At 62.2% G+C, this 57671-nt stretch carries 45 protein-coding genes (1 of these 45 running past the window's edge); 13 read left to right on the top strand and 32 right to left on the bottom strand.

Annotation, left to right across the window (positions count from 1 at the left end):
• The first annotated feature begins 455 nt into the window (after positions 1-455).
• Positions 456-1295, top strand: a complete 840-nt coding sequence (locus VQ071_RS28320; RefSeq protein ID WP_340518162.1) for a sugar phosphate isomerase/epimerase family protein — start codon at positions 456-458, stop codon at positions 1293-1295.
• A gap of 39 nt (positions 1296-1334) precedes the next feature.
• Here the strand turns inward: VQ071_RS28320 and VQ071_RS28325 are convergent, their stop codons facing one another.
• The 4 genes from VQ071_RS28325 to VQ071_RS28340 all read right to left on the bottom strand — a co-directional run bounded on the left by VQ071_RS28325 (position 1335) and on the right by VQ071_RS28340 (position 4816).
• Positions 1335-1814: a C40 family peptidase gene (locus VQ071_RS28325; RefSeq protein WP_340518164.1), complete on the bottom strand. Its 480-nt coding sequence runs from the start codon at positions 1812-1814 to the stop codon at positions 1335-1337.
• A gap of 231 nt (positions 1815-2045) precedes the next feature.
• Positions 2046-2525 (bottom strand): WGxxGxxG family protein, encoded by a 480-nt coding sequence (locus VQ071_RS28330; RefSeq protein WP_340518167.1) that lies wholly within the window; start codon positions 2523-2525, stop codon positions 2046-2048.
• 174 nt (positions 2526-2699) lie between these two features.
• The gene (locus VQ071_RS28335) at positions 2700-3809 is read right to left on the bottom strand and encodes a PdaC/SigV domain-containing protein (RefSeq protein ID WP_340518169.1); all 1110 of its coding nucleotides are present in this window, start codon (positions 3807-3809) and stop codon (positions 2700-2702) included.
• 47 nt (positions 3810-3856) lie between these two features.
• Positions 3857-4816 carry a 3'-5' exoribonuclease YhaM family protein gene (locus tag VQ071_RS28340; RefSeq protein WP_340518172.1) on the bottom strand — a complete coding sequence of 320 codons (960 nt, stop codon included), beginning with the start codon at positions 4814-4816 and terminating at the stop codon, positions 3857-3859.
• 163 nt (positions 4817-4979) lie between these two features.
• Between VQ071_RS28340 and nrdD the strand changes: the two genes are divergently transcribed.
• The 3 genes from nrdD to VQ071_RS28355 all read left to right on the top strand — a co-directional run bounded on the left by nrdD (position 4980) and on the right by VQ071_RS28355 (position 8181).
• Positions 4980-7163 (top strand): anaerobic ribonucleoside-triphosphate reductase, encoded by a 2184-nt coding sequence (gene nrdD, locus VQ071_RS28345; protein WP_340518175.1) that lies wholly within the window; start codon positions 4980-4982, stop codon positions 7161-7163.
• Positions 7164-7167: 4 nt separating this feature from the next.
• On the top strand, positions 7168-7821 hold the full coding sequence (locus VQ071_RS28350) for a 4Fe-4S cluster-binding domain-containing protein (RefSeq protein ID WP_340518177.1): 654 nt from the start codon (positions 7168-7170) through the stop codon (positions 7819-7821).
• Positions 7822-7962: 141 nt separating this feature from the next.
• A complete protein-coding gene (locus VQ071_RS28355; RefSeq protein WP_340518180.1) occupies positions 7963-8181 on the top strand; it encodes a DUF2188 domain-containing protein in 219 nt (72 codons plus the stop codon).
• A gap of 203 nt (positions 8182-8384) precedes the next feature.
• Here VQ071_RS28355 and htpG read toward each other — a convergent pair whose 3' ends face one another.
• The 9 genes from htpG to VQ071_RS28400 form a co-directional block, all read right to left on the bottom strand.
• Positions 8385-10265: a molecular chaperone HtpG gene (gene htpG, locus VQ071_RS28360; protein WP_340518183.1), complete on the bottom strand. Its 1881-nt coding sequence runs from the start codon at positions 10263-10265 to the stop codon at positions 8385-8387.
• A 193-nt stretch (positions 10266-10458) separates the two neighbouring features.
• On the bottom strand, positions 10459-11136 hold the full coding sequence (locus VQ071_RS28365) for an ABC transporter ATP-binding protein (protein ID WP_340518185.1): 678 nt from the start codon (positions 11134-11136) through the stop codon (positions 10459-10461).
• Complete coding sequence (locus VQ071_RS28370) at positions 11133-12218, bottom strand: ABC transporter permease (protein WP_340518187.1); 1086 nt, start codon at positions 12216-12218, stop codon at positions 11133-11135. Before VQ071_RS28370 ends, VQ071_RS28365 begins: the two co-directional genes overlap by 4 nt.
• Positions 12219-12284: 66 nt before the next feature.
• The gene (locus VQ071_RS28375; RefSeq protein WP_340518189.1) at positions 12285-13664 is read right to left on the bottom strand and encodes a sensor histidine kinase; all 1380 of its coding nucleotides are present in this window, start codon (positions 13662-13664) and stop codon (positions 12285-12287) included.
• Positions 13661-14338, bottom strand: coding sequence for a response regulator transcription factor (locus VQ071_RS28380; protein WP_340518191.1), 678 nt, complete (start codon positions 14336-14338; stop codon positions 13661-13663). Before VQ071_RS28380 ends, VQ071_RS28375 begins: the two co-directional genes overlap by 4 nt.
• Before the next feature lie 16 nt (positions 14339-14354).
• Positions 14355-14948 carry a Uma2 family endonuclease gene (locus VQ071_RS28385; RefSeq protein WP_340518193.1) on the bottom strand — a complete coding sequence of 198 codons (594 nt, stop codon included), beginning with the start codon at positions 14946-14948 and terminating at the stop codon, positions 14355-14357.
• Between the two features lie 218 nt (positions 14949-15166).
• Positions 15167-16702 carry a gluconokinase gene (gene gntK, locus VQ071_RS28390; RefSeq protein WP_340518263.1) on the bottom strand — a complete coding sequence of 512 codons (1536 nt, stop codon included), beginning with the start codon at positions 16700-16702 and terminating at the stop codon, positions 15167-15169.
• A 145-nt stretch (positions 16703-16847) separates the two neighbouring features.
• Complete coding sequence (locus tag VQ071_RS28395) at positions 16848-17522, bottom strand: GntR family transcriptional regulator (RefSeq protein ID WP_340518197.1); 675 nt, start codon at positions 17520-17522, stop codon at positions 16848-16850.
• 96 nt (positions 17523-17618) lie between these two features.
• Positions 17619-18524 (bottom strand): helix-turn-helix transcriptional regulator, encoded by a 906-nt coding sequence (locus tag VQ071_RS28400; protein WP_340518199.1) that lies wholly within the window; start codon positions 18522-18524, stop codon positions 17619-17621.
• Between the two features lie 153 nt (positions 18525-18677).
• Between VQ071_RS28400 and VQ071_RS28405 the strand changes: the two genes are divergently transcribed.
• Together VQ071_RS28405 and VQ071_RS28410 are read left to right on the top strand one after the other, a co-directional pair.
• Positions 18678-19523: a sugar phosphate isomerase/epimerase family protein gene (locus VQ071_RS28405; protein ID WP_340518202.1), complete on the top strand. Its 846-nt coding sequence runs from the start codon at positions 18678-18680 to the stop codon at positions 19521-19523.
• A gap of 4 nt (positions 19524-19527) precedes the next feature.
• Positions 19528-20538 (top strand): Gfo/Idh/MocA family protein, encoded by a 1011-nt coding sequence (locus tag VQ071_RS28410; protein WP_340518204.1) that lies wholly within the window; start codon positions 19528-19530, stop codon positions 20536-20538.
• A 77-nt stretch (positions 20539-20615) separates the two neighbouring features.
• On the opposite strand, the gene VQ071_RS28415 is transcribed toward VQ071_RS28410, so the two are convergent.
• From VQ071_RS28415 to VQ071_RS28445, 7 genes are all read right to left on the bottom strand, one after another.
• Positions 20616-21170, bottom strand: coding sequence for a shikimate kinase (locus VQ071_RS28415; RefSeq protein ID WP_340518206.1), 555 nt, complete (start codon positions 21168-21170; stop codon positions 20616-20618).
• Positions 21171-21214: 44 nt separating this feature from the next.
• Positions 21215-21376, bottom strand: coding sequence for a hypothetical protein (locus tag VQ071_RS28420; protein ID WP_340518208.1), 162 nt, complete (start codon positions 21374-21376; stop codon positions 21215-21217).
• A gap of 75 nt (positions 21377-21451) precedes the next feature.
• Positions 21452-22519 carry a hypothetical protein gene (locus VQ071_RS28425; RefSeq protein WP_340518209.1) on the bottom strand — a complete coding sequence of 356 codons (1068 nt, stop codon included), beginning with the start codon at positions 22517-22519 and terminating at the stop codon, positions 21452-21454.
• A gap of 27 nt (positions 22520-22546) precedes the next feature.
• Entirely contained in the window at positions 22547-23428 is an 882-nt protein-coding gene (locus VQ071_RS28430) for a carbohydrate ABC transporter permease (protein ID WP_340518210.1), read from the bottom strand.
• A gap of 16 nt (positions 23429-23444) precedes the next feature.
• Positions 23445-24344 (bottom strand): ABC transporter permease, encoded by a 900-nt coding sequence (locus VQ071_RS28435; RefSeq protein WP_340518213.1) that lies wholly within the window; start codon positions 24342-24344, stop codon positions 23445-23447.
• 120 nt (positions 24345-24464) lie between these two features.
• Positions 24465-26171, bottom strand: a complete 1707-nt coding sequence (locus tag VQ071_RS28440) for an extracellular solute-binding protein (RefSeq protein ID WP_340518215.1) — start codon at positions 26169-26171, stop codon at positions 24465-24467.
• A 133-nt stretch (positions 26172-26304) separates the two neighbouring features.
• Positions 26305-28548: a galactose-binding domain-containing protein gene (locus VQ071_RS28445; protein WP_340518217.1), complete on the bottom strand. Its 2244-nt coding sequence runs from the start codon at positions 28546-28548 to the stop codon at positions 26305-26307.
• A 191-nt stretch (positions 28549-28739) separates the two neighbouring features.
• Between VQ071_RS28445 and VQ071_RS28450 the strand changes: the two genes are divergently transcribed.
• Together VQ071_RS28450 and VQ071_RS28455 are read left to right on the top strand one after the other, a co-directional pair.
• On the top strand, positions 28740-30461 hold the full coding sequence (locus tag VQ071_RS28450) for a sensor histidine kinase (protein ID WP_340518218.1): 1722 nt from the start codon (positions 28740-28742) through the stop codon (positions 30459-30461).
• Between the two features lie 13 nt (positions 30462-30474).
• Positions 30475-32103, top strand: coding sequence for a helix-turn-helix domain-containing protein (locus VQ071_RS28455; protein WP_340518220.1), 1629 nt, complete (start codon positions 30475-30477; stop codon positions 32101-32103).
• Positions 32104-32229: 126 nt separating this feature from the next.
• Here the strand turns inward: VQ071_RS28455 and VQ071_RS28460 are convergent, their stop codons facing one another.
• Positions 32230-36201 carry an S-layer homology domain-containing protein gene (locus tag VQ071_RS28460; protein WP_340518222.1) on the bottom strand — a complete coding sequence of 1324 codons (3972 nt, stop codon included), beginning with the start codon at positions 36199-36201 and terminating at the stop codon, positions 32230-32232.
• 327 nt (positions 36202-36528) lie between these two features.
• On the opposite strand from VQ071_RS28460, the gene VQ071_RS28465 reads away from it, so the two are divergent.
• The 3 genes from VQ071_RS28465 to VQ071_RS28475 are packed head-to-tail and all read left to right on the top strand — an operon-like array spanning position 36529 to position 38566.
• The gene (locus tag VQ071_RS28465) at positions 36529-36966 is read left to right on the top strand and encodes a hypothetical protein (protein WP_340518224.1); all 438 of its coding nucleotides are present in this window, start codon (positions 36529-36531) and stop codon (positions 36964-36966) included.
• Entirely contained in the window at positions 36963-38030 is a 1068-nt protein-coding gene (locus VQ071_RS28470; RefSeq protein WP_340518226.1) for a phosphodiester glycosidase family protein, read from the top strand. Before VQ071_RS28465 ends, VQ071_RS28470 begins: the two co-directional genes overlap by 4 nt.
• 23 nt (positions 38031-38053) lie before the next feature.
• Positions 38054-38566 (top strand): hypothetical protein, encoded by a 513-nt coding sequence (locus VQ071_RS28475; RefSeq protein WP_340518227.1) that lies wholly within the window; start codon positions 38054-38056, stop codon positions 38564-38566.
• Positions 38567-38606: 40 nt separating this feature from the next.
• Here the strand turns inward: VQ071_RS28475 and VQ071_RS28480 are convergent, their stop codons facing one another.
• From VQ071_RS28480 to nirB, 7 genes are all read right to left on the bottom strand, one after another.
• The gene (locus VQ071_RS28480) at positions 38607-38987 is read right to left on the bottom strand and encodes a GIY-YIG nuclease family protein (RefSeq protein WP_340518229.1); all 381 of its coding nucleotides are present in this window, start codon (positions 38985-38987) and stop codon (positions 38607-38609) included.
• Positions 38988-38989: 2 nt separating this feature from the next.
• Positions 38990-39469, bottom strand: a complete 480-nt coding sequence (locus tag VQ071_RS28485; RefSeq protein ID WP_340518231.1) for a DUF6530 family protein — start codon at positions 39467-39469, stop codon at positions 38990-38992.
• A 183-nt stretch (positions 39470-39652) separates the two neighbouring features.
• Positions 39653-40489, bottom strand: a complete 837-nt coding sequence (locus VQ071_RS28490) for an NAD-dependent epimerase/dehydratase family protein (RefSeq protein WP_340518232.1) — start codon at positions 40487-40489, stop codon at positions 39653-39655.
• A 17-nt stretch (positions 40490-40506) separates the two neighbouring features.
• A complete protein-coding gene (locus tag VQ071_RS28495) occupies positions 40507-41730 on the bottom strand; it encodes an enolase C-terminal domain-like protein (protein ID WP_340518235.1) in 1224 nt (407 codons plus the stop codon).
• Between the two features lie 249 nt (positions 41731-41979).
• On the bottom strand, positions 41980-42834 hold the full coding sequence (locus tag VQ071_RS28500; protein WP_340518237.1) for a formate/nitrite transporter family protein: 855 nt from the start codon (positions 42832-42834) through the stop codon (positions 41980-41982).
• A 12-nt stretch (positions 42835-42846) separates the two neighbouring features.
• Positions 42847-43155 carry a nitrite reductase small subunit NirD gene (gene nirD / locus VQ071_RS28505; protein WP_340518239.1) on the bottom strand — a complete coding sequence of 103 codons (309 nt, stop codon included), beginning with the start codon at positions 43153-43155 and terminating at the stop codon, positions 42847-42849.
• A 19-nt stretch (positions 43156-43174) separates the two neighbouring features.
• Positions 43175-45607, bottom strand: a complete 2433-nt coding sequence (nirB, locus tag VQ071_RS28510; protein WP_340518241.1) for a nitrite reductase large subunit NirB — start codon at positions 45605-45607, stop codon at positions 43175-43177.
• A 292-nt stretch (positions 45608-45899) separates the two neighbouring features.
• Here nirB and VQ071_RS28515 point away from each other — a divergent pair, with 292 nt between their 5' ends.
• The gene (locus VQ071_RS28515; RefSeq protein WP_340518243.1) at positions 45900-46523 is read left to right on the top strand and encodes an ANTAR domain-containing response regulator; all 624 of its coding nucleotides are present in this window, start codon (positions 45900-45902) and stop codon (positions 46521-46523) included.
• Positions 46520-47566, top strand: a complete 1047-nt coding sequence (locus VQ071_RS28520; RefSeq protein WP_340518246.1) for an anthranilate phosphoribosyltransferase — start codon at positions 46520-46522, stop codon at positions 47564-47566. Before VQ071_RS28515 ends, VQ071_RS28520 begins: the two co-directional genes overlap by 4 nt.
• 1085 nt (positions 47567-48651) lie before the next feature.
• Here VQ071_RS28520 and VQ071_RS28525 read toward each other — a convergent pair.
• The 4 genes from VQ071_RS28525 to VQ071_RS28540 all read right to left on the bottom strand — a co-directional run.
• Positions 48652-54660 carry an S-layer homology domain-containing protein gene (locus tag VQ071_RS28525; protein ID WP_340518248.1) on the bottom strand — a complete coding sequence of 2003 codons (6009 nt, stop codon included), beginning with the start codon at positions 54658-54660 and terminating at the stop codon, positions 48652-48654.
• 107 nt (positions 54661-54767) lie between these two features.
• Positions 54768-56345: a DUF3502 domain-containing protein gene (locus VQ071_RS28530; RefSeq protein WP_340518250.1), complete on the bottom strand. Its 1578-nt coding sequence runs from the start codon at positions 56343-56345 to the stop codon at positions 54768-54770.
• A 55-nt stretch (positions 56346-56400) separates the two neighbouring features.
• Positions 56401-57285 carry a carbohydrate ABC transporter permease gene (locus tag VQ071_RS28535; protein ID WP_340518252.1) on the bottom strand — a complete coding sequence of 295 codons (885 nt, stop codon included), beginning with the start codon at positions 57283-57285 and terminating at the stop codon, positions 56401-56403.
• A 102-nt stretch (positions 57286-57387) separates the two neighbouring features.
• Positions 57388-57671 carry the final stretch of an ABC transporter permease gene (locus VQ071_RS28540; RefSeq protein ID WP_340518254.1) on the bottom strand. 646 nt of this gene lie beyond the right edge of the window, so only the last 284 of its 930 coding nucleotides appear in the window; its start codon lies beyond the right edge, outside the window; its stop codon occupies positions 57388-57390.

Genomic DNA, 57671 nt, shown 5'->3' on the forward strand with positions numbered 1-57671 from the left:
CAGTCAAACGCACCAGGGTAGTTCGACTTGCTCATGATAATGCTGGTATAACTTTTGCTTCCGCCCCGAAAGGCTTCAGCGTCCGTTTGTTTTAACGCTCGATGTTCAGTTTTCAAGGAGCAATCTTGTCTAGCTTGTCCGCTTCATTTCCGAAGCAGGAACTACATCTTATCATAACCTCGCGCTGTATGCAACACCTTTTTTTCAGCCAATCAGGAAGTAATTTCCCGCCTGTTCTGTTGCAAGAGATTTGCAAAAAGCACAAGAAATAATATATCACATCCGCCCTGTTGTATGCAAGCTTTTTTAAGCTAATTGTATAAATAAAAAAAGAAGGCGGGGAATACGCCATTAGCGCGTAAAGAAAAACCAAAATCCTGGGATAGCGGCCGGACGGCGCAATGGTATGCTGAGTTCGAGTATATATGATAGAAGTGAAGGAGCGTGCAATTGCGATGTCCTATTTATCGATCAGCACCTGGAGTCTGCACCGCCTGCTGGGCCCCCTGCGTTGGACAGCCTGGGATGCGGACGGCCAATGCCATGTCACGCACGAGCAAGCGCAGCCTGAGCAGCTGAGCCTGCTGCAATTGCCGCATGAAGCGGCCCGCCGTGGGTATGCGGCCATTGAAGTGTGCCACTTCCATTTCCCGAGCGTGGATGCGGAGTATTTGGCCCAGGTTCGCGAAGCCTTCGAGTCGTCGGGCGTCAGCTTCGACACACTGCTGCTCGATTACGGCGACTTGACCACCGAAGATGCCGCGCGATTGGCGGCGGATCTGTCGCTCATGCGGGATTGGATCGAGACAGCCGCACTGTGCGGGGCCAAGCAAATTCGCATGATCGCTGGCGAAGCGGAACCGACGGATCGGGACGCGCTTCATCGAGCTTCGCGCCACTTGCTCGAATTGTCCGAGTACGCCGCTGCCCGAGATGTCATTGTCGTGACCGAGAACTTTAAAAAGCTCACATCGACGGGAGAGGCTTGCAGTGCGCTTATGGCACTGACCGGGGACCGCGTACGATGGATAACGGATTTCGGCAACTTCGGCGGCGCCAATAAGTATGAGGAATTGCACGCTACCCTCGGGAAAAGCGTATCCGTCCACGCCAAAGCGGCTTATGACGATCGCGGCATGCCCGATCGCGAAGAGTTCGAGCGCTGCCTCGATGAATCGATTCAAAGCGGCTTCGACGGCGCATATGTCATGATCTACGACGGCCCAGGCGATATGTGGGAAGGTCTGGCACGTGTACGCGATATTGTCTCTGCCCGACTTGGCGCAGCTTCCTAAAAAAATTAGCCCCGCATGGCGTTCATGCGGGGCAGCTTGTTAGAGTACTCGTTTTGCGGTTACATAGCGGGTTTTCCAATAGGACGAGTTCATGCTGGATACCGTGACGCCCTTGCTCGTGCTGGCGTGCAAAATGTTGCCGCTGCCCGCATAGATGGCGACATGCCCGATAAAATTGGACGAAGAGCTGAAGAACACGAGATCGCCTACGCTTAGCGACGACTTGGCTACTTTGGTTCCTTTGGATGCCATCGCAGCTGCCGTGCGGGGAAGCGCGGTTCCTCCCTTGCCGAATATGTATTGAACGAAGGACGAACAGTCGAATGCGGAAGTCAACCCGCTGGCGGCGCCGAACTTGTAGGGCGTGCCGATGAACTCCTTGCCGAGCGAGACCAGCTGCAAGGATTCAGGCGTGGCTGCGGATGCTTGCGAAATACCCAGGGCGGAGGCTCCTCCAAAATACAGACTGGCGGCGATGACGGCTGCGACGGTAGGCTTAACCAAATTGCGAAGTTTCATTCCTTTATTCCTCCGTACGTTTTATTGTCTGATGATGTCTGGAATTGAGTTTAACATAGCCGAAACATCCTCTTTTTCCCAAAAAGAACGCAACCTCCCGCCTCTCGCCGTCTTGCGCCCGATTGTTAGAATTACGTGAGAAAACATTAATAACCTGCGCAAAACAAACACAGCCGTATTAAAAGAAAAAAGCTGTCAGGAAAAATCCTGACAGCTGGGGACAAAGTGCGGTTAGCGCGGATCGTCGCTCGTGCGGCGCGAGCGCATGCCGGCAAGTCCGAGCAGGCCCAACAGTCCAAGCCAGCCCCAACCGGAGCCGTTGCCGCTGTTGGTTGATTTGGCCCGATAAGTGCCGTCGACCGAATGAGCGCGGTAGGTACCGCCGGTCGTGGACGTATTGTAGCCAGTGTAGCCGCGCGTATTGTACATGTTCGAGGCATTGCCTGTGTTGTAATAACCGTTGTTGGCATAAGGCGAGCCCGTACCCGTCGTATTGGAACGATATCCGCCCATCGTGCCGCCGGTGGTGCCCATGCCGGAGACGCCGGTGTCTCCCGTGCCGTACATACCCGTCACACCGCCGGTGCCGTAAGTCTTCGCCGTAGGCGTCGGGCTGGGGACCGCGGTCGATACGGAGTTGGCATACGCCGGGACGGCCAGGAACAGGGACAAGCATGTGCAAGCTGCTGCTTTGCGGAACGTCGATCTCAAAATGCGTACCTCCTCGGGAAATGGGATTTACAAATGCAACGCGAATGCCTTTGTAATGTCCCTCCCGCGATCGATACACATACAGTAGGAATGCTGCCAATCCGCTCAGACTCCCCCACCGCAAGCACGAAGTTCTAATCCTAAGCCCCCGTCAAGCGCCGCATGACCGTCGCGTCAACGGAAAGCGCCGAACGGGATGGAGAATTCGGGCATGCCTGCCGCATATGGCGTGTACTCGTACTGAGAAAAGTAAATGGCGATGGCGCCATGCTTCAAATAAAACGGACGGTCCGGTTCGATCGACTTAAAAGGAACGAGCAGCTCAAGCTTCTGCTGCTTGATCTGCTTGAGGATCGCCTCATTAATAATGCTCACGTATTTGTCATTGCCCAGCGCGGCCTGCTTGAGCGTCAAAATATTGCCGGTATCCAAATCGAACGTATACGGTACCCGTTCGATGCCGCCGTGCGCGCCGCCTGTATACACATAATAATCGAAGTACAGACTAAGCTTGCCCTGCTCGTTGTACGTAATCGTATATTGGCCGTCGTACTCGATCGGCGGGATTTTGACGTCCGGACTGTTTTTTTCAAGGTCCGCGTTTTCCTTCGCCGCTTTTTTTAATGCTTCTCGGCCCGAAGCGGCGTAGCGCTCGGCATCCGCCTTCAGCTTGGCATTGATCTTGTTCTGCGCCTCGGCGTTGCCCAAGCCGGTGAAGACAGGATAGGACACGCTCAGCGTCTGCTTGTCTGCCTTGTAGGTGATGCTCTCCGAATGCCACGACCATGCGTTCTCCGCGATCGGATTAATTGTAACCGTCTTTGTAGGCGCGTCGTAACCGATGGCATAACCGAAGCTCTGGAGCACAAAACGCAGAGGAACGAAGGTCGTACCCGATTGGATGTAGACGGGGGATGCGTAAGTCTTCGAGCCGTTGAGAAGGTAACCGTCGGACTGCGACAGCTGCATGGTGCGGCCGCGGCCCGTCAGCTCGGCCTGATGCGTCTTGGAATTCCACACTGTCCGAATACCCAGCTGATCGTTCAGCGAGCGGACGCCGATGTAGGTCTCGCCTGCCACAATCGCTGCCGGAAGGCTCACGCGCTGGCCGGAGATGTCGAAGCTGCTCGCGGCGACATCGAGATGCGGCTCGTAGGCGGCAGCGGCAGCGTGAACCTGACCCGCTCCCAAGGTGACGGTACCCGCCGCAATGAAGGCTGCAAGCGCTGCGGCAATCCGCCGCCGTGGTCCGGAATTTGTTGTCGTAGTCGAAGTATTAATCATGCCTAACACCCTTTCCTCGCTAGTTCGTCAAGCGCCATGTTCTTTTATTACCCCAAATGCGTCCGGTATATCGCCTTGCCCTCAAGTCCGCGAATCGGCGGCGTCCAGGCTTCGTGCTCGGGAAGCGCGCCCAGCGCGTCCTCGGCCATCTGCAGCTTGGCGTCGAGCGAGTCGATATAGTGAAGTGCGATCGCTTCGGCCGTCTGCGGCTGGACGGGACTGCCCCACTCCCCCAGATTGTGATGGGAGAGGATCAGATGCTGCAGCGCGACGACTTTGGGCGAATCCGTACGGATGCCAAGCTGCAGCGCCGCTTCGGTCACCCACTGGGAAGCCATCGCGATATGGCCGATCAGCTTGCCCTGAAGGCTGTATTCGGACACGATGCCGAGGCTCGCCGTCAGCTCCTCCGTCTTGGCGATATCGTGCAGCAGGATGCCCGCGCGCAGCAGATTCGCATTCAGAAAAGGCCGCTGGCCGCACAGGAACTCTCCAAGCTCCAGCATGCGCACCGTATGATAGGCGAGCCCCGAATAATAATTGTGATGATGCGTCTTGGCCGCAGGATAATGGGATAGTTTGTCCCCGACCTTGTCCAGGCAGTACTCGACCAGCCCCCGCAGCTCCGCATCCGAGATGTCCAAGGCCGTCCTCCGGATCGTGTTCACCAGATCGACCGCGGCGATCGGCGCGGCCTTGATGAAGTCCGCGATCGCTACGCCGTCCTGCTCGGTCGTCGGGCGTATGCGGTTGACCTTAACCTGGAGTTTCTCCCGATAGAGTTGGACGATTCCTTGTACCTTGACGAGTCCCATCGGCGCGAACAGACTTTTCTCCGCAGGCGAGACATCCCAATACTTGGCCGATATTTGCCCGCTGGCATCGCAGAGCACGATATCGAAGTAGTCTTTGGGCGGCGTCCCGTTCGTCTGCTTGACTTCCAGCTCTCTCAGCAGATAGAAGCCGACGAACTCGCTGCCGCTGGTCATTTCCTTGATTAATGTCATGATGGCATCCCTGCTTTCTCTCTATTGGAGTCAGTATAGCAGAATCCTCGAGACGCTTCCTCCGAATTCGCCCGCGGCGTGACGAAGTTCATAGACGGCGCGGCGCCGGTCTCCTACACTGTGATCCAGCAAGGATCAATCCAGGCGAAGAGGTGGCAGAGGCATGATCGTCATCAAAAGGGACGGCGGCGAGGTACGGTTCGACAGAGGAAAAATCGAGACTGCGATCGAAGCGGCAATGAGAGCGACACCGCCGGGCGTCGACCGCGACGTCGCGCGGACGACGACGGACGAGGTGCTGGCGCGCATCGGCGAGCGGGAGCGCGTAGACATCGAGTACATACAGGACGAGGTCGAGCTGGCCCTGATGAACGGGCCGCGGCGCGACGCCGCAGCCGAATATATCGGCTACCGGGAGATCCGGCATCTCAAGCGCCGCGAGCGGAGCGCGCTCGACCGCAAGGTGGCGGGGCTGCTGGATCTGTCCAACGAGGAAGTGCTGCAGGAAAACTCCAACAAGGACGGCGCCTCCATCCCGACGCAGCGCGATCTGCTGGCAGGCATCATGGCGCGCGACTATGCGCAGACCTACATGCTCCCGCGGCGCGTAGCCGATGCGCACAATCGCGGCGATATACATTTTCACGATCAGGACTACAGTCCGTACTTCCCGATGTTCAACTGCATGCTGATCGACCTGCAAAATATGCTGGAGAGCGGCTTCAAGCTGGGCAACGCACAAATCGAGACGCCCAAATCGATCGCCACGGCCGCCTCGGTCACGGCCCAGATCATCGCCCAGGTCGCGAGCCATATATACGGGGGCAACACGATCAACGAGATCGACAAAATACTCGCACCCTACGTCGCCTCCTCCTTCGCAAGACACTTCCGGACCGGGCTGCATTGGCTGGAAGGCGAAGCGGCCGGCGCGGACGACGGCTTGCAGACGATCCGGCACGACAATGCGCGGCTCAGGGCGCAGTATGAGCGCTGCTATCTGTACGCCGAGGCGATGACGGAGAAGGAAACGTTCGACGCCTTCCAGTGCCTCGAATATGAGATCAATACGCTCGTGAGCGCCAACGGACAGACGCCCTTCTCGACGTTCGGCTTCGGCAGAGGCACATCGTGGGAGGAGCGGCAAATTCAGCTCGCCATCTTGAACAATCGCATCCGCGGCATCGGCAAGGACGGCAAGACGCCCGTATTCCCCAAGCTTATCTTCGCGCTGGAGGACGGCGTGAACCTGCGGCCCGGGGACCCCAACTACGATATCAAACGGCTGGCCGTCAAATGCAGCACATTGCGGATGTATCCGGATATCGTGTCCGTGCCGCTGATCCGCGAAGTGACCGGCTCCTTCAAGTTTCCGATGGGCTGCCGCAGCTTCCTGAGTCCCTACGAGGAGGACGGCGAGCTGGTTCACGACGGTCGCTTCAACATGGGCGTCGTCACGCTGAATCCCGTCCGGATCGCGCTGGAGTGCGGGGGCGACGAGCGGCTGTTCTACGAAAAGCTGGACGCCGTGCTCGATATTTGCAAGGAGGCGCTGCTCTACCGGATCGAACGTCTGCGCGGCACAAAAGCCAAAGTCGCCCCTATTCTGTACACCGAGGGAGCGACCGGCGCCCGGCTGGCGCCCGAGGATACGATCGACGCGCTGCTGGAGCGCGGCCGGGCTACGATCTCGCTCGGCTTCATCGGCATTCACGAGACGGTGCTGGCGCTCTGGGGGAGCGGCGCGCACGAGGATACGCGGCTGAGCCGCAAGGGGCTGGAGATCGTCGCGTATATGAGCGAGCGGGCAGCGCAATGGAAAGCGGAGACGGGCTACGGCTTCAGCCTGTACTCGACGCCGGCAGAATCGCTGTGCCATCGCTTCTGCCGGCTGGATGCGGAGCGCTTCGGCCCGCTCGAAGGAATTACGGACAAGGGCTATTATACGAACTCGTTCCATATGGACGTCCGCAGGCATGCGAGCCCGCCGGAGAAGATCGATTATGAGTCGCCCTATCCCGCTTATACGTCCGGAGGCTTCATCACCTATTGCGAGTTCGACTCCCTGGTCCACAACCCGGACGCGCTGGAGGCGATGTGGGATTATGCGTACGAGCGCGTACCCTACTTCGGCACGAATACCCCGGTCGACAAATGTCTCGTCTGCATGTACGAAGGCGAGTTCGAGGCGACCGCCTCCGGCTTCGCCTGCCCGAACTGCGGCAATCGCGATCCGAGTACGTTCTCCGTCATCCGCCGCTGCTGCGGGTATCTGTCGGAGCCGGGCCGCAGACCGTTCAACCGGGGCAAGCAGCTCGAGGTCATCGCCCGCGTCAAGCACAGGTGAAGCCATGCGAGTCGCGGACTACAAGCGCTTCGATATGCTGAACGGGCCGGGTATCCGGCATTCGCTGTTCGTCAGCGGCTGCCGTCATCGCTGCGACGGCTGCTTCAACGCCGCCGCCTGGAACTTCGACTACGGCGAGCTGTGGACCGCCGCCTATGCCGACCGCGTCGTCGCCGATCTGAGGCCGGAGCGAGCGGATGGCGGCGCAGCCTGGGACGGGCCGCCCGGGCGGGCGAAGGGCGGCGCAGCCTGCGATATGCCTCCCGGAGCGGAGGACAGCGGCCTCGGGATCGGCAGGCAAGGGAACCGGGACGGGGATGGCGCGGCCGGGGCCAGGCGCGGACTGCGGATCGACGGCCTCTCGCTGCTCGGCGGCGAGCCGTTCGACAATACGGACGGACTCGCAGCGCTGGCCCGTACGATCCGGGCGGAATGTCCGGGCAAGACAATCTGGGTGTGGAGCGGCTATACGTACGAGCAATTAATGGCGGAGCCGCGGCAGCGGGAGCTGCTCGTGCTGTGCGATGTGCTGGTCGACGGCAAGTACGAGGCGAGCCGGCGCAATCTCAAGCTCCGGTGGCGCGGATCGGACAACCAGCGGATCGTCGACGTCCCGGCCAGCCTCGCCTGCGGCGCGCCGATGACGCTGCCGTATTAGCGCCGCCTTCGTGACACGCGAGGTGGCGGCTGGCGATGGCGGCTGCCCCGAGCAACACCGGAGCGGGCTGTCCGTGAGCATTGTTTGGCTCGTCCCGTGAATGGCTAAGTAAAAGTAACCTAAGCGAAAGGGGCTGATCCCATGCCCAATCAACATGTCGTTCCCCATGACAAGGGGTGGGCCGTAAAGGGCGAAGGAAACACACGCGCGACCCGTGTCACCGACACGAAGCGCGAAGCGATCGACGCAGCCAGGAAAATCGCCAAAAATCAAGGCGCCGAGCTCGTCGTTCACGACCGGGAGGGAACGATCCGCACCAAAGACAGTCACGGCCACGATCCGTATCCGCCCAAGGGATAAATCCCGGCGTCGGACGCGCGCCAATGCGCAGAAAGACCGTCAGGGCAGAACGCTCTGACGGTGCTTGGCATTGTATCCGGTCCGTTGTCCGAAGCAGGATTTCTAAAAAAGGAGCATCTCCCGGGCGGAGACGCTCCTTTGTTTGCAATATTGCAGGGCCGCTTGTACGGCAGGTATCACTAGACCCCTCAAGCGGACGGAAATTACACCATGACCTTGCAAATATCGTTCGTGAACTCGACCGGGTCCTCGATCGGCAAGCCTTCGATGAGCAAAGCCTGGTTATAGAGCAGCGCCGTGTAGAGGCCGAGCTTCTCCTTGTCCGATTCGAACGCGCTCTTCAGCGACTTGAACACGTCGTGATGCGTATTGATCTCGAGTACCTTGTCCGCCTTGACGTCCGGGTTGTTCGGCATCATGCGCAGCACCTTTTCCATCTCGATCGTCACTTCGCCCTCGGTGGACAGGCAGACCGGGTGCGAGCGCAGCCGCTTGGAAGCCTTGACGCTCTTGACCTTGTCGCCGAGCAGCTCCTTCATCGCGCCGAACAGCCCTTCGTTCTCCTGCTGCTCCTGCTGCGCTTCCTTCGCCTCGTCCTCGGACTCGATGCCCAGATCCCCGCTCGACACGCTGCGGAACTCCTTGTCCTTGTACTTCGCGATCATCTTGATCGCGAACTCGTCGATGTCGTCGGTGAAGTACAAAATCTCGTAGCCCTTGTCCGCAACCAGCTCGGTCTGCGGCAGCTTGGCGATGCGCTCGTTGGAGTCGCCGGTCGCATAGTAGATGTACTTCTGCTCCTCCGGCATCCGCGAGACGTAATCGTCCAGGCTGACCAGCTTCTTTTCCTTGGAGGAATAGAACATGAGCAGGTCCTGCAGCGCGTCCTTGTGCATGCCGTAGTCGCTGTACACGCCGTACTTGAGCTGGCGGCCGAACGCCTGATAGAACTTCTCGTACTTGTCCCGGTCGTCGCGCAGCATACGCGTCAGCTCGCCCTTGATCTTGCTCTCGATGTTTTTGGCGATCAGCTTGAGCTGGCGGTCGTGCTGCAGCATCTCGCGCGAGATGTTGAGCGACAGGCTCTCGGAGTCGACCATGCCCTTGACGAAGCTGAAGTAGTCGGGGAGCAGGTCCGCGCATTTGTTCATGATCAGGACGCCGTTCGCGTACAGCTCGAGCCCCTTCTCATATTCCTTGGAATAATAGTCGAACGGCATGCTCTCGGGAATGTACAGGATCGCCTGGTAGACGATCGCGCCGTCCGCGCTGATATGAACATGCTTCAGCGGCTTGTCGAAGCCGTAGTGCTTTTCGTTGTAAAAGTTCTCGTAGTCCTCGTCCTTCAGCTCGCTCTTGTTTTTGCGCCAGATCGGCACCATGCTGTTGACGCGTTCTTCCTCTGTGTAGGACTCGTACTCGCTCTCCGTACCTTCCTTCAGACGGCTCTTGGTGGCGTTCATCTTGATCGGATAACGGATGAAGTCGGAATACTTCTTGATAATGGAGCGCAGACGATACTCCTCAAGATACTCGTCGTAGCTGTCGTCCTCGGTGTTGTCCTTGATCTTGAGCGTGATCTCGGTGCCGACCTCGTCCTTCGTCGCAGGCTCGATCGTGTAGCCTTCGGCGCCGTCGGATTCCCACTTGTATGCAGTGTCGCTGCCGAGCGCGCGGCTGACGACCGTGACATTGTCCGCCACCATGAACGCCGAGTAGAAGCCGACGCCGAACTGGCCGATGATGTCGTGGCCCTCCTTGGACTCGTTCTCCTGCTTGAAGGCGAGCGAGCCGCTCTTGGCGATGATGCCCAGATGCGTCTCCAGATCCTCCCGGGACATGCCGATGCCGGTATCGCGGATCGTCAGCGTGCGGGCGGCCTTGTCGGGAATGACTTGAATATAATAGTCGTCTTTGTTGAATACGAGCTTGTCGTCGGTAAGCGCCTTGTAATAAATCTTGTCGATGGCGTCGCTCGCGTTCGAGATCAGCTCCCGCAGGAAGATCTCCTTCTGCGTGTAGATCGAGTTGATCATCATCTCCAGGAGCCGCTTGGATTCGGCCTGGAACGGTTTCTTTTCCATCGCTCTACTCTCTCCTTCGGTCCGCTGTGCGTAATGTTAGCACTCTATCACCGAGAGTGCTACTTCCTTCTTTTTTATAACATTGCATTCTCGGTAAAGTCAATACGACGGATGATCGCGCAGCACGAAAAAACCGCCTCCGGCGTCCGCATGCGCGCGGGCCGAAGGCGGCACGGTCCGAGAGGAAACGAGATCAAGCCGGTGCAAGTACGCCGTCCTGAAGCTTCAGCACACGGTCGCACAGCTCGAGCACGCGGCTGTCGTGGGTGACCATAACGGCGGCTTTGCCGTCCGTCCTGGCGCCCTCCGCCAGCATGCGGACGACCTCGGCGCCGCGCTCCTCGTCCAGGCTCGCCGTCGGCTCGTCGGCCAGCAGCAGCGGCGGATCGTTCATCCAGGCGCGCGCGATCGCGACCCGCTGCCGCTCGCCGCCGGACAGCCGGTCGGGATATTGCCGCCGGCGGCTGCGGATGCCGAGCCTCTCGAGCAGCATATCGCTTCGCCTGGCGGCGCCGGCGGCATCCGCATGGGACAGCTTGGACACGAGGCGCAGCTGCTCGTCGACCTTCAGATACGGAATTAGATTGGCGCTCTGAAAAATAAAGCCGATCTTGGAAAGGCGCAAATCCGCGAGCGCCCTCGTGTCCAGGCCGGACAGCGGGGTGCCGTCGATCGTCACGACACCTGAACCCGGCGTCAGCAGGGCGCCCGCGATCGACAGGAAGGTGCTCTTGCCCGACCCGGACGGGCCCATGACGGCGACCAGCTCGCCTGCGCCGACCTGAAGCGACAGCCCGCTCAGCACGGTGCGCGCCTCGTCGCCGTCGCGATAGCGATGCACGACGTCCTGCATATGCAATATCGTCTTCATGCCGCAGCCCCCCCGATCGCCTGAAGCGCGTCGCTGCGCGCGACCTTGAGCACCGACAGCAGCGAGCCCGCCATCGCCATGGCGACGAACAGCAAGCCGGTGAGCCCGTACGTCTGCGCGGTCAGGCGGAACGGCATCGAGTCCGGCAGCACGAGCTGCATCAGCGCGACGAGCCCCGTGCTGACAGCGTAGCTGGACACCGACAGCAGCAGCACCTGCAGCTTCACGCTGCGTGCCAGGTAGCCCGAGCGGGCGCCGATCGCCTTGAGCACGCCGAACTGGGCGGTCTTCTGGAGTGTGATGACGTAGAAAAAGACGGATAAAACGAGGCCCGATATCGCGAACAGGAATACGATCATCATGAGCAGGGAGCCCTGCTCCTCCTTGTAGCCCGGAATCGCGGACACCGCCTGCGCCTTGGTCAGCAGCTCGAAGGCCGAATCGCGCTTCAGCGCCTGCAGTGTCTCGGAGGAAGCGCCCCGTAGGGCAATCGCCGTATAGGCCGGCTCGCCTCCGCGCCAGGATTGCCAATCGGCAAGCGTCATATAAAGCGCCGGCGTGTGGCTGAACGACGCGCCTTCGACGAAACCCGCGATCGTCCAGGAGCGTCCCGACGCCTCGTCCTTGACGACAGAGCCGATGCCGAGCCCCTGCGCCTGCAGTCCGGCGTCAGCCACGACCTCCCCGCCGCCCGCAGCGAGCGCGGCGCCCGCAGCCGTCCGCGGCGCGAGCCAGCCGTCCGGATCGACGCCCAGCATCGTGACGTCGAGCTTGGCGTCGCCGCCGCCATGCGTGACGGTGAATTGCCGGATGCCGATCGGCGTCGCCTCGGATGCGCCGGCCTGCTCGACCTTGCGCCGATCGGCGTCCGACAGCTCAGACCGGGCGAAGCGATGCTCCGAGCCCTGCTGCAATACAAAGTGGCTCGCGTCCATCCGCTCGACGGCGGATGCGTTGTCCGAAGCCAGCCCTCTGGCCAGGCCCGTGACGAACAGCACCAGAAAAGATACGAGCAGCATGATCGCGGCGATCAGCGCATACCGCGTCTTGGCGAACCGGAGTTCTCTCAACGCCAGAAACATGATGAATCCCTCCCTCAGTATGGCTCAAGTGTAGGAATCCAAAATGAACGGCGTGTGAATAGCGGATTACATCTGGGGCAGCCGCACCGTGAACGTGCTGCCTTCGCCCTGTACGCTCGCCGCCTCGATCGAGCCGCCGTGCAGCAGCACGATCCGCTTCACGATCGCGAGCCCCAGCCCCGCGCCGCCGGAAGCGCGCTCGCGCGAAGGATCCGCCCTGTAGAAGCGGTCGAACAGCCGGGACAGGTGCTGCGCCTCGATGCCTGCGCCCGAGTCCGCGACGACGATCTCGACCTCGCCGCCGCGCCTCTCCCCACGCACCTGAATGCGTCCGCCGGGCGGCGTATGCTTGATCGCGTTGGCGAGCAGGTTCGTCCATACCTGGTCGAGCAGCAGCTCGTCCCCCGCCACGGTCAGATCCGCCGGGACGCCGAGCGTCACGGCAATATCTTTTTCCCGCCACTGCCACTCGAGCATCTGCAGCGTCTGGCGCAGCCTATCGCGCAGCCCGACGGCGCGCCGGTCGAGACCGTCGGCGGCCTGCTCCAGCGCGGACAGCGTGAGCAGCTGCCGGCTCAGCTTGGACAGCCGGTCGCTCTCCTCGGCGATCACGGATATATACTCGGCATGCGTCTCCTGCGGCAGAGACGGATCGGCGAGCGCCGCCGCGAAGCCGCGAATCGAAGTGAGCGGCGTCTGGATCTCATGCGACACATCCGCCACGAATTGCTGCCTGGACTTGTCGACGCGCTCGAGCTCTCCGCTCATCCGGCGGAAATGCGCCGCGAGCTGGCCGATCTCGTCTCTGCGGCGGTCGGGCAGGCGCAGATCGTATTGTCCGAGCGCGATCCGCTTGGTCGCCTCGGTGAGCCGCTCAATCGGCTTGACGAGATAACGTGTGCTGACGAGAAACAGCAGGACGCTGAACAGCACCGTGAGCAGCGCGATCGCCGCGAAAAAGCTGCGCAGCTCCCCGAATTGGAGCACGACATCCGGCCGCAGGAACAGCGCATAGCGCCGCTCCCCGGCCGCGACGGGGACGCCGACCGTGTTGCTCAGCGTATTGTCGAAGAAGCCTGTAATGAACGGCTTGTTCGGAAAGCGCGCGACGCCGTGATATGTGTCGCCGGCCAGCACGGAGGACACGACGCCTGCGCCGAGCGCCCGCTCGCGGAAGGGACTGCCGTAGAAGCGCTCGTCTCCCGCGCCGTCCGTCAGCAGCATCTCGTAGCCCAAGGCGGCCGCATTGTTCAGATAGGCGTCCAGCCGGTCCGGCTGCGCCTCGATGTACCGCTTCATCTCGTCCGCGATCTTCACCAGCTTCGCGTCGTTAAACGGCTTGAGCTTCGCATGGTAATACAGATTGGAGCATAAAAAGCCAAGCATACTGCTGATCAGCACGACGGCGAGCGTCATGAGGAAGACGCGGAAATAAAGCGACTTCAAGGCGAAGTCACCTCCAGCTTGTAGCCGACGCTCCGCACCGTGCGGATCGTAAAGTCGTCCTGCCGCCGCTCGAACCGCTCGCGCAGCCGCTTGATATGCACGTCGACGGTGCGGCTGTCGCCTTCGTAGTCGGCCCCCCATACGAGCGCGATCAGATCCTCGCGCGTGAACACGCGCCCCGGATACTGGGCCAGCTGGGCGAGCAGCTCGAATTCCTTGAGCGGCAGCAGCAGCACCTCGTCGCCCGCCGTCACCTCGTACGTCTGGCGGTCGATGACGACGCCGTTAAGCGCGATCCGGTCGCTTGAGGAGCGCGAATAACGCCTGAACAGCGCCTTGATCCGGAACAACAGCTCCCGCGGCTCGAACGGCTTGGTCATATAGTCGTCCGTGCCGGACATATAGCCTTTTTCCTTGTCCGTCAGTCCCTCGCGCGCGGTGAGCAGAATGATCGGAATATCGTACAGCTCGCGAATGTGCCCGCATAGCGCGAGTCCGTCCATGCGCGGCATCATGACGTCGACGACGGCCAGATCCGCCGTCGTCTCCCGCAGCAGCGCGGCAGCCTCTTCGCCGTCCTTCGCCTCGGCGACGCGGTAGCCCTCGCCCGTCAGCACATGGCGAAGCAGGCTGCGGATCGACGGATCGTCGTCGGCGATCAATATGAGCTTCATCTCTATCCAGCCTCTCTCAGATGTTCGGGAATACGTCGACGAACAGCGCAGATGTCTTGAACGATACGCGGGGCAGCCGTTCGGAGACGACCTCGTCCTCCTCGCCGAACAGATCGGCGATCTCGTACATGCCGGCGTCGGACAGCAGCAAGCGCTCGAGCGTCCTGCTGCCGATATCGACGATCCAGTACTCGGGAATACCGTGGGACGCGTAGGTCTTGCTCTTCTTGACCTTGTCCCGGCGTCTCGAGTGCGGCGACAGCACTTCGACGACGAGATCCGGCGGCCCCTCGATGCCGCGACGGGTGACAATATCCGTCCGGCTGCGATGAATCATAATCAGATCGGGCTGCAACACATTGGTCGGGCTGAGGATGACATCGAGCGGCGCGGTCAAAATGAGATATTGTTGATTGCAGGTTTGCTTGAGCAAAAACGCCATTTCGATCGAGACGGTCTGATGCGACGCATTCGGCCCCGACATCAGCTCCAGCACGCCGTCCAACACCTCATAGCGGTAGCCATCGTCAGGTATTTCCGCATACTTGTCGTAGGTAAAGTTCTCCTCGCGAACGTATAAAGGAGCCCCTCTGGTCAAATCGTCCGGCATCTTCGTCCCTCTCCCTTGGCATCGTAATAAAAAAAGCACCCCGGCAAAGCAACACGCATGTGTTGGGCTTTGGCGAGGTGCTTCCCCGTGCGGCCGCCGGCCGTCAATTGCTTCCATTATGTCCGGTCGGCGCCGGCTTGTCAATCGCAGTCGGCAGAGCAGAGCGACGCACAGCACAGCACTTCAATGCCGCTGGCGCACCATGCATCCGGCAGCGCTCAGCCTCCGGCGTACTCCCGCTGGAACGCGGCGATCGCGCGGTAGTCGTCCTTCAGCTTGCGCGAGATGCCGATGAAGATCGGCAGCAGCTTGTGGTAGACGGCCGCGTGCGCCGGATCGGGCCGGTGCCGGTGCGTGGCGCCGACCATGCCGGCCGCGACGTTCAGCGAGCCGATGCGGCCGGTCCCGTACAGGCCGAGCACCGCTGCGCCGAGGCAGGAGCTCTCGAAGCTCTCCGGCACGATGAGCTCCTGGTCGAAGATGTCGGCCATCATCTGCCGCCACAGGGCCGATCTGGCGAACCCGCCTGTCGCGTGTATCCGGCGCGGCCTGCCGATGCCCTCCTCGACGGCGAGCAGTACGGTATAAAGGTTAAAGATAACGCCCTCGAGCACGGCGCGCAGCATATGCTCCTTGCCGTGATGCAGCGTGAGGCCGAAAAACGAGCCCCGCGCGTTCGCGTCCCACAGCGGGGAACGCTCGCCCGTCAGGTACGGGTGGAATAGCAGCCCCTCGCTGCCCGGCGGCACCTTGGCCGCGATGTCCATCAGCAGGTCGTTCGGGTCCATCTTGAGCCGCTTCGCCGTCTCCGACACCGACGAGCCGAACTCCTCCCGCGCCCAGCGCAGCAGAACGGCGCCATTGTTGACCGGACCGCCGATGACCCAATGCCGGTCGGTGAGCGCGTAGCAGAACGTCCGGCCCTTCGGATCGACGGTCGGCCGGTCGACCACGGTCCGGATCGCGCCGCTCGTGCCGATCGTGGCCGCCACGACGCCCGGCTCGATCGCGCCGACGCCGAGGTTGGACAGGACGCCGTCGCTCGCGCCGACGATGAACGGCGTATCGGGCGCGAGGCCCGTCTCCTGCGCGTACGCAGCGCTGAGGCCCGACAGCGCATGCGTCGTCGGTACGAGCCGCGACAGCCGGTCCGCCGTCACGCCCGCCGCCGCCAGCGCCTCCTCGTCCCAATCGAGCCGCTCCAGGTTCATGAGGCCGGTCGCGGAGGCGATCGAGTAATCCACCACATATTCGCCGAACAGCTTGGCGAATACGTATTCCTTGATGGAGATGAACCGGCTCGCGCTGCGGAACAGCTCTCCCTCATCCTCGCGCAGCCACATCAGCTTCGTGAGCGGGGACATCGGGTGAATCGGCGTGCCCGTCCGCAGATACAGGGCGAGGCCCGTGCCGTCCGCTTGCATGCGCTCCGCCCATGCCGCGCTGCGGTTGTCGCCCCAGGTGATGCTGCGGGTGAGCGGTTTGCCGTCTGCGTCTACGGCGATCAGGCTGTGCATCGCCGAGCTGAAGGATACGAACAGCACCCGTCCTGCCTCCACGCCGCTCTTCTCCATCACGTCCCGCAGCGTCTGCAGGACGGCCGCAAAAATCTGGTCCGGGTCCTGCTCCGCCACGACGGGCGTAGGCGTGTAGAGCGGATATTCTGCCGTCGTCTGCGCGACGATGTGGCCATTCTCCTCGAACAGTACGGACTTGGTGCTGGTGGTCCCGATATCGACGCCGATCATATACATGGCGGCATGCACGGCGATCCCCTACCTTTCGATAAGCATATAGGTTGTCAGACGAACACGTATATAGCCGATACATGCGGTCAAGTATGGTATACCCTGTCAATTCGTATACCAGTCGACAAGTTGAGCCGCAAGATGCCCTCGTTCAGGGCAGCGTATAGTCGAGCGTAAGGCGCGAGTCCGCAAAATATTCGCGCACGACCTGGCCGATGCGCGTACCGTCTCCCGATGCCAGCGCATCCGCGATCGTCTCGTGCTTGGCGATCACCTGCTCCAGCCGTTCCGCGCCGCCTTCGAACACTTGCTCCGTCGTCAGCAGCATGACGACGAGCACGACCTGACGGATGCTGCCCCACAGCTGGGCGATCCGGCCATGGCCTGCCGCCGCGATCAACGAGTCGTGGAATTGAAAATCGAGCCGGGCGAACTCGGCCGTGTCTCCATGCTTGGCCGCTACCCGCATGCGGTCGGCGAGATGGCGAAGCGAAGGGACCAGCTCCGGCGGGCGGGCTGCCGCCAGCCGCTGCTGCGCGAAGCTCTCGATGAGATACCGGACGTCATACAACTCGCCGACCTCTTGCGCCGACAAGCCCAGCACGACGGCCCCCATCCGTTCAAGACGAAGCAAGCCCTCGGCCGACAGCGCTTTTAGCGCCTCCCGGACCGGGGACCGGCTCGTGCCGAAGTCGGACGCGATTTTATTTTCGGAGATGACGTCTCCTCGCCGAAGTGCGCCCCCGACGATCTGCAGCCGCAGCTCGCATGCGATCGCGTCGCCCCGGGACAACCCCTGCAGCCATGCGGATGGATAGGATGTCATCACATTGACGCTCCTTTGCCTATGTATTGCGGTATACCGGTCGACAAGTCAACCTGTCTATCTTAACTTGCACAGCCGGGGCTGTAAATACTCGGACTAGAGAACCCGGGACAGCTTGCGGTACTCGCGCGGGGAGATGCCCTCCCCTGCGGTGAACACGCGGCTGAAGTAGTGAAGATCCGGATAGCCGACGCGGGCGCCGACCGTCTCCACGGACCAATCCGTCTCCCGCAGCAGCCGGCGCGCCTCGCGCAGGCGAATCGTCTGGATCATCCGGCCGGGCGGCATGCCCGCGGACTGCCTGAACAGCTTGGCCGCGTGATCCTCGCTTACCTTGAGCTCGCGCGCGATCCGCTCCGCGCTCCAGGCAGCGGTCATGTCCTGCTCCATCGCCTCGACGATCTTGCGGATACGCTCCCGGTGCGCCGGATCGCCGCCCCCCACGCCCACGCCTCCCGCGCGGATCAACATCGCGAGGATGCTCAGCATATGCGACTTGCACGCGAGCTCATAGCCCGGCTGCCGCATCGTGAACTCGCCGACGAGCTTGTCCATCAGCCGGAAGCACTCGGCCCCGCAGGCATACACGGCCCGCTCCGAGAGCGAGCCAAGCTCGGCGGCGATCGGCTCCTCCGCGAATTTATCCAAATCCGGCGCCGAGCGCAGATCGAACGACACCAGGTCGCTCTCCGTCGCGATGCGCAGCCTGCCGTCATAATCGAAGTGGATGCCGAGCAGCGTCGCGCCCTGCGGCGATACGATCGCATTGCGGTGCGGCACGCCCGAGGGCAGGAAGATCGCCTCCCCTTCGCCCGCCTGGTGCACCGCGCCGCGCATCTCGGTCTCGAGCCTTCCTTTGCAGACGCAGATCAATTCGAAGTCGTATATGTACCGCTCGGCGATTGCGCCGCGCGGCAGCTTCTGGTATTGCGCATAGTGAACGCTTGGGGACCAGTCCCTGAACGGGAGCGTTCTGCGCAGCGGAAACCGGGCGAAGTCCATCCGTCGTCCTCTCCCTTCGTTTTCTCATTCTAGCACAACATCCGCATATAGAACGGAATCGTGCAACTTTTAACTAACTTCTCTAAATGAACGCCGCCCTTCCTTCATTATAATAAAGGCAAACCTAACGCTATCCGAGGAGGCATGTCTACTATGAAAAAAGGGATCAATATCTGGTCGTTCCGCGAAGGGACGGCGATCAAGGACGCCATCGCGACCGCCAAGGACGCCGGCTTCGACGGCATCGAGCTGGCGTTGAACGAGACGGGCGAGCTTGGCCTCGAGGCGACGGACGGCGAGCTGTCCGAGATCAAGCAGCGGCTCTCCGATACGGGGCTTGAGCTCGCCGGACTCGCGACGGGCTTGTACTGGTCGTATGCGATGACGAGCGAATCCGAGGCGAACCGCGCCAAGGCGATCGACGTGTGCAAAAAGCAAATCGAGACGGCGGCAAAGCTCGGCGCGGACGCGATCCTCGTCATTCCGGGCGCGGTCGGCGTCGACTTCATCCCCGGCAGCGAAGTCGTACCCTACGACAAAGCCTACGACCGCGCGCTCGAGGCGATCACGAAGCTCGCGCCCGAAGCGGCCGGCGCCGGCGTCTCGATCGGCATCGAGAACGTCTGGAACAAGTTCCTCCTCTCTCCGCTCGAGATGCGCGGATTCATCGACGCAGTCGGTTCGCCGTGGGTCGGCTCCTACTTCGACGTCGGCAATACGGTGGCGAACGGTTACCCGGAGCACTGGATCTCGATTCTCGGTCCTCGCATCAAGAAGGTCCACTTCAAGGATTACCGCAGACAGGCCGGCGGCCTGCACGGATTCGTGGACCTGCTCGCAGGCGACGTAGACTACCCGGCGGTCGTATCCGCGCTGCAGGCGGCGGGCTACGACGGCTATGTCACGGCGGAGATGATCCCGCATTATACGCATCACTCCGAACAGATTATTTACAACACATCCGGCGCGATGGACGCCATTCTCGGAAGGAAGGGCTAAGCTTATGCTCAAAATCGGACTGATCGGCTTCGGCTTCATGGGAAGAATGCACTTCGACAACTATGTCCGGCTGCAGAGCGAAGGACACCCGATCAAGCTCGTCGCCATCTGCGACATCGCGATCGAACAGCTCAAGAACGGCAAGGCCGACGGCAATATGGCGACTGCGCAGGAGACGTACGACCTGTCCGAATATGCGCTGTACGATTCGGTCGACGCCATGCTGGCCGGCGAACAGCTCGACATGATCGACATCACCCTGCCGACCACCTTGCACGCCGACCTGACCTGCTCGCTGCTGGAGAAGGGCTACCACGTATTCTGCGAAAAGCCGATGGCCCGCACGTCGGACGAGGGGCGGCGCATGGTCGAGGCGGCGGAGCGGACGGGACGCAAGCTGCAGATCGGCCAATGCCTGCGTTTCTGGCCGGCCTACGAATATTTGAAAGCCTGCGTCGAGGACGGACGCTACGGCGAAGTGACCGCCGGACACTTCTACAGAGGTTCGGGTGCGCCGAAGGGCTGGTTCCTGAACGGCGAGCTCAGCGGAGGCGCCCTGCTCGACATGCACATTCACGATACCGACATCGTGAACTGGCTGTTCGGCAAGCCCGAGCGCGTATCGACGATCGGCCGCAACGTCATTCCGGGCAGCGGCTTCGACGCCGCCTCCACGAACTACGGCTTCGCCGACGGCAAGGTCGTGAACGCGCTGGTCGACTGGACGCTCGAAGGCGACTACGGGTTCGAGATGGGCTTCCGCGTCAACTTCCAAGGAGCGAACATCGTGCTCGGCAAGGACGGCCTGACCGTCAATCCAAGCGATGCGCCGGGCTTCAAGCCGGAGCTGGCCGCGCATGACGGGTATTACGGGGAGCTGCTGAGCTTCACGAACGCGATTGTGAAGGATGAAGCGATCGCCGTCTGTTCGCCACAGAGCACGCTCGCGACACTCGAGATCGTCGAAGCGGAGCAGCAGTCCGCCGAGCGCGGCGGGGAATGGGTCAAGCTATAATCTATCAATGAAAAGCCGCACAGCGATGTGCGGCTTTTCGCGTTCACGTATGCCGGGCCGGCCATCGGCACCGGTCTTCAGGAAAGCTGGCGCTGCCGGGTCTGCAGCCAGTCGATCAGCGCCTGCGCGGCCGCCTCCGGCGTCTGGCTCCCGGCGTCCACTTTGCAATGATGCCGCGCATAGATGGCCTGCCGCGCATCGTACAGCGCCTTGATCTCCTCGTCCGTCTTGTTCTGCAGGATCGGACGGCTGTCGCGTATGAGCGGCAGCCTGCTCTTCCATAGCTCCCACGAGATGTCCATCAAAAAGACGTCGGCTTGCTCCATGCATAAATCGCGGATCTCCTGCTGAAGAAAAGCCCCCCCGCCCAGCGACAGGACGGCCGACCGCTTGTTCGCGCACAGATCCTGGATATATTCCTTTTCCATCCGACGGAACGCGGCTTCTCCCATCGTCTTGAAAATCTCCGTCACCGGCATCCCGCGCTCCGACGCGATCAGCTCGTCCACATCGATGAACTCGCGCGACAGTTTGTCCGCGAGAACTTTGCCGACTGTCGTCTTGCCGGCGCCCATGAAGCCGATCAGCACGATATTGCGCTCGGGAACTGCATTAGCGTCTTCCGCTTGCATGAAGAGGTTCACTCATTTCCGATAAAAATAAAAGTTATACCTCATTATAGCGGTGCCGTATCGCCGGGGCAATGTGCAGAACGCGCTGCGTCTGCGGCACCGAACACAAGCGCGACAGGTCCGAACAGCCCCGATACCGTCTGTCCGGGGAGCGCGAATCCCGTCGGACTCGCCGCATCCATATAATTCGCCAGCGTATTGAACACCGTAATCTCCAGATCGGCGCGGGCGAATAATCGCGGGGCACGCCTGCGAACCGATCGGCCAGGTCCGCCAGGCGCTCATGGCCGATCGTCTACGAGCTTGCGGCTCGCCGCAAGCGTGATGCAGCGGAATTCGCCGCCTGCGCCGTCCTCTGCTCCCACGACTGCTGCGTCCCCCGGCTCCGCGGGACGGCATGCGCAATAGAAATGATACAAGGCGCCGTCCCAATAAATGACGGACGACTTGTGCGCGTGAGTCGCGTCCAGCTCGCCCGGACGGCCGACGGGCAGCCATGGCGAGTCTGCAATATCCCAGCTTCGAAGATCGTCCGAGACGGCCAGCGCTCCCTGCGCATGCTCGCCGTCGTAGCCGAAGCCGAAGTTGACCCAGCGCCCCGCTTTGCCGTCGTACTTCACGCACGGATCGCTGAAGTACACACTGTAAAACGAACCGGGCGCTGTCCGCATGAGCGGATTGCCCGGATCCCGCCGCCAAGTCTTGAGATCCTCGGATACGGCGAGGCCCGTCTGCTCCGTCCAAGGCCAATCGGTGCTCTCCTTGGCGTTGTAGAACATATAATAGACGCCGTCCGACGCTACGACGCAGCACTTGTACAGGCCGCCCCGCTCCCAAGCCCCGCCCTCCTCGAAGGCCATCACGGGCGCCTCGAGGCGATGCCAGTCGAGCAGTTTCTCGTCCTCGCACCATGCGAGGCCCATCTTCGCACCGCCCGCTTCATAGCCCGGCTCGGGGTACGAATGGTATACCATCCAGTACCGGCCGTGTACCTTCTTGAGGCGCGGCGTAGCGTACAAATCGTCGGATTCGAGCACGATCCAGGACCCTGCCGCGCCGACGCCGTCCCAGCTGTCGCTCTCGGGGCTGCCGGCGGGCGCCCTGTCCAGCATCATGCCTTTGAATGTCCAGTTCAGCAGATCCCCGCTCTCGGCAAGTCCGGTCCGGTAGCCGATGCCGTCGAAGCCGACGTACATCATGCAGAAGCGGTCGCCGTGACGGAATACGAACGGGCAATCTACGGCCAGCGCGTCGAAGCTGCCGGGAACGCCGGAGCCCTGCACGGCCGGCCTTCCCAGCTTGAAGGGTGTGGCATAGCGGCCGATACCCGCTAGTGAATTCTGTTCCATTCTTAATAGCTCCTCCCAATCCTCTTCTTAGCCCTTCACGCTGCCGACGACGACGCCTTTGATGAAGAAACGCTGCAAAAACGGATAGACGCTAATGATCGGCAGCGCGGCCAGAAAAATCTGCGCGCCCTTCAGCGTCCGGTCCGATACCTGCGACAGCGTAGCGGCGTCGGCCATCGTAACCAGACTCAGGTCACGATTGATGACGACCGTCTGCAGGTAGCTCTGAAGCGGGTACTTTTCCGGTGTATTCATCAGAATCAGACCGTCGAACCAGGAATTCCAGTGGCCGACCATCGTGAACAGAATGAGCGTCGCGAGTGCGGGCATCGACAGCGGGACGAACAGCTTCCAGAGAATCGTCCAATGATCGGCGCCGTCCACGAAGGCCGCTTCCTCCAGCTCCTTGGGCAAGCCGCGGAAAAAGTTCAGCAGCAGCACGACATTAAACACGTTGACGGCGCCGGGCAGTATGAGCGCCCAGATGCTCCCGAGCAGCCCCGCCGACTTGATGACGAGATACCAGGGTATGAGTCCCCCGCCCACCAGCATCGTCAGCACGAAAAACCAGACATACGCCGTCCTCCCCCTGAACGCCGCCGGCTCCTTGGAGAGCGGATAGGCAAGCGTGATCGTCAGCAGCATATTGATTGTCGCGCCGAGCGCGACACGCTCCAGGCTGATCCGCAGCGCCCGTGGAAATTCCGGCTTGCTCAACACGAACTTGTACGATTCGAAGGTCAGGTCTACCGGCCACAGCTTGACGGCGCCGGCGCTCGCCGCTGTGCTCGCGCTCAACGAGACGGCGAGCACCTGGACGAGCGGCAGCAGGCACAGCAGCGCGAGCAGCAGCAGGACGACCGCATTGAAGCCGTTGAACAGCCGGCCGGACAACGATGTGCGCATCATAAGCTTCGGTCTCCTTTCAGAATATCCGGTAATTGGCCAGCCGGTAGGCGAGCGTGTACGATGCGGAGATCAGCACGACGGATACCGCCGACTTCAGCAGGCCGACCGCGGTGGCCAAGCTGTACTGCGCCTGCTCGAGACCGAGCCGGTAGACGAGCGTATCGATGACATCGCCGCTCTCGTACACTTGCGGGCTGTACAAATTGAAGATTTGGTCGAAGCCGGCGTTCAGCACATTGCCGAGGCTGAGGGTGGCCAGCAGGACGATAACGGGCAGCATGCCGGGGAGTGTGATGTTCAGCGTCTGCTTCCAGCGGCTCGCGCCGTCGATAACCGCCGCTTCGTACAGCGCAGGATTGATGCCGGTCAGCGCAGCCAGATAGACGATCGTACTGAAGCCGAATTCCTTCCAGACGTCGGAAATGACCAGCACGGCGGGGAACCAGCGCACGTTGCCCAGGAAAAAGATCGGCTCGATGCCGAACACGCCCAGCAGCTGGTTCACGATGCCCGAGGTCGGAGACAGCACATCTATGAGCACCCCTCCCAGAATAATCCACGACAGGAAGTGCGGGAGGTAGATTAAAGTCTGAATCCAGCGTTTGAAAATACGGTTGCCGAGCTCGTTGAGCAGCAGCGCGACGACAATCGGCACCGCGAGACCCGCTGCAATCTTGAGACAGGCGATCAGGAGCGTATTGCGGATGACCTGCCAGATGTCGGGAAGCGAGAACATATAATTGAAGTTGTCCAGACCGTTCCACGGGGAGTGAAATATGCCTTTGACGATCGAAAACTTCTGAAAAGCGATATAAAGTCCCATGATGGGACCATAGCTGAAAACAAGCACGAGCAACGCCGACGGCAGCACCATCAGATGAAGCGGCAGCTGGCGCTTCGTTCGCGCGAATCGCATGCGGATCCCTCCGTTCCTATTCGTCTCTGTCTGTCGGCTTCGGCCCGGTGGCCATCCCCGGCTTAATGCAAGCGGGGCCGGAAAGGGCTTCCGGCCCCGCTGTGGACGTTGTCCGCGCGATCAGGATTGGGACGCGTACCAGTCGTTGACTTCCTTGGTGATCTGCTCTCCGCCCAGCTTGTTCCAATCGGAGACGAACTTGTCGAAGTCGGACAGCGGCGAACCGAGGATGATCTTCGTGAACGTCTCCAGCACGAGCTTGTCGAGGATGGCCTTTTTCTCGGTCATGCCGGGCGTCGGAGGTCCGTAGTACGCGTTTTTCATCAGCAGGCCGCCGTCTACGTAGTTCTGTCCGATGACCGCCCAGGAGCCGCCCTCGCCGAATACTTTGTTTGTTCCCCAGTTGGCTCTGTCGCCGCCCTGGAATGCCTTGATCTTGTCGTAATAGCCTTTCTCCTCGGGCAGCAGCGAAGCCGGGTCGCCGGACTGCAAGGCTGCGACGACGTTCTTGTGCACGCTCAGCAATCCCTGCGGCGTGCCGAAGCCGTTCGCCATGACTGCGTACTTGAACACTTCCATGCCGTCGACGTTTTGATAGATTTGCGGCTCCGCTTTTGGCCCGGCGATCTTCTCGTTATACAGGTTGAACAGCTTGACGATCGCCTCGGGATGCGCGGCGCCTTTCTTGACGACCCAGAAGCTGTTGAAGTCGGCGTTGGCCTGGGCGCTGGCAGGCGTCCCGTCGGCCGACGGGATCGGAAAAGCGCCCCAATCCGCGTTCTTGTCGGCATTGACATTGTCCTGCAGCGGCCAGAGCGGGTTCCACATCGCGCCGAAGCTCATGCCGATCTTGCCGGCCGTCTGCATCTCCGCGACTTTGCCGCCGTCCTTGACGCCGAATTCCTTGTCGATCACGCCGGCCTTGTACAGCTCCTGGAGCTTGCCGAGCGCCGTCTTCATCTCCGGCTGAATGCTGCCGTTCACGAGCTTGCCGGAAGCGTCCTTGATCCATACGTTCATGTAAGCGTGATAGCCGTTCATGAAGCCCGACAAGTCCGGGTAGCCGCCGATGATGTCCTTCGATGCGGCCAGACCGTACGTATCCTTCTTGTTGTTGCCGTCCGGATCCTGATGGGCGAAGGCGTCCGCGATCTTCAGGAGGTCGTCCATCGTCTTGGGCTCCGGCAGGTTCAGCTTCTTGAGCCAGTCGGTCCGCACCCACAGAAGCGGCGCGCCGCCGAGATAATCCTCGGCCGGCGGAATCGCGACGAGCTTGCCGTCGTAGGTCGCGGCCGCCTTGGCATTGGTCCCCCGGTCGATCATCTCCTTGGTCAAGTCCGTGCCGTAGTCCGCGACGAGCTGCGTCAGATCCTCCAGCATGCCGCCCTCGGCGAGCTCGCGAAGCTGCTTGGCGTCGACCATGAACAAGTCGGGCAGATCCCCGGATGTGATCGACAGGTTCATCTTCTGGTTGAACTGGTCGCCGTTGACGATCCATTTGTTCTTGACCTTGATGCCGAGCTCTTCTTCGTAAGCCTTCGTCCACACGTTGTTGTCGAGCGATTCTCCGTCCTTGAACTTGAACGAGGAATCGGTGTAACGTACGGTCGTCACCTCGATCGGCGGGTCGTACTTGGCGTTCGGGTCGGGCTTGATCGCTTCGGGCTGGGCGGATGCGGACGGAGAAGCCGCGGAAGCCGACGGAGAAGCCGGTGCCGAAGCCGACGGTGAGGCCGTGTTGTTGCCTTTGTCGGCGCAAGCCGATACGAGCGACATGGCGGCGATCAGCGAGGCCGCGACAAGTCTTTTTTTAACGTTTGCGTTCATGCAGGATGAACCCCCTGTTTCCCGTGATGGAGGACGTTTGCCTCATGTGCCTTATCATAAAGGCAAAGCCGGGCCGCTGACATCAGCCCGGCTTTACCTCGCGTCTACCGCTTTCTACTTTTTAATGCCGGCTTCACTGGAATACGCGAACATAATCGACAAACATGTCGACCTGGTTGCCGTACCTCGCCAGATCGATCGGCCAGCCGCCGCCGAGCGCGAGGTTAATCATGAAGTACATCGGTGTCTTGGCCTGCTCGAACGTTGAATGGCGCCATACCTCGATGTTGTCGATGTAATAGATCGTGTCGGTCGGCGTAATCTTGGTGCCGTACAGATGCCAGGTCGAGGCGTTGTCGCCGAAGGAATACGCCGTCTCCGAGCAATTCGTCTGATGAATCTCCGGCGTCACGCCCCACCAATGCTGCGACCGGCAGGAGCCGGCTGCCGACTGGCCGTACGCCTCGACCGTATCGAGCTCGGCCGTGGACGGCACTTGCTGGGAGATGCTGTTCTGCGACATGAGCCAGAAGGCGGGCCAGGTCCCCTTGCCCGCAGGCATCAGGATACGGGCTTCGAAGTAGCCGTAGGTCGCGGCCACGCCCGTGCCGTCCGTCCGCACGGAAGACAGCATGCCGCCGAAGTAGGTGCGGTTCCAGCCCATCGGGTCCATATAGCCCGCAGGCGCCTTGCTGGCGCGGATGCGCAAATACTGATTGCCAAGCACGGCAAACGGATTGTACGGGCCGTTGTAATCGGCGAAGATCGCATCTCCGAACTCGGAGCCGCCGGGGCTGTCCGGCTTGGACGAGGCATAGGTGGCGCCCGCGCCCGTCCTGGAGATCGACAGCGGTCCCGTGAAGTCGTCCTGATACAGCACACTCATGCCGGAAGCCTGCGGAGGCGCGGCGGGTACGCCCTGCTTCCAGACAACGCCGCCGTCATTGTACAGCTGTAAATAGCAATTGTCCGAATGCGAGAAATTCGGGTTGCCCTCAGGCGTATCCCAAGCGCTCAGGATGACGGTAATCGGTCCGTGGGGGAACTGATTCGCAGGGAATACGACTTCGCCGTAACCGCTCGCGTCCGGCGTCACGCGGGCGAACCAGCTGTCATAGCCGTTCGTGCCCGGATTGGCCGTATCGGGCTGGTGCCACGACCTCGCCCATACGTTCTGCATGCCGGGCGCGTAGAACTTGATCGTCACCGTGCCATTGATCGTGCCGCCGTAGGCCGGCGATATGACGCTGACCTGGTAGCTCGGATAAGATCCGGGCGTCGGAGTCGGCGTGGCCGTCGGGGTCGCCGTTGGTGTTGCCGTCGGCGTCGGGGTCGGGGTCGGGGTCGGGGTCGGAGTGGCCGAGCCTGAACCGACGTAGGCGATCTCGGTCGCCCCCGACTTCGATCCGGAGGCATGCGTGAATACGATACGGAACTTGGACGCCGCGACCGTGTTGAAGCTCACCGTGTTAAGCTGGTTGCCCGCAGGCGCGGACGGCGATTTGACCTGACCGGCGGCGCTTGTCCAGGCCGATCCGGTCCAGTATTGCACGTCGTAGGCGGAGGGCGCCTTCACGCCGCCGCCGTCCGAATAGAGATAGAGCTTGGCCTGGCTCGCGGACACGCTGCCGCCGAAGTCGGTCTGTACCCAGTCCGTCGCGTTCGGCGACTCGTAGGCCGTCCAGCGGTCATGCGGCGAGTCGCTGTACGAGACGACCCCGTTGTTGACCTGGGCGACGTTGTCCATAAAAAACGTATAGGAGGCAGAGGCCGTGCCGCCCGACAGCTGCGACGGAGGCGGCGTAGGCGTTGCGGTCGGGGTCGGCGTAGGCGTCGGTGTCGGTGTCGGCGTAGGCGTCGAGCCGGTCCCGTACGCGATTTCCGTCACGCCCGACTTGGCTCCGGACGCATGGGTGAAGACGACGCGGAACTTGGAGGCCGACACGGACGTGAATGTGACCGTGTTCTTCTGGTTGCCCGTGGGCGCGGCAGGTGTCTTGGCTTGTCCGGAAGCGCTGATCCATGCCGATCCGTTCCAGTACTGGACGTCGTAGGCGGAAGGCGCCTTTACCCCGCCGCCGTCGCTGTAAAAATAAACGTCGACTTTGCTTTTCGCCGCGGCCGCGCCGAAATCCGTCTGCACCCAATCCGTCGCGTTCGGCGACTCGTAGGCCGTCCAGCGGTTTTTCGGCGAATCGTTGTACGACACGACGCCGTCGTTGACCGCCGCCGTATTGTCCATAAAAAACGTGTAAGACGCGGTGACCGAAGCCGACGTATCCGTTGCGGATGCGCCCCATACCGGAAACAAACTAAAAACGAATACGCTTACAACAATACTGTGAAGCCATCTTTTTCCCCGCTTGCCTCTCCCCATTGCTGCCACTTCCCCTTCGTCATGAGATGCGTTGCACGGATTATTTTAATCGCTTCCGCCCGTTCTGCGATCTACCGAATTCTACTTCCTCCTGTTCCCTACTTTACCTTTTCGTCATCCGATATTCATAGAATGCGTTTTCAAGCTATACTGGTATCATTCTTTTGCGCGCAAAGGAGCGTTCCGCCTCCGTGAAACTACTCGACCGGTTGACGATTTTTCCGAAGCTCGTCCTGACCTTCATGCTCATCCTGATCCCGCTCGTCATCATCAGCCTGATGATGAACCTGCAAAGCGAACGCCTCGTCCGCAACGAGATCACCGCCTCCATGCAGGCCAAAGCCACCTCCTATATGCAATCGCTCGAATACGACTTCGGGCCGCTCGTCACGCTTCAGCAGCAGTACACGTTCGACGATGACATCAACAATCTGGCGTATGCCTCCATCATCATGTCCAACGAACAATATACGCAGGCGATCAAAAACGTGCAGCAAAAGCTGCTTATTCTTAAAAACATGAGCTCCTACGTTGCGGATGCGTTCGTCAGCTTCCCTGCGCTCGACCGCAAAGTGTCCGCGACAAGCTTCGATTCGATCGACCTCCGGCAGGCGGACGCGTTGAATCAGATCATCAATCCGTTCGAATCGCCCTTTCTGCTGTACGAAGGCAAGCTGTGGCTCAGCACGCCCTACCCGAACTCGCAGCCCGTAGGCAAAGGCTTCACCATCGCGATGGAAATATCCGGCCGGGCGATCCGCCAGTCGCTGTCCGGCTATCAGATCAACGGCAACGGCGGAGCTGCGCTGATGAGCGAAAAACTGGACTGGTACGAGACCGGCGGCAGCGTGCCCCGCGACCTGACCCATGCCAAAAATCTGATCCGGCTGCGGCTCGCGGCCGGCGATACGAGCGGCTACGAGACGATATCGGACGAGGCGGGCCATTATTACGCGTTCTTCGAGAAGTCGCCGAAGCTGGGACTAACGCTCATCCTCTTTATCGACGAGGACAGCTTCATCGGCCCGATCAAGCAGTACGGCACCTGGGTATGGTGGATCGCGCTCGCATCGCTGCTCGTCATCCTGCTGTTCGCATACCGGCTGTACCGGACCATCCACAATCCGCTCAAGCAATTGGTCAGCGCCTTCAAGAGCCTCGAAAAAGGAGATTTGTCGTTCAAGTTCCGCTACCGGTCGAAGGACGAGTTCAACTATCTGTACTTGCAGTTCAACCGGACGGTATCGAGGCTGGACGAGCTGATCAACGAGGTCTACGTGCAAAAATATCAGGTCAAAGCCGCGGAGCTCAAACAGCTGCAGTCGCAAATCAACCCGCACTTTTTGTACAACAGCCTGTTCAATCTGTACCGTCTGGCCAAGATGCACGAGATCGACAAGGTCATTCCGTTCACCAAACACCTGGGCGATTACTTCAAATACGTCACTAAAAACGCGGACAGCGTCCCCCTCGAGCAGGAGGTGCTGTTCTGCAGGGCATACGTCGCGATCCAGACGATCCGGTTCGAAGATCATATCCGGGTCGAATTCGGCGACATGCCCGAGCGCCTCGCGGCGATGCCCGTACCCAAGCTGTTCCTCCAGCCGCTCATCGAGAACTGCTACCATCACGGGCTGGAGGACCGCCCGGAGCCGGGCCGGATCTTCATCGGCTTCACGGCATACGACGACCATGCCGAGATTGTCGTCGAGGACGACGGCGACAGGCTGGATGAGGAGCGGCTGTCCCATATCCGGACGCTGCTCGCCCAGCCGGACGTCATGTCCGGGAGCGAGGGGCTGCGCAACGTCCAGCAGCGCATCCGGCTGAACTTCGGCGCGGGCGCGGGGCTGCGGGCGGAGCGGGGGCAGGCGGGCGGCCTGCGCATCATCGTGATCATTCCGAAGACATAGGGGGAAATAAGGCATGCATCGCATCATCGTAGTGGACAACGAACCCAACATCGTCAGAGGCATCAAGCAAATGCTGGAGGAAGAGGCGCCGTTCGAGCTGGACGTATACGGCGCGTATTCATCGGAGGAAGCGCTGCGGCTGCTGGGCCAGATGAAAATCGACATCGCCCTGCTCGACATCCGGATGCCGGGCATGAACGGTCTCGAGCTCCAGGCCCGCATCGTGGCGCAGTGGCCCGGATGCCGGGTGATCTTCCTCTCCGGCTACGACGACTTCTCCTTCATCCAGACGGCGATTCGCGGTGGCAGCATCGACTATATCCTGAAAACCGACGGCGACGAAGCGATCGTCCAGGCGATCCAGAAGGCGCTGGACGGACTGAACCGCGCGCTCGAGAGCGACCTGCTGATCGAGCGCGCCAGGCAGCAGCTCCAGCTGTCCGTCGGCATGCTGCAAAAGGAATACATCCAACGTCTTGCAAGCGGCCTGAGCGCGATCAGCCAGCATCGCCTGGACGAGCTGAGCATCCCGCTGCGGGCCGACCGCGGCGCGCTGCCGGTCATCGCACGCGTGGACAGCTGGCCTGCCGCTTACAGCGACGCGGACAAGGCGCTGCTGGAGTACGCCGTCCAAAACATCGCCGGCGAGTATTGGGCGGGCACGCGCTTCGTCGTCGCGACCGCCGATACCGGCACGCTTGTCGCATTTTTGCAGCCGGAGCAAGATTCGGACGCGGAGAGCCCGGAGGGCGCGGGACGTTGGGTCCGCTACGTACAGGGACAGCTCGAGTCCATTCAAGCGGCCTGCAAGCGGTACTTGCAGCTGTCCGTCTCGTTCGCGGCGGGCAGCAGGCCGACGCCCTGGCCGGACATGCCCGTCAAGTTCGCGGAGCTCCGGCAGATTTTGTTTTTCGGATTCGGACGCCGCTCCGAGATGCTGCTGACCGACGACGTCAGCATGAACTTCGAGCCGGACCGGGACGCGGACGCCGTCGCGCTGCAGGCGAGCAGCAAGCTCAGACAGCTTCTGTCGGCGGATCTCGGGAGCGAGACCCGCATCCGCCGCGAATTCGAAGAGCTGGCCGAGCTGTCGCGTCAGCTGGTTCACCGCAAGCCTTTCCTGTACGAGATGTACAACGGCATCGCCTATATGCTGCTGGCCGCCCTGAACCAGCATGCCAGGTGGCATGAGCTGGCGGCGGAGGAACGGCTCGGCAAGCTGTATTCGCTGGACGCGCACGGCTCGTGGGACGAAGCTCTGCAATACCTGCGCGAGGCGATCGAGCTGCTGCTGGCCGCGCGCGACCGGGAGAGCGAGGCCGGCGCTCACGCGCTCGTCGCCAAGCTGAAGGCTTATATCGAAGGACATCTCGACGAAGAGCTGTCGCTCGTGCGTCTGGCGGAGATCGTCTACTTGAACCCGACGTACCTGTCCCGGCTGTTCAAGCAGCAATCCGGACAGGGCGTGTCCCAGTATATCACGGAGCTGCGCCTGACCCGGGCCAAAGACTTGCTGCGGGATTCCAGACTCAAGATTCACGAGATCGCGCTCAAGGTCGGCTTCGACTCCGCCACCTCCTTCGGCCGATTTTTCAAGCGCGAGCTGAACCGGACGCCCCAGGAGTACCGGGACGGGGATTGACGGGAAACGGCGGGGATTGATGGCGATGGACGGGCCCCCGCCGCGATTTGCTCTCCTGTCCACGCTCTCATGCAACAATAAAACGGCAGTGCGAAGCGTCCGCCGACGCTCCGACTGCCGTTTTATTTATTTAGACTTCAAGAAATTCCAGAGCAGGACGGCCGCCTGCGCACGCGTGACCTGGCCCGCGGGATCGAAGCGATTGCCGCCGATTCCCGAGATCCAGCCCTCCCGCTGCAGCGCATCTACAGCCTCCGAAGCGTAGCCTGCAATGGCGAAGCGATCCGCGAATGGCGCCGGCCCCTCGCCGCTGTCGCCGCTTGCCGGCAGGCCGCCTGCCAACCGGGCGGCGCGGTAGAGCAGCACGGCCATATCCTGCCGGCTGAGCGGTTCGCGCTCGCCGTAAGTGCCGTCTCCGCGGCCGGCCACGATGCCAAGCCTGATCGCTTCGGCCAGCGGCGCATCGTACCAAGCCGCCGTCCGCGCATCCGGCATCGCGTCGGCCGCTTCGGGAGCGCCGCCCAGTTCCAGGCTCCTGAGCAGCATGGCGACGAACTCGGCCCGCGTCACACCGGCCCGCGGATTGAAGCCCCCTTGGCCGTCACCCTGGGCGATGCCGCGCGCGGCCAGCGCTTCGATACTGTCCCGGGCCCACGGCGCATGGGCTGCGTCCTTAAACCCGACATCCCGATAAGCGACCGCAAACGTCCCGGTATGCGTTGTCGTGAACAAGACGAAGCCCGCATCCGCGTCGTAGCTTCCGTTCGCGACGGGATGAATCGATCCGTCGGCGGAGACGAGGACCGCGACAGCCAAGGCTGCCTTTTCCCCGGTCCCCGGCGTATAGGGCAGCGAGGCCCGAAGCTTGCCCGGACTGAGCGCAGAGATAGCGGTGCCGTCCGCGGAAATGCCGATCTCGTGGACCGCTCCTCTGACGCCATCCGTCGCTTCCTCAGGCCGCGAAGCGCGCGGCGCCCGCTTGAGCGTGATGACGACATCGCTCGTCGCCCGGCTCCATGCCTCGTTCGGGACCGAGATGCGGGCGAAGCCGAGATCCAACGCCACGGATTGAAGCGAAGCTGTTCCTGCCTGATTCAATGGCCCGGCCGGGAGCCGCAGTACGATTCCTTGTGCAGACGGCGCCACATTCGCTTGGATGACGACTTGGCCGCTCTCCGCACTGCCGACAGCGGCTGCAAGCTGCGACTCGGATACGGCAGCCTCGAACACGCCGCCATCGTCCGGCTTCGTCTCGAGCTTGATGACGCCATGCGCGACAGCGGGCGTCGGCGTTGGCGTTGGTGTGGCCGTTGGCGTTGGTGTTGGTGTTGGTGTTGGTGTTGGCGTTGGTGTTGGCGTTGGCGTTGGTGTTGGCGTTGGCGTTGGTGTTGGTGTGGCCGTCGGTGTTGGAGTCGGTGTTGGAGTCGGTGTTGGTGTGGCCGTTGGTGTGGCCGTTGGTGTTGGTGTTGGAGACGGGGAAGCGGGCTCCTCCTCCTTCGGCTCGAACACGCGCACGTAGTCCACATACATGTCGATCTGATCGCCGTACGGACTCAGGTCGATCGGCCATCCCCCGCCGAGCGCGAGATTAAGCATAAAGTACAGCGGCGTGTTCGCCTGGGCGAAGGACGCATGCCGCCACACCTCGACATCGTCGATGTAATAAATAACTTCGTTCTCCGTAACCTTCGCGCCGTACGTATGCCAGGTTGACGCATTGTCCCCGTAAGCGAAATTTTCCGAGGAACAGTTCGTCTGGTGCGATTCCGGGCTGCCCGACCACCAATGCTTGGCCTGGCAAGCGCCTGCCGGATCATGGCCGTAGGCTTCTACGATGTCCAGCTCCGCCGTCGAAGGCAGATGATCCGCTCCCGTGCTGTTCTGCGACATCAGCCAAAACGCTGGCCAAGCGCCTTTGCCGGCGGGCATCTGGATGCGTGCCTCGAAATAGCCGTTCGTCGCCGAGACGCCGGTACCGTCGAGACGAACGGACGAGAGCAGGCCACCGATATACTTGCGGTTCCAGCCCTGGGGATCGGCATATCCCTCCGGCGCCCGGGAGGCCCGAATCCGCAGGTAATCGCCGCCGAGCACGGCGAACGGATTGACCGCGTCGGTCGGATCCGCGAAGATGGCTTCCCCGAACTCGGAGCCGTTCGGCCAATCCGGCTTCAACGATGCGTACCGCGCACCGGCGCCCGTCTTGGATACAGACAGCGGGCCGTCGAAGTCATCCTCGAACTTGACCTCCATGCCGGCCGTCTGCGGGGGCGGAGCCGGAATGCCCTTTTTCCAGACGACGCCTCCCTCGTTGTACAACTGCACATAGCTCGTCGCCAACTTCGCAAAGTTCGGATCGCCCTCCGGCGAGTCCCAGGCATTCAATATAATCGTCAACGGACCGTGCGGCAGCAGATCGGCGTCGATCTCGACTTCGCCTGCGCCCTGCGCGTCCGGCGCGGCGTTCGCGAGCCAGGCATCGTATCCCTGCGAATCGGGATGTGCTCCGTCCGGCTGGTGCCAGGCTCTTGCCCATACGTTTTTCATGCCCGGCGCGTCGAAATCAATCTTGAACTTGCCCGATACGGACGAGCCCAGCGCAGGCGCCGTCACCGCGATTACAGGCTCGGGTTCGACGACCGGCGGCGCGACGGGGACCGGTTCTTTGTGGGAGTCCACGTAGGCGATCTCCGAGACTCCCGTCCGCGCGTCGGACGCATGGGTAAAAACGACCCGGAATCGGCTCGCGATCACGGTGTCGAACGAGACGAGATTCAGCGCATTGCCCACAGGACGAGCGGGCGTCCTGATCTGTCCGGGCACGCTGAGCCACGCGCTGTCGTCCCAATATTGCACGTCGTAATCGCTCGGCGTCTTGACGCCGCCCCCGTCGTCATAAATGAAAATGCCGACCGTATTTTTGGAATATGGACGCTCGTATGCCGTCTCGATCCAATCGGCGGCGTTGGGGCTGCCGTAAGCCGTCCAGCGGTTGCGCGGGAAATCGCCGAACGAGACGATCCCGTCGTTCACACTGTCGACCGAATCTCCGTCGTTCGTATAGGAAGCGGATGCCGTACCCTTGGACGGCGGCGCCGGCAAGGACTGCTCCGACGAATCGACGTATACGATCTCCGTGACACCGGTCTTGGCTGAGCCGTGCGTGAAAAGTACGCGGAACTTCTGCGCGACGACCGGCGCGAACGTGACGAGGTTTAGCGCGTTGCCCGTCGGCTCGGCGGGCGATCGAACCTGGTCCTCCACATCCGTCCACTCGCCGTCCGCATTCAAATATTGAACGTCGTAGGCGGCGGGCGCCTGTATCCCCCCGCCGTCGGCAAACAGATAGATGCCGACAGCGTCCTTGCGCACGGGCGATCCGAAGTTCGTCTGCACCCAATCCGCCGCGTTCGGCGACTCGTATGCGGTCCAGCGATTGGACGGAGAATCGTTGTAGGACACGATGCCGTCGTTCACGCTGCTGACTTGGTCGAGGCGAAACGTATACGAAGCCGATACGATGCCAAGCGGCGACGTATCCGCTCCCGGCAGCGGCTCGTTGCTCGAATCCGCGAACACGATCTCCGTCGCGCCGCTCTTCGACCCGGCATGCGCGAACACGACGCGGAATTTCGAGGCGACGACGGCGTCGAACGTAATCAGGTTCAGCTCGTTGCCTGCTGGCGTTTGCGGCGACTTCTGCTCATGCGGAACAGCGGACCACGCCGCTCCGTCCCAGTATTGGACCTCCAGAGAGTTGGGCGCCTTCACCCCGCCGCCGTCGTCGAACAGATATACGCCAGCCACGTCTTTCGAACGAGGCTCGCCGTAATCGAACTGCACCCAGTCCGTCTCGTTCGGCGACTCGTAAGCCGTCCAGCGGTTTTTGGGCGAATCGTCGTACGAAACGATACCGTCCGATATGTCCCCTAGACGGTCTCCGTGATACGTGTACGACGCGGTTACCGCAGCCGGGGAAGCGTCCGGCGACACGTCCGGCGTCCCGGCCGCAGCCGCTGGCAGGCAGCCGCTGGCGGCGAGGCAGATGCCGAGGACCACCGACAGCCCTTGAAGCGAGAATCGTCTTTTCAATTTCATTGCAGCGAATCCCTCCATTACGATTGGCAATGACCGACGCGCCGTCCGGCGGCACGCCGATAATTCAACGATAAAGGAGGCGCCGCTCCGATAAAATCGTCCGTTTTTGATTTTGTATCTACCTTTTTCAACGAATTCATGCGAACGCAGGCGATCAGGCCGCGGAGCGTCTTGCTCCCCGGCTTTTGATGTGTCGACTATATGTATTTCACTTCATGATTATCCATCCGCAGGTAAAAAAACGGTCATCTTTACCCCAATTTAAACCGATTATGCTACAATATATTCTCAATATCGGTATGGCCGAATTATGAGGTGACAACTGCAATGATGAATTCTTCCCCTCTGGCGGACACAAGATCGCAAGTCGGCAGCACGGATATCACCCCGAGGAGAGCATCGAAAAAATCGGTTGTGCCGTTCGTCGTACTGTGGCTGCTGCTGATCGGAGCCGGCGTCGCCGGCACCGTATGGTATACGGGCCAGCAGCGCGAGCAAGTATCCGAGCAGCTCCAGCGCCAGACAGCGGCGCAGATCGAAGCGATGCAGCGGGATTACAGCGGCAGATTGGACAAGCTCGAGCAGGAATACGCCGCGCAGATGGCTGCGCTCTCGTCCAAGGTCGACACGCTCAACGAGCTGCTCACATTCACCCAGGACAATGCCAGCGACAAGACCGACAACAGCAACAAGCTGTATACGCAGATCAGCGAGCTGAAAAAGCAGCTCGAGCAGCTCAAAAAAGAGCTGGACGTGCTGAAATGAGAACGGGCGTCCAGCATCTGAACCGGACCGTGCTGCTGGCATGCGCGCCGTTCATCGGCATGCTGATCTGGCTCTGCGCAGCCGGCGTCAATCCCGACGTGCCGCGCATCGCGTCCGCCGACCTGCCGGAGCCGTCGCTCTCCGGCTATGCGGAGCCGCAGGCGACTTCGCTCGACGAGGCGGCCGTCACGGCGAAGCGGATCTCCGCTTCCGTCAAAAAAGTGTCCGAGCTGTACGTGAAAACGAATCAGAGCATGAACGCGATCATGACGACGGCCAAGTCGCAGGTCGGGCGCCCCGCCGCCATCTACGACCGCCGCATCTCCATCAAGCTCGGCAGCCCGCGCGATACGGTGCAATCCGGCAACCTGACGGCCCAGCTTTATACGATCCAGGCCCAGCATTTCAGCGGATATGCGCTCAAGGTGAAGCTGAAGAGCGTCAAGGCGATGTCGATGGCACTGGCCGGCGACAAGCCGGGCAGCGCGGAGACGACGCTCGAGGCCGTCAAGCGCACCGGCGCGATCGCAGGCATCAACGCAGGCGGCTTCGCGGACCAGGGGGGCAAGCGCTATCCGCTCAGCACGACCGTCGTCAGCGGACAGTATGTCAGCGGCTTTGAGCCGAGCTTCAACGACTTGTTCTTCGTCGGGCTAAGCGAGGAGCTGAAGCTGATCGGCGGCAAGTACAGCGACAGGGCCTCGCTGGACAAGGAAAAGCCGAAATTCGGCGCTTCCTTCGTGCCCGTGCTGCGCAAGAACGGCGTCAACCTGCCCATCCCCGCCAAGTGGCGCACCAGTCCGCTGCGCGCGCCCCGCACGGTGATCGCGAATTACAAGGACGATCAGATTCTGGCGATGGTCATCGACGGCAGAGGCGAGGACGGCAGCTCGGGCGCGACGCTCGAGGAGCTGCAGATTCTGCTCGCGCGCTTCGGCACGGTCGACGGCTACAATCTGGACGGCGGCGGCTCCTCCACCCTGGTGTTCAAGGGCCGGGTCGTCAACAGCCCGTCGGACGGACAGCTCCGTCGTCTGGCAACCAACTTTCTGTTCTTTAAATAGGAAGGCCGTCGGGGGAGATTGGGTTGGCAAATAAAGATGCCGCACATCGCTATTCCGAGCGCGGGACCACTTTTGGAGCAAATAAAGATGTCGCACATCGCTATTCCGAGTCCGAGACCACTTTTGGAGCAAATAAAGATGTCGCACATCGCTATTCTGCGCGCGGGACCACTTTTGGAGCAAATAAAGATGCCGCACATCGCTATTCCGAGCCAGGGACCACTTTTGGAGCAAATAAAGATGTCGCACATCGTTATTCCGAGCCAGGGACCACTTTTGGAGCAAATAAAGATGTCGCACATCGCTATTCCGCGCGCGGGACCACTTTTGGAGCAAATAAAGATGTCGCACATCGCTATTCCGAGTCCGGGACCACTTTTGCAGCAAATAAAGATGTCGCACATCGCTATTCCGCGCGCAGGACCACTTTTGGAGCAAATAAAGATGCCGCACATCGCTATTCCGAGTCCGGGACCACTTTTGGAGCAAATAAAGATGCCGCACATCGCTATTCCCAGCCACCGCGATGGCTATAAAAAAAGAGGCCGATTCGGCCTCTTTTTTGCTGCCAACCTATTACCGTCCCAGCCTGTGGTAGCCTTTGTCCCCGTACGGCTGCAGCTTGTCGACCCACAACTCTGCCAGCGCGTCTACCTCGTCCTGGTACTTTTTCAGCTCGGATCTGTCCGCCAGCTGCTCCTCGCGCGGCTTGATCCGGTCCAGCTCCTCGAATTCGAACACGCCGCCGCCGTACTGCTGCCAGTCTGCCTTGAGCTCGGGCAAAATGTTCGTGTCCATCTGCTTCATGAATTCGAAGCGGTTGCGCGCGCCGTCCAGATCCATCGAGGACCGGATGAGCACCTTGCCGTTGCGGGTGTTGCGAATCTGGTACACGCCCATCGGCCGGAACGATTGCGCGTATGCGCTGGCCAACTCCTTTTTGCGCTGCTTATCCAACGTTAATACCCCATTTCCTTCAAAATGCGGGACAGCGTGCCGAGGCGTTCCCCGATCAGCTCGCTGTCTCCTTCCAGCGCCGCGCCGAACAGCTTGATGTCCTCGCGAATCCGATCATTGTCCGTGCACACGGCCACGGTCATCGCGTCGCCCTGCAGGCCGATCCGGTCGATGACCGGCTGCTCCGGATCGTACAATTCCTCATAACGGTAAGCTTCGCGGAAATGCCCGAGACCGCGGGCGACCAATATCGCCAGATCGAGCACGCGGTGAAGCGGCAGCTCCTCCGACTGTCTCGACCACTTTTCCCCCGTATACCGCCATACCTTCGCCGAGATCTCGACCTTGCCGCGGTCGTTCCATTGGGCGAGACCGAGCGAGAGGCCTTTGGCGTCCGTATGGCCGGCATACCTGCCGTCCACATTTTCATAATTATCGGATACGATAACCGGTTTATGCTTCAACGAAGTCGGGATTTTCAACACACATTCTCCTCATGCATTCATTTAGTAAATTACTAATTTACTAATTCGATAGTTACAATCTTAACGAATAAAGACGAAGCGGTCAATCCCGACCTGCGCAAAAAAACGGCAGCATGACGACCTCGCGGGTCGGCACGCTGCCGTATGAAGCTCCCTGCCACATGCTTGCCGGTTGTGCGTTCAGCGCCATTTGTAGACCGGCCGCCAATTCAGCCGCTCCTTGGCGAGGGCGTTGCTGAACAGCGGCGCGGTGCCGCTCAGATCCGCGCGGATGTCCGTGACATCCGGGTAGTGCTCGGCGACGAGCGCAGCCGTATCCCGCTCGCTCAGCACCTCGTCGCCGGTGATGTTCAGACAGAGCGCCTCCCCGTCCAGCTCTGCCGTCAGCGCCGCGACACAGGCGGCCGCCGCGTCGCGGATATCGACGTAGCTCCACAATATTTTGCCGAAGCGCTCAGGATGGCGCGCATCCTCCGCCAATCGCCCGTATTCCTCGGGCGCTGCGATGAGGGAGAACCGCAGGCTCGCGATCTCAAGGCCGCTCCTGCGCGCGAACATCGCCGCCGCCAATTCGCCCACGGTCTTGGACAGGCCGTAGCCCTCCTGCGGCAGCTGCGGATGCAGCTCGTCCACGGGAAAATACGCGGGCGAAAACGGCCGCCGCGCCCAGGCGAAGCCATAGCAGGACGTGCTCGAGCCCATGACGATCCGCCGGATGCCGAGCATGTCCGCCGCCTCCAGCACATTAAAGCTGCCCAGTACGTTGTTCGCAAAAATCGCCTGATGCGGGTATCCGACCGGTGCAGGAATCGCAGCCAGATGAATAACCGCATCGGCGCCCGCAAGTCCGCCCGCCACCTGCCCGAGATCGCTCATATCTACGCGCAGCTGTCTGCAGGGGAGTCCCTCGGCGATCCGTTGGTCGAGCGAGACGACCTCGCAGCCCCGGCTGCGCAGCGCCTCGACGACGTACCGGCCCAGCTTGCCGCTGCCGCCCGTAACCGCAATTTTACGCATGCTGCCGTTCTCCTCTCTCACGGCCGCACCAGCGTGCCGTCTGCTTTGCGGTCCAACGGATAAGGCGAATGATAGCTGCGGCGCGACCAATCGTCGCCGATCAGCGCGGCGGCCAGCGTCTCGTCCAGATCGATGCCGAGCCCCGGTCTTGACGACGGGTGCAGGTAGCCCCCGACCCGCTCGATATGCCCGGGGAACGCCGCCTTCTCCTCCGGCCGGAAGTGGTTGACCTCCTGAATGCCGAAGTTCCAGACCGCCATGTCCATATGCACCGCCGCGGCCTGGTTGACGGGATCGTTCTCCCCGCCCTCCTGCCAAGCGGTGCGGACGCCGAACGCTTCGGCCAGCGCCGCGATCTTGCGGCAGGCGCTGATGCCGCCGGCCTTGGAGACGCGGACGCGGATGAAGTCGATCAGGCGCTCCGAGATGAGCGGCACCCATTCCTGCGGATTCGTGAAAAGCTCGCCTACGGCCTGCGGGGTCGCGCACTGCTGGCGAAGCTGGCGATACCAGGCGGCCTGATCCGGCGGGAGCGCATCCTCGAGGAAAAACAAGCCGTAGGGCTCCAGCCGTCGTGCCAGGCGTACCGCATGAATCGGCGACAGATGCTCGTGAACATCGTGCGTAAACTGGACATCGGGCCCGAACGCCAGCCTGAGCTGCTCGAACATGCGCGGGATGGCGTTCACGTACACATGCTCATCGAATACATGTCCGGCGGTCCAGGCGCCGCGCGGCACATTGGCGCGCTCGGGTCCGACGAAGCCGCCGCCGCCGTAGCCGCCCATCTGGACGCGCAGCACCGTGTAGCCCTCCTCGATAAATCGGGCGACATCCTCCTTGAGCTCCGCGATGTCCCTGCCTCCCGCATGTCCGTAGCAGGCAACGGCCGCGCGCGCGGCGCCGCCGAGCAGCTGATACACGGGCAGCCCGGCTTCCTTGCCTTTGATGTCCCAGAGCGCCATGTCGATGCCGCCGATCGCGGTGTTGAGCAGTGCGCCGCTCCGCCAGTAGCCGCTGTGGTGCATGAGCTGCCACAGGTCCTCGATGTTCGCCGGATCGCGGCCGACGAGCAGCGGACCGAGCAGCTGCTCGACGATCTGAACGACCGCCTCCGGGTTGTACAGGTCGGAGGCCGATCCCAGCCCGTACAGACCGTCCTGATCCGTCGTCACCTTCACAATCGTCCAGGTTCCGTTTTTTCGTGTCCGGATGCACTTGACCTCTGTGATCTTCGCCATTTGCGCCTTCCCCTCCTTCGGTTAGCCTCATTCTACTTCACCCCGCCTCCGCGCTTAATGAGACGATGACAAACTTACCTCGGAGATCTTATCCGATTCGCGAATGCCGGAGGACGGCAAAAAACGAAGCGGCGAGTCCGCTTCGTTTTCCGGTAACGGTTATTCAGGTTGAAAAGCGCCATGCGAACGCGGCGGACTGCCGGGTCGGGATTGCCGCGACCGGCGTCGACGAGGCGGACCGCGCGGGCGTTAGGCGCGCCGCTCCGCGGGCAGCGCAGCTGGCGCCTCGAGGACGGGCCGAGCGGCGGCAGCCGGCAGACCCCCTCCCTTTTGCGACAGGTAGAACAATGCCCCCGTGAACAGCGCACCGCCGATGAAGTTGCCGAGCAGCACGGGAATCTGGTTCCACAGCCACCAGTCGCCGAAGCCGACGTCCGCGCCGAGCAGCATGCCCGCTGGAATGACGAACATATTGACGACCGCGTGCTCGAAGCCTTGGCCGAAAAACGTGAGAATCGGCAGCCACATCGCGACGATCTTGCCGACGGTGGAGGTGGAGGTCATCGCCATCACGACGCCGAGCGTCACCATCCAATTGCACAAAATCGCCTTGACGACGACGAGCATCATCCCGTCCGCGCCCATCTGCTTGTAGGCGACGGTCTTGGCCTCGGCCGCCGAGATCAGCGTCTGCGCCAGCGGACTGGCCATGTCGGCGCCCATCTTGGTGACAGTCAGATCGTACAGGACGGCGTAGACGAAGCATCCGAGCAGGTGGCCCGCGATGACCCACATATAATTTTTGAACATCCGGCCTATACGCGTCTGTCTCTTTAACACGCTCAATGGAATAAGCGCGAAGCTGCCGGTCACCAGCTCCAGCCCGAGCAGGACGATCATGACGAAGCCGACCGGGAAAATAACGGCGCCCGCAAGCCCGATCTTCGTCTGCGCGACGGCCGTGAAGGCCAGCGTCGTCGCGAAGGCGAGAATCGCCCCGCCGAGGAAGCCCCGCACCAGCATCTGCGACACGCTCAGCTCCGCCTTGGCCGCGCCGCCGTCGATCATCGCCTGCAATACATCCTTCGGTTTAACGAAATCCATACGCTCAGCTCCTTATATGGTAATAAAAATGGACCCCGCATCGTCAATCTCCGTCTCGTAGGAAGTCACGCAGCCGTCGTCCGGCTCGTATACCTTCCCCGTCCTGAGATCGATCTTCCAGTCGTGCAGCGGACAATGGATCGCGGTGCCGCATACCATCCCCTCCGACAGCTTGCCGCCCTTGTGCGGGCAACGGTTCTCCACGGCGCGGATCTGTCCGTCCGACAGCTTGAAGATGGCGATCTCCAGCTCCTCGTGCCGGTAGGTGCGGGACCCTCTCGTGTCGATATCGTCGATGTGCGCGACCATCATTTTTGTCATAAACCTCCGCCTCCAATCTTTAGTTCAGCGGCGCGGGCACCGCGAGCGCTTCGAAGTTTTTGCGCAGCTCCCTGTCGCCGATAATTTCTTTCCAGGGATCGTTGATATAGCCGAGCGCCGCCTTGATGCGGCCGTACAGCGCCCTGCGCTGCTCCGGCGGCTCGAGCGCCGCCTTGATCGCATCCAGGCCGACACGCGCCACCCATACGGACGTGCGTTCGTTCCAGGTCGCATTTTCCCGGTAATATTGCAGGAACGCGCCGCCCCACTCGACGACCTCGTCCTCCGTCTTAACGACGCACAGCAGGTCCGTCGCCCGGACATGCACGCCGCCGTTGCCGCCGACATGCAGCTCCCAGCCGCCGTCGATCGCGACGACGCCGAAGTCCTTGATCGTCGCCTCCGCGCAGTTGCGCGGGCAGCCGGAGACGGCCAGCTTCACCTTGGCCGGGGCGTTCAGCCGCTCGAATTCCTTCTCGAGCCGGATGCCCATCCCGATCGCATCCTGCGTCCCGAACCGGCAGAACGTGTTGCCGACGCATGTCTTGACCGTGCGCAGCATCTTGCCGTAGGCGTGGCCCGACGGCATATCAAGATCCTCCCACATGCTCGGCAGATCCTCTTTCTTGACGCCGAGCAGGTCGAGCCGCTGCCCGCCGGTGAACTTGACCAGCGGCACGTCGTACTTTTCCGCGACCTCGGCGATTTTCTTGAGCTCCGACGGCGAAGTCACCCCGCCATAGATGCGCGGCACGACCGAATACGTCCCGTCCTTCTGAATGTTGGCGTGATAACGCTCGTTGGTGAAGCGGGATTCCTTCTCGTCCTTGTAGCGCTCGGGCCACAGCATGCCCATATAATAGTTCAGAGACGGCCGGCACTTCGTACACCCCTCCGGCCGATGCCAGCCGAGCGCCAGCATCGCTTCCTTGACGGTGGCCGGCTCGAGCCGCTTCAGCCCGGCGACGATCTCGTCGCGGCCGAGCGGCGTGCAGCCGCAGATGCCTTCCTTGACGGGTTCGCCGACGCGCTCTCCCGCATACAGGCCGAGCAGGCCTTCGACGAGCGGCTTGCAGCCGCCGCAGGAGCCGGTCGCCTTGTTGCACGCCTTGATCTCTCCGACCGTCGCGCAGCCCTTCGTCTCGATCGCGTCCCGGATCGCCCCCTTGGATACCCCGTTGCAGCCGCAGACGATCTCTTCGTCCGCCATGCCCTCCAGGCGGGAGGCCGGCGAAGCGGCCTGGCCGCCCGGAGCGAAGCCGAGCAGCAGCTCCTTCTCCTTGCCCTTGACGGACTCGCCCTTCTTCATGATCGAAAAGAGAGCTGCGCCGTCCGAGGTGTCGCCGAATAGCACGGCGCCGACGAGCCTGTCGTCTTGAATGACGAGCTTCTTGTAGACGCCGTCCAGTTCGTCCTGGTACCGCAGCGCGCGCGTGCCCGGCATCTCCTCGTACAGACCGGCCGAGAATACGTCGACGCCCGATACCTTCAGCTTGGTGGACGTGACCGAGCCCTCGTAGCCGGCCGTCTCCGCGCCCGCCAGCCGCTTGGCCAGCACCGCCCCCTGCTCGTAGAGCGGGGCGACGAGACCGTAGGCGATGCCGCGGTGCTCCGCGCATTCTCCGACCGCGTACACGTCCGGCACGCTCGTCTCCATGTAGTCGTTCACCACGATGCCGCGGTTGACCTCGAGGCCCGCCGATTTGGCCAGCGAGACATTCGGCTTGATGCCGACCGCCATGACGATCAGATCGGCCTCGACCTCGCCGCCGTCAGCGAACCGGAGCCCATTGACGCGCCGCTTGCCGTAGATCCGCTCCGACTGCCGGCTCAGCAGAAACTTCATTCCCTGCGCCTCCAGCTCCGCCTGCAGCATTTTCGACGCCTGTTCATCCAGCTGACGGTTCATCAGATACGGACTGTTGTGGACGACCGAGACGTCCATGCCCAGGTTCAGCAGGCCGCGCGCCGCTTCGAGACCGAGCAGGCCGCCGCCGATGACGACAGCTTTGCGGCAGGTTCGAGACGCCTCCTGCATGATCAGACAATCTGCGATATCCCGGAAGCCGATGACGCCTTCCTTGTCCGCCCCCGGCAGCGGCAGCATGAACGGCCGCGAGCCCGTCGCCACGATCAGCGTGTCGTAGTCGGCCACGGCGCCCTGATCCGAATAAACCTTGCGCGCCTTCGTATCGATGCAGACCGCCGTATGGCCGGCATGCAGCTTGATCCGGTTTTCCGAATACCAGCTCCAATCGTTCATGACGATCTCCTGCATCTCGGTCCCGCCCGCCAGCACGGACGACAGCATGATGCGATTATAGTTCGGATAAGGTTCGGCGCCGAAAATCGTCATCTCGTACCGTCCCGGAGCCAGCTTCAGCAGATGCTCCAGCGTGCGTACGCCCGCCATTCCGTTGCCGATCATCACCAGTTTCTTTTTGTCCGCCATGCGCGTCTCCCCCGTTCGTCAGAAATATAAAAAGCCTGCTTCGCGGCACGGAAGACATAAATGTCCCGTGACACGAAAGCAGGCTCCATTGCCGCTTCATCCGAATACGCCGTTGTATTCGCGATTGACTAACCCGAATATATTACGAAAGAAAGTCGATGTCAATATACCTAACACAAAAATGTCCAATGCTTTTTCTCTCGACACTGCGCTTTATTTTGTGTTATAAAAAGTAACGAAGAAGTGGTCATGTAGCGTAGAAACGGCCTGATTCGAGGAAAGGGGGACGTCGATGCGTTCATTGCTGGTCATTCATAAACGCCCGAATGCGGCCGAACGGTTCGAATCTCCAGCCGCGAGGCAGCAGCTCCCCGAATCGGTCATGCGCGCCTGCGGCTATCTCGTCGCGACGGCACGGGGAGAAGCGCAGGCACGCCAGAAGATCGCGGAGGCCGACGCCCTCATACTCGATCTGCCCGTCCCGGAGATAGCGGCCTGGAGCCGGAATGTCCTCGATTGGAAGGTCGTGCCGATCCTGTGGTGGTGCAGCGAAGCGACGGCGACGCTGTCCGTCGAAGCCTGCGAGGACGGCATCATGGCCGACGGCGTGCTCAGCGCTTCGATGCGGCCGCCCGAGATTCACTGGACGCTGCAGTTCGGCGCCAAGCAGTGCTTCGAGCGGCAGCAGTGGCATCTCGAGCGGCGGCAGCTGCTGGCCAAGATCGAGGAGCGCAAGTGGATCGACATGGCCAAGGGCATCCTTTGCGAAGTCAAAAATATAACGGAAACCGAAGCCTACGACATCCTGCGCAAGCAGGCGATGAACGAGCGCAAACGGCTGGTCGACGTCGCCACCTCCATCGTCACTGTCTATAATCTGCTGCAAGAGCAAAAACAAGGGGGTTCGAAGCGATGATCCAACTGCTGAAGGAAGTCGCCCGCGGCAAGCGCGGCGCACGCGATCTCACCTACGACGAAGCCGTCCTCGCGGCGGAAGCGATATTGACGCAGGAAGCGACGCCCGCACAGATCGGCGCCTTCTTCATCGCGGAACGCATCAAGATGGAGAGCGTGGACGAGCTTGAGGCGTTCGTCCGGATCTCGCGCAAGTATGCCCGTCGTGAAGCGGGACTCGGCATCGGGCTCGATTGCGCAGGTCCGTACGACGGGCGCAAATCGTCCTTTTATGCGACGTTCCCGACCGCGTTTCTGCTGGCGGCCGCAGGTCTGCCGAACGCGCTGCACGGCACCGCCTCCCTCCCGCCCAAATGGGGCATCACGCTCCAGGACATCGTGGCGGCCGCGGGCATCGCGGCGGCTGACCTGACGCCGGAGCGGACGCTGCGCGCCTTCGAGCGGTCGGGCGTTTTTATCGCGTCGACCGAGCAGTGGTGTCCGCCGCTCGGCCGGCTGCGTCAGATTCGCGAGGAGCTCGGCATGCGCACGGTGCTGAACAGCGCGGAGAAGCTGCTGGACCTCGCCTCTTCGCCGCGGATCGTGTTCGGCGTCTATCACAACACGGTGTTCGACAGGCTCGCCCGGCTGTTCGTCAAGCTCGGCTACGAGCGGGCGCTCATCGTGCAGGGGGCCGAGGGGTCCGAGGATCTGCACATTAATCGCCCGACCCGGGCCTATCTGGTGGAGGACGGCGAGTTCCATCTGCACATCTTCGATCCCGAGACATACGGCATCGATGCGGAATTGCCGGAGCGCACATGGACGCCGGAGGGGCAGCTGGCCGTCGCGGAGGCGGTGCTCCGGGGCGAGGCAGATCTGGCGTACACGAACCAGGTGCTGTTCAACGGCGCCGTGCGTCTGCATCTGGCCGGCCAAGCCGACTCGGTCGAGCAGGGACTGTACGCCTGCAAGGCGCTGCTCGACAGCGGCGAAGCGCACGCGGCGTATGCCGGCTGGCGGGCGGCGCTGCGGGAGCCGGCGGGCACGGCGGCGGCGCGGTGAGCCGGCGGGCGCGGTGGCGGTGCGGTGAGCCGACGGGCACGGTGGCGGTGCGGTGAGCCGGCGGGTATGGCGGCGGTGCGTTGAGCCGGCGGGCGCGGTGGCGGCACGGCGGTGAGCCGGCGGGCGCGGCAGCGCTGTGGTGAGCCGACGGGCACGGCGGCGATGCGGTGAGCCGGCGGGCACGGCGGCGGCGCGGCGGTGAGCCGACGGGCGCGGCGGCGGTGCGGTGAGCCGGCGGGCACGGCGGCGGCGCGGCGGTGAGCCGACGGGCGCGGCGGCGGTGCGGTGAGCCGACGGGCACGGCGGCGATGCGGTGAGCCGGCGGGCACGGCGGCGATGCGGTGAGCCGGCGGGCGCGGCGGCGCGGCGGTGAGCCGACGGGCACGGCGGCGCTGCGGTGAGCCGGCGGGCGCGGCGGCGGTGCGGTGAGCCGATATAAGAAAACCGTCCGGGGGATGTCAAGATCCCCCGGACGGTTTTTTAGGTTTGAAACGTCCCTCAAGCTTGAGCGGTCGCTCATGCGGGAGCGATCCCGCCGATAGTCGGTCTATGCGCGCCTACGATACCGTAATTGCTGCAAAAGTACATCTATTTTCGCCCATATCGATCATTTCAGAGCAAATAGATGCAAATATACATCTATTCACTTCATCCATCCCGATTAGCGCTTCAACATTTGAATATACCTGCATATTTGCATTTATTTCGTCAAGTGTCACCCTTCGGCAGAAAATAAATGTACAAATGCAGGTTTTTCGGCCAGCACACCTCCGGGAATCGCCGTTCCTCCGAACGCGAGCGCTAACCTTGCCAAGAACCGCCGCAGATCGGACGCGGGATTCGGTGCATCGCCTGCACTACGAGAGGCATGCGGGCTGCGCGGGTCGCGGTTGGTGCATCGCTTGCACTGCGAGAGGCGATGCGGGCTGCGCGGGCCGCGATTGGCGCATCGCCTGCACTACGAGAGGCGATGCGGGCTGCACGGGCCGCGGTTGGCGCATCGCCTGCACTGCGAGAGGCATGCGGGCTGTGCGGGCCGCGGTTGGCGCATCGCCTGCACTACGAGAGGCGATGCGCCTTCTTTTTTATTGTCCGCGCTTGTAGACGCGGTACAGCAGCACCGCCGCCTCTGCGCGGGTGAGCTGGCCCTGCGGGCGCAGCTTGCCGCCGGCGCCTTGCAGCAGGCCGGCGCCGACGAGCGCCGCCAGCTCCGAGCGGGCGTACGCGGCCGCGTCGGACGCGTCGGCGAACGCCGCGAGCGCCACGCCGCCGCCGTCCGGCAGCCCCGCGCCTGCGCTGCGGAGCGCGCGGGCGACCAGCGCCGCCGCTTCCTGGCGGCTGAGCGCGTCGCGCGGCCGGAACCGGCCGTCGCCGGAGCCGCCGGCGATGCCGAGCGCCGTGCCGACACGCACCGCGTCGGCATAGTACGCGCCTGCGGCGACGTCCGCATAGCCGGTATCGCCGGCGCTCACGCCCGCGTGGCCGGCGCCGCCGCCAGCATCCGCATTCAGCTCGAGCATCCGCACGAGCAGCAGCAGGAAGTCGGCGCGGCTAACCGGCGCGCCCGGGTCGAAGGCATCATCGCCGCGACCCTCCACGATGCCGCGGGCGGCCAGCGCCTCGACGGCTTCGCGCGCCCATGCGGCCCGGCCGAGATCGTCGAAGCGCCGGTCGACGTAGGCGACCGCGTATTCGCTGAGATGCGTCGTCCGGAAGCTCACGACGCCTTGCGCCGCGTCATAGCGCCCGCTGACGACCGGATGCGCCGCGCCCTGTGCGTCGATGTAGCGGATCGTCAGCTTTTCGGGATGAACCGCTTCGTTCGCCGTCGGCGAGTAGGGCACGGAGATGATCGCCGGCGCCTTGACATTGTGCCAGCTGACCGGCGCGCCGCCCGACATCAACGATACGTCGATCGCCGGCCGGTCGCCGACGAGTGTCCGCGCCCCCTCGCTCCAGCCGTCGCGCTTGGCCTGCTGCACGACAAGCGTCACGCGACCGCCGGCAATACCCGCGCTTCCGGCATCGGACAGCATGTCGCCGGTCACTGCGACAGAGCCGAGCGGCGTGGACAGCTCGATTCGGCGGTCGGCACCGCCGCCTTCAAGCGCACTCGCAGGCAGCTCGACCGCATAGCCGGTCGCCCCTGCCGCAGCAAACAATACGATCTTCACCAGCTTGACGCCTTCCTTGCCGTAAGCCTGGGCGAGCTCGTTCTCTCCAACCGAAGCGCGCGCCAGTCCGCCGGTCGCATCGAGCGAGGCAGCGGGCATAAGCGTGACGCCCCCGGCTGCAGATGTCGGCGTTGGCGTCGGCCCGTTCTGCCCTGGTGTCGGTGTCGGTGTCGGTGTCGGTGTCGGTGTCGGTGTCGGCGAAGGCTCCGGTCCGCCGCCCTCCTCCTCCAGCGCATCCAGCGCCGCCGCAAGCGCCGTCTTCTCCGCGCCTTCGGGCAGCAGCAGCACAAAGTTGCGCGCCGCATCGATCGACGTATGACGCTTGTCGAGCTTCGCCGCTGCGACGGCCGCCTGTGCGGAGGACAGCGACCATTCTCCAAATTTGCCGTCCAGCAAATACAGGTCGCCGAACAGCGTGAAGTCCTTGCTCGAGCCGATGCCCTGGTTGTATTCCATATAGCCTTCGCGTCCGTTGCCGTCGTTCTCGTTCATGAGCAGCGTGAACCCGAGCGCGTGCTGCGGATCGAAGTCGTAGCCCGCACCGTGCAGCTGATCGAGCGGTATCGCGATCGCATAATGCGTCACGCCCGCCTCTTCGTCGCGCGTCACCGTCGCCTCGACATCCGCGCCGAGCGCACCGGTCTGCAAGCCTTCCGGCGCCTTCCAGCGCCACTTGACGACGCTGCCGTCGTCGCGCAGCGCGAAGCCGAGCTCGCTCACCTGCTTGCTCCCCGCGCCGGCGCCGCGATTCAGGTCGATGCCGAGCTGGATGCTGTCTCCCTGCCAGATGTCGACGCCGCTGTACGATTGGCTGTGAATATCGTCGCGCACGTCGATATCGAAGATCAGCTTGCCGTCATCCCAGGCGACGCCAGCGTCGGCGCTCAGATCGGCAGCGCCCGAGCGTCCGCCTCCGGCGTACTCGTCCTGTGCGGACAGATCGATCCGCGGCGCATTCGCTCCTCCCGCAGCGGCCGGCCCGGCGAACGTCTGCCCCAGCTTCACCGAGGACAGATACGTCCGGCCGTCGTCCAGCGTCACCTTGAACTTCAGCGATGCGCCCGCCAGATAAGGCAGGTCGATGCCGACGCTCTCGCCGAACGCCAGCCCTGCAAAACGCACCGGCTTCAGCAGGCCCGCGTAGACCGAAGGCTGCACCAGCTCGATTTGCCCCGACAGCGCCGCCGCATCGGTCGCATTGGACAGTACGAGCCGTGCGTTCGTCCGCTCCTTATGCGCCGGGTCGAACGCCGTCTTCTCGAGTCGCAGCGCGACCGGCACGAGGTTCGAGCCGCCGACCTTGACGCCCGCCTCGTTCACGAGCTGAAGGCCGCCTTTGAACAGATTGTTCGTGATCGTCATCCGCTCAATATCCGGTCCCGCGTATACATGCGTCGTCCGCGGCTGCTGGAAGTACGAGTCGTACAGCGCGACATCGCCGCCGAGCGCATTGATCCCTTTTTCCCCGACCGTCGTAAAGTTGCTCTGCTGCATCCGCAGCCGTCCCGAACGGATATCGACCGAGCGCGACGTATCGCCCCACATCGAGGTGTTGAAAAAGCGCGCGGTCGCGTCGAAGCCGTCTTCCAGCGTGATGTAAACTTTGTCCGTGGAGCTCATCGACACCAGCTCCGTATTGACGAACGTCAGTCCCGCTTCGCCGGCACCTTCCAGATAGACGCCCTTCTTGCTGCCGTCCGTACCGTGTCCGAGCACGGTCGCGACCGGACCGCCGCCGCTCTCCGCAGCAAAGTGAATGCCGTACTGCGAGCCGTAGACGAACGTGTTAAAAATCGTCTCTCCGTCGACATGTCCGATGCGGAACGCGTCCAGATGCTCCTTCTGATAGCTCCACACCTTGTCGAAGTCGGCGTCCGTGGACGGATGGTTCGGATAGTTGTTGCGCCCGTAATAATGCGGGTTGAACTGCACGTTGCGCATCATGCCGCCTTCGGCGCCGCCGCCGAGATAGATGCCTTCCATGAGCGGAGAGCCCGCTACGTAATCGATGTAATGGCCGCTCGTATCGTACGTGCCGAAGTCGATGCCCTGATAGGAATTGATCAACGTCGTATCGATTGCGTACACGCCGTGCCCTTCGCCGCGGATCGTCCAGGCGTACGGCTTGACGTCGTTCCAGTTCTGCTCGTCATAGTAGACGGACAATCCGCGTACGCCTGCCGAAGCCGCCAGCGTGATCAGCGCGGTCGCGCCCTCCGGCGCGCCTTGGCCGTAGCGGGTGAACAGCACGGTGCCGCCGCCGATCGTATGATGCGGCACGTCCCAGGAGCCGCGCAGCTCGACGCCCGCAGGCACCGCCAGCGGCGAATCGACGCGGTAGATGCCCGCCGGCAAATACACGGTGCCGCCGCCGGCATCCCCGGCCGCATCGAGCGCCTGCTGGATCGCAGCCGCAGCGTCCACGACGCCGCCACGGTCGGCATTGTACGGCGCCGCGGTCGCGTCGAACAGCTGCCGGCCCGCCGGTCGCGGCCGCACGGCTGCGTCCGCCGCGATCTCGTCCGGCAGCCGCTCCAGCGCATAACGCGCGTCCTGCGTGACGCTTACCTCCGCCGCCTCGCTCATGTCCGTCACCTGCAGGCTGCCGCCCAGTCCCGAGTTAACCGCGCTCAGCGATTGCACCGCGCCGGTCAGCTTCACCTGCTTGGCGGCCTTGGCGAAGCTCGACTGCCCGAGGATCAGCGCCCCGCCGCCCAGCTCGATCGCATAGCGGCCGGATGCGTCGTCCCAGCCCGCGAACGCCGCATTTTCGAACGACAGCACGCCGCTGCCTTCGCTGACGACCGCGCTGCCGCCGCTGCCGTCGACCTGCACGTCCTGGAACTGCGCGATCGAGTGAAAGCCTGCGGTCGCATAGATCGCGGCCGGCGCGTCGCCGATGCCCGCGGCGAAGCTGCTGCGCGTCACCAGCAATCCGTAGTCGTTGACGCCCTCGATCTTGAGTCCGATCCGGCTGTCGCTCACATGAATGTCGTACAGCTGCGCGTTCGCCGTCTCGGCGGAGCCGGTGCGCGTCGTCACCCGCATACCGTTCATGAAGCCCGACAGGCGGATGTCCGACATATACTCCCAGTCGGAGCGGCCCATCACGATGCCTTCGGCATGCGACGTCGTATAGGCGCGCAGCTGTCCCGCGTCAGGCGAGCCGGCAAGCCCGGATGAAGCCCAATAGGACGGCGCGAGCCGGATGCCCTCGAGCCTGCCGATATCGGTCGTGAAGTCGAGGAAAATGCCGGTATGAAGCACGGTGCCGTACAAATTTTTCACATAGTGAAGCTCGTTCCACTCCGGTCCGATCTTGATGCCGCCGTAGCTGTTGACCAGCGTGATGTTCTCCATCGTCGCGCTGTCGCCCGGCAGCTGCTCGAACGTCCACGGGTACGCCGCCGGGTCGGCGAGCGACTGCTCGGGATACCACACGGACAGATTCGTGACGCCGCTCACCGGCTGCAGCTGGATGAAGCTCTCGCCGTCCGCCTGCCCCCGCTCGCCGTAGGACGCCAGCACGGTTCCCTTCACCTGCCCGGCCGCCTCGTCGGGACTGATCCAGTCGCCGCGCAGCGTCACCCCGGTCGGCACGTTCAGATGACCGTTCAGCCGGTAGATGCCGGCAGGCGCGAACACGACGCCGCCCCCGTTGCCGCCCGCCGCATCGAGCGCCGCCTGAAACGCTGCGGTATCGTCGCTCGCACCGTCGGCCTTGGCGCCGAAGTCGCGCACGCTGAAGTCCGCAATCACAATATCATCGGTCGCGAACTGCGTATCGTACACCTTCGTCTGCGTCGCCGTCGACGTACGCGCCACCTTCTTCACCGATACGCGCGCCACGGTCAGATCCGGATTGTTGTCGGGATTGCCGCCGCCGCTGATGCCGATGCGGAAGTCCGAGCCGTTCGTCCGGTTAGCGAACTTGGCGTCGATCAGCTTAAACGTCTTCGTTTTCCACTGCCCGCTGTTGCCGTAAGTGAACAGCGGCGCGTCCTTGAACGCGCCCGAGAGCGCATCGTATTGCAGCACAAAGCTGCCGCTGCCCTGGTCCAGATACTCCACGGTCACATAGACGTCCTGATCTGCATTGTCGTACAAATAGGCGTCGTCCACGTTCATATACAAGTACAGCGTGCGGTCGCCGGGCGCGCCGCGGTTCGTTTTCCAGTAGCCCTTGCCGTCCAGCGTACCCTTCACAAGACCGGATTCGTTGTCCCCGCCCCGGCCCGAGATGCCATGCTCGACCGCCGTCTCGCCGAGCGCGATGCTCGCCTCGTCGGTAGCGGCCGCTTTCAGCGTCTTGGTCACGACGACCTTCGCGAGCTTCAGCTCTGCATTGGTCTGCCAGCTCGCGCCGCCGCCTTCGATGCCGAGGCGGAAGTCCGCGCCGCCCGTCCGGTTCGCGAAGTTCGCGTCGGTCAGCTTGAACGTATGCGTCTTCCAGGCGCCCGTATCGCCGTAGCTGAACAAGGGCGCGTCCCTGAAGCCGTTGCCTTCGCCCTGCGCATCGTATTGCAGCACCAGCTTGCCGTTGCCCGCATCGTAATAATCGACCGTCACCTCGACGTCGTACGCCGCCATGTTCACGGAATAGCCGTCGTCCACGTTCATGTAGAAATACAAAATTCGCTTGCTCTCGTCGTCCGCGGACCGATGGGTCTGCCAGTATGTGCGGCCGTCCAGCTCGCCCGTGACGAGCCCGTCCGGCTCCCCGTCCCCGGGCCGGACCGCGATCCCCCGCTCGTCCGGCGATGTCCCAAGCGAGATGCTAACGCTTTCATATCCCGCTGTCGGATTTTCTGCCGCGCTCGCCCGGCCCGGCGCAGCTCCCGGCCAGCTGCCGAGCAGCAGCAGCACCGCCAGCAAACCCGACACCCACGCACGCCGCTTGCTTTTCGTATATGCTCGCATCAACAATACCTCCAATGCCTTTTTTTGACAAAAGAAAAGGAAGCCCCCTCGCGAATCATCGACCGCTATGATGAGTTCGAGGCGGGCTCCCGCCGTTTACAAGCGTATTACTTCTTGGATGCCAGGAAGGCGTCGACCTGCTTTTGCGTTTCCGCGATAATTTTGTCGAGGCCGTTTTTCTTCTGTCTTTCGATATAGTCGTCGACCGCTTTTTCCGGGTCCTTCACCGTGCCGAACTCGATCGGCTTGTTGAATTCCTCGATCGCCTGGTCGCGCTTGGCCAGCTCGTTTTTCATCGGCTCCTCGGAGACGAACAGGCCGTCGAGCGGAGAGTTGACGTTGATCGGTTCGCTGGCGAACTCGGCCTCATGCAGCCAGAAGTCCTTCGGATACGTGGACGTCGGACGCATGAACTGCGGCTTCCAGAACGCCCATTGACCGCCCCACTCCATGTAGTTGCTCGTCGTCGTGCTCATGCCGTCGGGATAGACGGCCGTATCGCCGTCGAGCTTGTACGTCTTGCCTTCGATGCCGTACTGCACCAGATCGTACAGCGTGCGGTCCGTCTCGATCATGTCGAGGAAGCGCAGCACGCGGTCCGGATGCTTGGAGTTGCGGTTGATCGCGGCGACGTTGGCGAGCGGCGTGCGGTTGACCTGCTTTTTGTCCGGATAGATGAGCGACGACTCCAGCTTGAACGACGGATCGGAAAAGCCCGGATCGGCGTTGACCCATTCATGCGAGGTGAGCGTGAATACCGACTTGCCGTTGCGCCATTCGGCCGCGCCGTCCGTCTTGTCGATCATCGCGTCGCGGTTGATGAGCTTCTCGTCGTACCACTGGCGCGCCTTGACGGCGGCTTCCTTGTAGAACGGCTGCTGCTCGATCGGCTGGATTTGCATCGACGGATCGCTCAGGTAGTAGCCGAGGCCGTGCTGGTTCAGGTCGATCCACTCCTCGCGGATCTTGATGAGCGTGAGCGGACCGGTGCGGTTGAGCTTCATGTTCGGATAAGCCTTGCGCAGCTCGCGCAGCAGGTTTTCCGTATCCTCGATCGTCTTGACCGAGTCCTTGGCCACGCCGATGCCCGCCTTCTCGGTGAGATCGGAGCGCCAGGTGACGAACTGCCGCTGGTTCATCTTCATCGTCCACGGCAGGCCGACGATGTTGCCGTCGATGGTCGCCGCGGACAGCGTGCCCTGCTCCTCGTACTTCTTGTACAGGTTCGGCGCGTACTGCGGCAGCAGGTCGTTCAGCGCCATGTAGGAGCCCTTGGCCGCCATCTGGTTGTAGGACAGCCAGTCGCCGTCGAAGTTCAGATCCCAGTTGTCGCCGGAAGCCGCCATGACGAGCATCTTGTCCTTGAAGTCGTTGAACGGGATGAAGTTGATGTCGAACTTGACGTTCAGGCCTTTGTCCTTGACGTAGTCGCTGACCTTGGACCACACCTCGTCGGTGGCCGCCTTCTTGTCGCCGCCGAAGTAGAACTTGAGCGTGACTTCGTCCTCCGCCTTGGCCGACTGGCTCGGACTGGCCGCGCCGCTGGCGCCGGCGCTCGAACCTGCCGTCGCCGTGCCCGACGGACTGGCCGTGCCGTTGTTGTTGTTGCCGCCGCACGCCGACAGCATCGCGCCGAGCAGCATGACGCCGGCGAGTACCGCGGTAGCCGATTTCCCCTTGCGCATGTGTACCTCTCCCCTTAATGTGAGTTATATACTATCACGGCCGAAGCCGGTATAGTCAACCTTTGACTGCGCCTACCATCAGACCTTTGACGAAGTACCGCTGGACGAACGGATACAGGAAGATGATCGGCCCGATCGTAATGACGGTGAGCGCCATCTTGATCGATTCGGACGGGATCGTCGACGAGATCTGCTGCATGGCAGCGGCGTTGCTGGAGCTCTTGAGGAACTCGACGTTGGAGACGAGCGTCCGCAGCAGCAGCTGCAGCGGCTGAAGCTCCTGCTTGTCGATGAACATGAGGCCGAGGAACCAGTCGTTCCAGTAGCCGAGGGCGACGAACAGGCCGACGGTGGCGAGCACCGGCACGGACAGCGGGGCGATGAGGCGGAAAAAAATCCGGTATTCGCTGGCGCCGTCCATTTTGGCCGACTCGTACAGATCCTCCGGGATCGCCAGCATGAAGTTGCGGATGAGGAACATGTTGAAGGCGTTCGCCAGCGGCGGCAGGATCATCGCCCACAGCGTGTCCTTCAGATCGAGATAGCGGACGCAGATGATGTACCAGGGCACGAGTCCCCCGCTGAACAGCATGGTGACGATGACATAGATGGACAGCACATTGCGGTATTTGAAAGATCGCCTCGCCATGACGTATCCGCCCATGCCGTTCACGATGATCGATAGCACGGTACCGATGACGGTGACGAGAATGCTGATGATATAAGCGTCGACGATCCGGCTTGAGCCGAGCAGCAGGATCTTGTAGGAGCTCAGCGTGACATGGCGCGGGATGAGCGCGTAGCCGTAGTTGACGATGTCGTTCTCCGTGCTGAGCGAGCCGGAGATGACCATGATGAAGGGAAACAGGCAGGCCAGACTGAACAGCAGGACGATCGTGCCGATCGCGGCCTGGCCTAACGAAAATCTACTGGTGAGCATCGGGATAAGCCTCCTTGCCTAAATTGCGGTGATTGGTGCATTCGCCGCCGCGGCCTGCAGGACCGGATAATCGGGCGGGCGGTGCCGGGCGGGCGGCAGCGGTCAGAATATCGCCGAGTCTCTGTCGATCCTGCGGGCGGCGTAATTGCTGGACAGCACGAGCACAAAAGCGACGACGGACTGGAGGAAGCCGGCCGCGGAGGCCATGCCGATATCGCCGGATTGGCGCAGGCTGCGGTAGACGAGCGTGTCGATGACGTCGGTCGTCGGGAACAGCAGCGTCGCGTCGCCGACCATGGCGTAGAACATGCCGAAGTCCGCGTTCATGATCCGTCCGATTGCCAGCAGCGTCAGAATGACGACGGTCGGCCGCAGCATCGGCAGAC

Source organism: Cohnella sp. 56 (genome assembly GCF_037963805.1).
Lineage (GTDB): Bacteria > Bacillota > Bacilli > Paenibacillales > Paenibacillaceae > Cohnella.

Bases quoted from the DNA above. Each gene is read 5' to 3' on its own strand.
- VQ071_RS28455 (WP_340518220.1), top strand. From the start codon at position 30,475: ATGCATCGCATCATCGTAGTGGACAACGAACCCAACATCGTCAGAGGC.
- VQ071_RS28435 (WP_340518213.1), bottom strand. From the start codon at position 24,344: ATGCGATTCGCGCGAACGAAGCGCCAGCTGCCGCTTCATCTGATGGTG.
- VQ071_RS28350 (WP_340518177.1), top strand. From the start codon at position 7,168: ATGCGAGTCGCGGACTACAAGCGCTTCGATATGCTGAACGGGCCGGGT.
- VQ071_RS28340 (WP_340518172.1), bottom strand. From the start codon at position 4,816: ATGACATTAATCAAGGAAATGACCAGCGGCAGCGAGTTCGTCGGCTTC.
- VQ071_RS28385 (WP_340518193.1), bottom strand. From the start codon at position 14,948: ATGCCGGACGATTTGACCAGAGGGGCTCCTTTATACGTTCGCGAGGAG.
- nrdD (WP_340518175.1), top strand. From the start codon at position 4,980: ATGATCGTCATCAAAAGGGACGGCGGCGAGGTACGGTTCGACAGAGGA.
- VQ071_RS28425 (WP_340518209.1), bottom strand. From the start codon at position 22,519: ATGGAACAGAATTCACTAGCGGGTATCGGCCGCTATGCCACACCCTTC.
- VQ071_RS28355 (WP_340518180.1), top strand. From the start codon at position 7,963: ATGCCCAATCAACATGTCGTTCCCCATGACAAGGGGTGGGCCGTAAAG.
- VQ071_RS28335 (WP_340518169.1), bottom strand. From the start codon at position 3,809: ATGATTAATACTTCGACTACGACAACAAATTCCGGACCACGGCGGCGG.
- nirB (WP_340518241.1), bottom strand. From the start codon at position 45,607: ATGGCGGACAAAAAGAAACTGGTGATGATCGGCAACGGAATGGCGGGC.
- nirD (WP_340518239.1), bottom strand. From the start codon at position 43,155: ATGACAAAAATGATGGTCGCGCACATCGACGATATCGACACGAGAGGG.
- VQ071_RS28520 (WP_340518246.1), top strand. From the start codon at position 46,520: ATGATCCAACTGCTGAAGGAAGTCGCCCGCGGCAAGCGCGGCGCACGC.
- gntK (WP_340518263.1), bottom strand. From the start codon at position 16,702: ATGTATATGATCGGCGTCGATATCGGGACCACCAGCACCAAGTCCGTA.
- VQ071_RS28515 (WP_340518243.1), top strand. From the start codon at position 45,900: ATGCGTTCATTGCTGGTCATTCATAAACGCCCGAATGCGGCCGAACGG.
- htpG (WP_340518183.1), bottom strand. From the start codon at position 10,265: ATGGAAAAGAAACCGTTCCAGGCCGAATCCAAGCGGCTCCTGGAGATG.
- VQ071_RS28365 (WP_340518185.1), bottom strand. From the start codon at position 11,136: ATGAAGACGATATTGCATATGCAGGACGTCGTGCATCGCTATCGCGAC.
- VQ071_RS28410 (WP_340518204.1), top strand. From the start codon at position 19,528: ATGCTCAAAATCGGACTGATCGGCTTCGGCTTCATGGGAAGAATGCAC.
- VQ071_RS28530 (WP_340518250.1), bottom strand. From the start codon at position 56,345: ATGCGCAAGGGGAAATCGGCTACCGCGGTACTCGCCGGCGTCATGCTG.
- VQ071_RS28500 (WP_340518237.1), bottom strand. From the start codon at position 42,834: ATGGATTTCGTTAAACCGAAGGATGTATTGCAGGCGATGATCGACGGC.
- VQ071_RS28470 (WP_340518226.1), top strand. From the start codon at position 36,963: ATGAGAACGGGCGTCCAGCATCTGAACCGGACCGTGCTGCTGGCATGC.
- VQ071_RS28395 (WP_340518197.1), bottom strand. From the start codon at position 17,522: ATGACATCCTATCCATCCGCATGGCTGCAGGGGTTGTCCCGGGGCGAC.
- VQ071_RS28525 (WP_340518248.1), bottom strand. From the start codon at position 54,660: ATGCGAGCATATACGAAAAGCAAGCGGCGTGCGTGGGTGTCGGGTTTG.
- VQ071_RS28415 (WP_340518206.1), bottom strand. From the start codon at position 21,170: ATGCAAGCGGAAGACGCTAATGCAGTTCCCGAGCGCAATATCGTGCTG.
- VQ071_RS28405 (WP_340518202.1), top strand. From the start codon at position 18,678: ATGAAAAAAGGGATCAATATCTGGTCGTTCCGCGAAGGGACGGCGATC.
- VQ071_RS28380 (WP_340518191.1), bottom strand. From the start codon at position 14,338: ATGAAGCTCATATTGATCGCCGACGACGATCCGTCGATCCGCAGCCTG.
- VQ071_RS28320 (WP_340518162.1), top strand. From the start codon at position 456: ATGTCCTATTTATCGATCAGCACCTGGAGTCTGCACCGCCTGCTGGGC.
- VQ071_RS28440 (WP_340518215.1), bottom strand. From the start codon at position 26,171: ATGAACGCAAACGTTAAAAAAAGACTTGTCGCGGCCTCGCTGATCGCC.
- VQ071_RS28495 (WP_340518235.1), bottom strand. From the start codon at position 41,730: ATGGCGAAGATCACAGAGGTCAAGTGCATCCGGACACGAAAAAACGGA.
- VQ071_RS28460 (WP_340518222.1), bottom strand. From the start codon at position 36,201: ATGAAATTGAAAAGACGATTCTCGCTTCAAGGGCTGTCGGTGGTCCTC.
- VQ071_RS28325 (WP_340518164.1), bottom strand. From the start codon at position 1,814: ATGAAACTTCGCAATTTGGTTAAGCCTACCGTCGCAGCCGTCATCGCC.
- VQ071_RS28400 (WP_340518199.1), bottom strand. From the start codon at position 18,524: ATGGACTTCGCCCGGTTTCCGCTGCGCAGAACGCTCCCGTTCAGGGAC.
- VQ071_RS28490 (WP_340518232.1), bottom strand. From the start codon at position 40,489: ATGCGTAAAATTGCGGTTACGGGCGGCAGCGGCAAGCTGGGCCGGTAC.
- VQ071_RS28430 (WP_340518210.1), bottom strand. From the start codon at position 23,428: ATGATGCGCACATCGTTGTCCGGCCGGCTGTTCAACGGCTTCAATGCG.
- VQ071_RS28370 (WP_340518187.1), bottom strand. From the start codon at position 12,218: ATGTTTCTGGCGTTGAGAGAACTCCGGTTCGCCAAGACGCGGTATGCG.
- VQ071_RS28445 (WP_340518217.1), bottom strand. From the start codon at position 28,548: ATGGGGAGAGGCAAGCGGGGAAAAAGATGGCTTCACAGTATTGTTGTA.
- VQ071_RS28535 (WP_340518252.1), bottom strand. From the start codon at position 57,285: ATGCTCACCAGTAGATTTTCGTTAGGCCAGGCCGCGATCGGCACGATC.
- VQ071_RS28465 (WP_340518224.1), top strand. From the start codon at position 36,529: ATGATGAATTCTTCCCCTCTGGCGGACACAAGATCGCAAGTCGGCAGC.